The 47,616-nt window shown below is 70.2% G+C and carries 48 protein-coding genes and 1 rRNA gene; 35 read left to right on the top strand and 14 right to left on the bottom strand.

The window, feature by feature from the left end:
• The 8 genes from rrf to ACZ6MA_RS33475 all read left to right on the top strand — a co-directional run.
• Positions 1-88 (top strand): 5S ribosomal RNA (gene rrf / locus ACZ6MA_RS33510); the annotation flags it as partial.
• Positions 89-156: 68 nt separating this feature from the next.
• Positions 157-801 carry an HAD family hydrolase gene (locus ACZ6MA_RS33505; RefSeq protein ID WP_469438640.1) on the top strand — a complete coding sequence of 215 codons (645 nt, stop codon included), beginning with the start codon at positions 157-159 and terminating at the stop codon, positions 799-801.
• 220 nt (positions 802-1,021) lie between these two features.
• Positions 1,022-2,194 carry an acetoin utilization protein AcuC gene (locus ACZ6MA_RS33500; protein WP_469438639.1) on the top strand — a complete coding sequence of 391 codons (1,173 nt, stop codon included), beginning with the start codon at positions 1,022-1,024 and terminating at the stop codon, positions 2,192-2,194.
• Positions 2,195-2,306: 112 nt separating this feature from the next.
• Positions 2,307-3,122, top strand: coding sequence for a phosphatase (locus ACZ6MA_RS33495; RefSeq protein ID WP_469438637.1), 816 nt, complete (start codon positions 2,307-2,309; stop codon positions 3,120-3,122).
• Positions 3,123-3,250: 128 nt separating this feature from the next.
• Complete coding sequence (locus ACZ6MA_RS33490) at positions 3,251-3,460, top strand: helix-turn-helix domain-containing protein (protein ID WP_031145511.1); 210 nt, start codon at positions 3,251-3,253, stop codon at positions 3,458-3,460.
• A 110-nt stretch (positions 3,461-3,570) separates the two neighbouring features.
• Positions 3,571-3,669 (top strand): 30S ribosomal protein bS22, encoded by a 99-nt coding sequence (locus ACZ6MA_RS33485; protein WP_003948845.1) that lies wholly within the window; start codon positions 3,571-3,573, stop codon positions 3,667-3,669.
• Positions 3,670-3,908: 239 nt separating this feature from the next.
• A complete protein-coding gene (locus tag ACZ6MA_RS33480; RefSeq protein ID WP_469438635.1) occupies positions 3,909-4,955 on the top strand; it encodes an NAD-dependent epimerase/dehydratase family protein in 1,047 nt (348 codons plus the stop codon).
• A 14-nt stretch (positions 4,956-4,969) separates the two neighbouring features.
• Positions 4,970-5,995: a lysophospholipid acyltransferase family protein gene (locus tag ACZ6MA_RS33475; protein WP_469438634.1), complete on the top strand. Its 1,026-nt coding sequence runs from the start codon at positions 4,970-4,972 to the stop codon at positions 5,993-5,995.
• 116 nt (positions 5,996-6,111) lie between these two features.
• Here the strand turns inward: ACZ6MA_RS33475 and ACZ6MA_RS33470 are convergent, their stop codons facing one another.
• The 4 genes from ACZ6MA_RS33470 to ACZ6MA_RS33455 all read right to left on the bottom strand — a co-directional run bounded on the left by ACZ6MA_RS33470 (position 6,112) and on the right by ACZ6MA_RS33455 (position 10,168).
• A complete protein-coding gene (locus ACZ6MA_RS33470) occupies positions 6,112-7,332 on the bottom strand; it encodes a DUF5667 domain-containing protein (protein ID WP_469438632.1) in 1,221 nt (406 codons plus the stop codon).
• Positions 7,333-7,535: 203 nt separating this feature from the next.
• Positions 7,536-8,318 carry an ECF subfamily RNA polymerase sigma factor, BldN family gene (locus ACZ6MA_RS33465; RefSeq protein WP_362213011.1) on the bottom strand — a complete coding sequence of 261 codons (783 nt, stop codon included), beginning with the start codon at positions 8,316-8,318 and terminating at the stop codon, positions 7,536-7,538.
• Between the two features lie 419 nt (positions 8,319-8,737).
• Positions 8,738-9,742: an HAD family hydrolase gene (locus tag ACZ6MA_RS33460; protein WP_469438630.1), complete on the bottom strand. Its 1,005-nt coding sequence runs from the start codon at positions 9,740-9,742 to the stop codon at positions 8,738-8,740.
• 147 nt (positions 9,743-9,889) lie between these two features.
• Entirely contained in the window at positions 9,890-10,168 is a 279-nt protein-coding gene (locus tag ACZ6MA_RS33455) for a glutaredoxin family protein (RefSeq protein WP_469438628.1), read from the bottom strand.
• Between the two features lie 348 nt (positions 10,169-10,516).
• On the opposite strand from ACZ6MA_RS33455, the gene ACZ6MA_RS33450 reads away from it, so the two are divergent.
• The 6 genes from ACZ6MA_RS33450 to ACZ6MA_RS33425 all read left to right on the top strand — a co-directional run bounded on the left by ACZ6MA_RS33450 (position 10,517) and on the right by ACZ6MA_RS33425 (position 17,007).
• Complete coding sequence (locus tag ACZ6MA_RS33450) at positions 10,517-11,284, top strand: redox-sensing transcriptional repressor Rex (RefSeq protein ID WP_469438627.1); 768 nt, start codon at positions 10,517-10,519, stop codon at positions 11,282-11,284.
• The gene (locus tag ACZ6MA_RS33445) at positions 11,281-12,714 is read left to right on the top strand and encodes a glutamyl-tRNA reductase (RefSeq protein WP_469438625.1); all 1,434 of its coding nucleotides are present in this window, start codon (positions 11,281-11,283) and stop codon (positions 12,712-12,714) included. Before ACZ6MA_RS33450 ends, ACZ6MA_RS33445 begins: the two co-directional genes overlap by 4 nt.
• Before the next feature lie 83 nt (positions 12,715-12,797).
• The gene (hemC, locus tag ACZ6MA_RS33440; protein WP_469438645.1) at positions 12,798-13,775 is read left to right on the top strand and encodes a hydroxymethylbilane synthase; all 978 of its coding nucleotides are present in this window, start codon (positions 12,798-12,800) and stop codon (positions 13,773-13,775) included.
• Complete coding sequence (locus ACZ6MA_RS33435; protein WP_469438623.1) at positions 13,772-15,430, top strand: bifunctional uroporphyrinogen-III C-methyltransferase/uroporphyrinogen-III synthase; 1,659 nt, start codon at positions 13,772-13,774, stop codon at positions 15,428-15,430. Before hemC ends, ACZ6MA_RS33435 begins: the two co-directional genes overlap by 4 nt.
• On the top strand, positions 15,427-16,416 hold the full coding sequence (gene hemB / locus ACZ6MA_RS33430) for a porphobilinogen synthase (protein WP_469438621.1): 990 nt from the start codon (positions 15,427-15,429) through the stop codon (positions 16,414-16,416). Before ACZ6MA_RS33435 ends, hemB begins: the two co-directional genes overlap by 4 nt.
• A gap of 165 nt (positions 16,417-16,581) precedes the next feature.
• Positions 16,582-17,007 (top strand): ATP-binding protein, encoded by a 426-nt coding sequence (locus ACZ6MA_RS33425; RefSeq protein ID WP_469438620.1) that lies wholly within the window; start codon positions 16,582-16,584, stop codon positions 17,005-17,007.
• A 76-nt stretch (positions 17,008-17,083) separates the two neighbouring features.
• On the opposite strand, the gene argS is transcribed toward ACZ6MA_RS33425, so the two are convergent.
• Complete coding sequence (gene argS / locus ACZ6MA_RS33420; protein WP_469438619.1) at positions 17,084-18,844, bottom strand: arginine--tRNA ligase; 1,761 nt, start codon at positions 18,842-18,844, stop codon at positions 17,084-17,086.
• 167 nt (positions 18,845-19,011) lie between these two features.
• On the opposite strand from argS, the gene lysS reads away from it, so the two are divergent.
• Positions 19,012-20,760: a lysine--tRNA ligase gene (gene lysS, locus ACZ6MA_RS33415; protein WP_469438617.1), complete on the top strand. Its 1,749-nt coding sequence runs from the start codon at positions 19,012-19,014 to the stop codon at positions 20,758-20,760.
• A 91-nt stretch (positions 20,761-20,851) separates the two neighbouring features.
• Here lysS and ACZ6MA_RS33410 read toward each other — a convergent pair whose 3' ends face one another.
• Both ACZ6MA_RS33410 and ACZ6MA_RS33405 read right to left on the bottom strand, forming a co-directional pair.
• The gene (locus ACZ6MA_RS33410) at positions 20,852-21,562 is read right to left on the bottom strand and encodes a hypothetical protein (RefSeq protein ID WP_469438615.1); all 711 of its coding nucleotides are present in this window, start codon (positions 21,560-21,562) and stop codon (positions 20,852-20,854) included.
• Between the two features lie 129 nt (positions 21,563-21,691).
• Positions 21,692-22,582 (bottom strand): hypothetical protein, encoded by an 891-nt coding sequence (locus ACZ6MA_RS33405; protein WP_469438614.1) that lies wholly within the window; start codon positions 22,580-22,582, stop codon positions 21,692-21,694.
• 163 nt (positions 22,583-22,745) lie between these two features.
• Here ACZ6MA_RS33405 and ACZ6MA_RS33400 point away from each other — a divergent pair, with 163 nt between their 5' ends.
• Complete coding sequence (locus ACZ6MA_RS33400; protein ID WP_469438613.1) at positions 22,746-23,939, top strand: RtcB family protein; 1,194 nt, start codon at positions 22,746-22,748, stop codon at positions 23,937-23,939.
• Positions 23,940-23,981: 42 nt separating this feature from the next.
• Here ACZ6MA_RS33400 and ACZ6MA_RS33395 read toward each other — a convergent pair whose 3' ends face one another.
• The 3 genes from ACZ6MA_RS33395 to ACZ6MA_RS33385 all read right to left on the bottom strand — a co-directional run bounded on the left by ACZ6MA_RS33395 (position 23,982) and on the right by ACZ6MA_RS33385 (position 26,167).
• Positions 23,982-24,782 carry a hypothetical protein gene (locus tag ACZ6MA_RS33395; RefSeq protein WP_469438611.1) on the bottom strand — a complete coding sequence of 267 codons (801 nt, stop codon included), beginning with the start codon at positions 24,780-24,782 and terminating at the stop codon, positions 23,982-23,984.
• 99 nt (positions 24,783-24,881) lie between these two features.
• On the bottom strand, positions 24,882-25,262 hold the full coding sequence (locus ACZ6MA_RS33390; protein WP_469438610.1) for a VOC family protein: 381 nt from the start codon (positions 25,260-25,262) through the stop codon (positions 24,882-24,884).
• A 146-nt stretch (positions 25,263-25,408) separates the two neighbouring features.
• A complete protein-coding gene (locus tag ACZ6MA_RS33385; RefSeq protein WP_469438608.1) occupies positions 25,409-26,167 on the bottom strand; it encodes an SDR family NAD(P)-dependent oxidoreductase in 759 nt (252 codons plus the stop codon).
• A gap of 638 nt (positions 26,168-26,805) precedes the next feature.
• On the opposite strand from ACZ6MA_RS33385, the gene ACZ6MA_RS33380 reads away from it, so the two are divergent.
• The 3 genes from ACZ6MA_RS33380 (at position 26,806) to ACZ6MA_RS33370 (ending at position 28,724) form a co-directional block, all read left to right on the top strand.
• Positions 26,806-27,189: an STAS domain-containing protein gene (locus tag ACZ6MA_RS33380; protein ID WP_469438606.1), complete on the top strand. Its 384-nt coding sequence runs from the start codon at positions 26,806-26,808 to the stop codon at positions 27,187-27,189.
• Between the two features lie 132 nt (positions 27,190-27,321).
• On the top strand, positions 27,322-27,990 hold the full coding sequence (locus ACZ6MA_RS33375; RefSeq protein WP_469438604.1) for an ANTAR domain-containing protein: 669 nt from the start codon (positions 27,322-27,324) through the stop codon (positions 27,988-27,990).
• A gap of 5 nt (positions 27,991-27,995) precedes the next feature.
• Positions 27,996-28,724, top strand: a complete 729-nt coding sequence (locus tag ACZ6MA_RS33370) for an ANTAR domain-containing protein (protein ID WP_469438602.1) — start codon at positions 27,996-27,998, stop codon at positions 28,722-28,724.
• 22 nt (positions 28,725-28,746) lie between these two features.
• Here ACZ6MA_RS33370 and ACZ6MA_RS33365 read toward each other — a convergent pair whose 3' ends face one another.
• Complete coding sequence (locus tag ACZ6MA_RS33365; RefSeq protein ID WP_469438643.1) at positions 28,747-29,304, bottom strand: hypothetical protein; 558 nt, start codon at positions 29,302-29,304, stop codon at positions 28,747-28,749.
• A 127-nt stretch (positions 29,305-29,431) separates the two neighbouring features.
• Between ACZ6MA_RS33365 and hemL the strand changes: the two genes are divergently transcribed.
• From hemL to ACZ6MA_RS33325, 8 genes are all read left to right on the top strand, one after another.
• Entirely contained in the window at positions 29,432-30,748 is a 1,317-nt protein-coding gene (gene hemL / locus ACZ6MA_RS33360; RefSeq protein WP_469438600.1) for a glutamate-1-semialdehyde 2,1-aminomutase, read from the top strand.
• Positions 30,745-31,467 (top strand): histidine phosphatase family protein, encoded by a 723-nt coding sequence (locus tag ACZ6MA_RS33355; protein ID WP_469438598.1) that lies wholly within the window; start codon positions 30,745-30,747, stop codon positions 31,465-31,467. Before hemL ends, ACZ6MA_RS33355 begins: the two co-directional genes overlap by 4 nt.
• Positions 31,468-31,656: 189 nt before the next feature.
• Positions 31,657-32,862 carry a polysaccharide deacetylase family protein gene (locus tag ACZ6MA_RS33350; protein WP_469438596.1) on the top strand — a complete coding sequence of 402 codons (1,206 nt, stop codon included), beginning with the start codon at positions 31,657-31,659 and terminating at the stop codon, positions 32,860-32,862.
• An 87-nt stretch (positions 32,863-32,949) separates the two neighbouring features.
• Positions 32,950-33,573, top strand: a complete 624-nt coding sequence (locus tag ACZ6MA_RS33345) for a TlpA family protein disulfide reductase (protein ID WP_469438595.1) — start codon at positions 32,950-32,952, stop codon at positions 33,571-33,573.
• 4 nt (positions 33,574-33,577) lie between these two features.
• Entirely contained in the window at positions 33,578-34,351 is a 774-nt protein-coding gene (locus ACZ6MA_RS33340) for a cytochrome c biogenesis CcdA family protein (protein WP_469438593.1), read from the top strand.
• Positions 34,352-34,355: 4 nt separating this feature from the next.
• On the top strand, positions 34,356-36,098 hold the full coding sequence (resB, locus tag ACZ6MA_RS33335; RefSeq protein WP_469438591.1) for a cytochrome c biogenesis protein ResB: 1,743 nt from the start codon (positions 34,356-34,358) through the stop codon (positions 36,096-36,098).
• The gene (gene ccsB / locus ACZ6MA_RS33330) at positions 36,095-37,252 is read left to right on the top strand and encodes a c-type cytochrome biogenesis protein CcsB (protein ID WP_469438590.1); all 1,158 of its coding nucleotides are present in this window, start codon (positions 36,095-36,097) and stop codon (positions 37,250-37,252) included. Before resB ends, ccsB begins: the two co-directional genes overlap by 4 nt.
• 118 nt (positions 37,253-37,370) lie before the next feature.
• Complete coding sequence (locus ACZ6MA_RS33325; RefSeq protein ID WP_469438588.1) at positions 37,371-37,952, top strand: Uma2 family endonuclease; 582 nt, start codon at positions 37,371-37,373, stop codon at positions 37,950-37,952.
• Positions 37,953-37,970: 18 nt separating this feature from the next.
• Here ACZ6MA_RS33325 and ACZ6MA_RS33320 read toward each other — a convergent pair whose 3' ends face one another.
• Positions 37,971-38,306, bottom strand: a complete 336-nt coding sequence (locus tag ACZ6MA_RS33320; protein WP_469438586.1) for a PLD nuclease N-terminal domain-containing protein — start codon at positions 38,304-38,306, stop codon at positions 37,971-37,973.
• 87 nt (positions 38,307-38,393) lie between these two features.
• On the opposite strand from ACZ6MA_RS33320, the gene ACZ6MA_RS33315 reads away from it, so the two are divergent.
• The 3 genes from ACZ6MA_RS33315 to ACZ6MA_RS33305 all read left to right on the top strand — a co-directional run bounded on the left by ACZ6MA_RS33315 (position 38,394) and on the right by ACZ6MA_RS33305 (position 41,550).
• On the top strand, positions 38,394-39,845 hold the full coding sequence (locus ACZ6MA_RS33315; protein ID WP_469438584.1) for a menaquinone biosynthesis decarboxylase: 1,452 nt from the start codon (positions 38,394-38,396) through the stop codon (positions 39,843-39,845).
• Complete coding sequence (mqnP, locus tag ACZ6MA_RS33310; protein WP_469438582.1) at positions 39,842-40,765, top strand: menaquinone biosynthesis prenyltransferase MqnP; 924 nt, start codon at positions 39,842-39,844, stop codon at positions 40,763-40,765. Before ACZ6MA_RS33315 ends, mqnP begins: the two co-directional genes overlap by 4 nt.
• 98 nt (positions 40,766-40,863) lie before the next feature.
• Positions 40,864-41,550, top strand: coding sequence for a UbiX family flavin prenyltransferase (locus tag ACZ6MA_RS33305; protein ID WP_469438580.1), 687 nt, complete (start codon positions 40,864-40,866; stop codon positions 41,548-41,550).
• 21 nt (positions 41,551-41,571) lie between these two features.
• On the opposite strand, the gene ACZ6MA_RS33300 is transcribed toward ACZ6MA_RS33305, so the two are convergent.
• Positions 41,572-41,700, bottom strand: coding sequence for a hypothetical protein (locus ACZ6MA_RS33300; protein WP_469438647.1), 129 nt, complete (start codon positions 41,698-41,700; stop codon positions 41,572-41,574).
• Between the two features lie 124 nt (positions 41,701-41,824).
• On the opposite strand from ACZ6MA_RS33300, the gene ACZ6MA_RS33295 reads away from it, so the two are divergent.
• The 5 genes from ACZ6MA_RS33295 (at position 41,825) to ACZ6MA_RS33275 (ending at position 46,782) form a co-directional block, all read left to right on the top strand.
• Positions 41,825-42,280: an Lrp/AsnC family transcriptional regulator gene (locus ACZ6MA_RS33295; RefSeq protein ID WP_366687968.1), complete on the top strand. Its 456-nt coding sequence runs from the start codon at positions 41,825-41,827 to the stop codon at positions 42,278-42,280.
• A 218-nt stretch (positions 42,281-42,498) separates the two neighbouring features.
• Positions 42,499-43,662: an aminofutalosine synthase MqnE gene (mqnE, locus tag ACZ6MA_RS33290; protein ID WP_130878883.1), complete on the top strand. Its 1,164-nt coding sequence runs from the start codon at positions 42,499-42,501 to the stop codon at positions 43,660-43,662.
• A 217-nt stretch (positions 43,663-43,879) separates the two neighbouring features.
• The gene (locus ACZ6MA_RS33285) at positions 43,880-44,170 is read left to right on the top strand and encodes a DUF4229 domain-containing protein (protein ID WP_469438578.1); all 291 of its coding nucleotides are present in this window, start codon (positions 43,880-43,882) and stop codon (positions 44,168-44,170) included.
• Between the two features lie 377 nt (positions 44,171-44,547).
• Complete coding sequence (locus tag ACZ6MA_RS33280) at positions 44,548-45,876, top strand: dicarboxylate/amino acid:cation symporter (protein WP_469438577.1); 1,329 nt, start codon at positions 44,548-44,550, stop codon at positions 45,874-45,876.
• Positions 45,877-46,155: 279 nt separating this feature from the next.
• A complete protein-coding gene (locus ACZ6MA_RS33275) occupies positions 46,156-46,782 on the top strand; it encodes a TetR/AcrR family transcriptional regulator (RefSeq protein ID WP_469438641.1) in 627 nt (208 codons plus the stop codon).
• A 71-nt stretch (positions 46,783-46,853) separates the two neighbouring features.
• On the opposite strand, the gene ACZ6MA_RS33270 is transcribed toward ACZ6MA_RS33275, so the two are convergent.
• On the bottom strand, positions 46,854-47,510 hold the full coding sequence (locus tag ACZ6MA_RS33270; protein ID WP_469438575.1) for a GOLPH3/VPS74 family protein: 657 nt from the start codon (positions 47,508-47,510) through the stop codon (positions 46,854-46,856).
• Between the last annotated feature and the right edge of the window lie 106 nt (positions 47,511-47,616).

Here is a 47,616-nt window from a genome sequence, read left to right as displayed (position 1 = left end):
CGGTTACATTCCGAACCCGGAAGCTAAGCCTTTCAGCGCCGATGGTACTGCATGGGGGACCGTGTGGGAGAGTAGGACGCCGCCGAACAATTTTTCAGCCTCAGGCCCCGAGTTTTCACTCGGGGCCTGAGGCATTTTTGCGTTTAGGGTGCTGTCATGCGCTATGACCTCGTCATCTTCGACAACGACGGAGTGCTCGTCGACAGCGAGCCGATCGCCAACACGGTCCTCGCCGCCTACCTCTCCGAGCTGGGCCACCCCACCAGCTATGAGGACTCCCTCCGCGACTACATGGGCGGTGCCGTCCACCGCGTGCACGACCTCGTGCTCGAGCGGACCGGACAGCGGCTTCCCGTGGAGTTCGACGAGACGCTGCATTCCCGCACCTTCGCCGCGTTCGAGCAGGAACTCCAGCCGATGAAGGGCGTCACCGAGGTACTGGAATGGCTGGTCGCCGAAGGCATCGCCTACTGCGTCGCCTCCTCCGGAACACACGAGAAGATCCGGGTCGGACACCGGCGGACGGGCCTCGACGAGTGGTTCGAGGACGAGTGGATCTTCAGCTCGGAAGACGTCGGCCACGGAAAGCCGGCGCCCGACCTGTATCTGCACACCGCCCGGTCCATGGGCGTCGAACCCGAGCGCTGTGTCGTCATCGAGGACAGCCCCCTCGGTATCCAGGCCGCGCAGGCCGCGGGAATGGACGTCTACGGGTTCACGTCGATGACGCCGGCCGACCGGCTGCCCGGCGCCAAGGGGTATTTCGGAGAACTGACGGAACTGCCGCGACTGCTCTCCTGACCGCGCGAGCCGGCCCGAAGCGCCGCGGTAACCCCGGCGGCACCGGCGATTCGCCGCGCGAACGATTCACCCGTGTGGACGGATGCGTTCGTGTGATCCCTCCGGCCGCCGGTCGAGTGATCGTCCAAGCCGCCCCTCTGTCACGGGTGCGCACACGCTCCCGGGCCCAGGACGACGCCCGGCCCGTGGGCCCCGTGTGGCGCCCCTATACCGTGTCGCCATGAGCGGCCGCGCACAGCTGATGTGGGACGAGGCAGTAACGGGCTATGACTTCGGCCCCGGGCACCCGATGGACCCGGTGCGGCTCGCGCTGACCATGCGACTGGTGGAGGCGTACGGGCTGGACCGCGCGGTCCGTCTGGTGGCCGCCAAGCCCGCGGGGGAGTCGACGCTGCGGCTGGTGCACAGGCCCGACTACGTGGCGGCGGTGCGGCGGGCATCGGCCGACCCGGCGTCGGCCGACGGCTCGTACGGGCTGGGTACCGAGGACGATCCGGCGTTCGCGGGGATGCACGAGGCCTCGGCGCTGATCGCCGGGCAGTCCGTGGGCGCGGCCGAGGCGGTGTGGCGCGGAGACGCGCTGCACGCGGTGAACTTCGCGGGCGGGCTGCACCACGCCATGCCGGGATCGGCGGCGGGGTTCTGTGTGTACAACGACGCCTCCCTGGCCGTGGCGCGGCTGCTGGAGCTGGGAGCCGAGCGCGTCGCGTACGTGGATGTGGACGTGCACCACGGGGACGGCGTCCAGGCGGCCTTCTGGGAAGACCCACGGGTCCTCACGATCTCCCTGCACGAGCACCCCCGGACGCTCTTCCCGGGGACCGGCTGGCCGGAGGAGACCGGGGGGCCGGGGGCCGAGGGCGGCGCGGTGAACGTCGCACTGCCGGCGGGGACGGGCGACACGGGGTGGCTGCGGGCCTTCCACGCCGTGGTGCCGGAGCTGCTGGGCGAGTTCCGGCCGCAGGTGCTGGTGACGCAGCACGGCGCGGACACCCACTTCGACGACCCGCTGGCCCACCTCGCCGTCTCGCTGGATGCCCAACGGCTGGTGATGGAGGCGTGTCACGAGCTGGCGCACGAGCACGCGGACGGCCGGTGGGTGGCACTGGGCGGCGGGGGGTACGCGGTGGTGGACGTCGTGCCGCGGTCCTGGACCCACCTCGTAGCCATCGCCGCGGGGCAGCCGGTGGACCCGGAGTCGGCGGTGCCGCAGGAGTGGCGGGACGCGGTCCACGCCCGCACCCGGCAGCTCGCTCCGCAGCGGATGACGGACGGACTGCGTCCGCGGTGGCGGGACTTCGGGGCGTCCGGCTACGACCCCGCGGACCGGCTCGACCAGGCGATCCTGGCGACGCGCCGCGCGGCGTTCCCGGCACACGGGCTGCTGCCGTAGACCTGCCGGACCGGGGCGTCGGAACGTCTTCTGCCCGGCCTCGTTAGCCCACGCGTGGGATGCCGGAGGTGAATCGCGGTGGGCCGCGGAGCGGTCCGCCAGCATCGGGGGCGTGCCCAGCCCCCGCGCCCTGCGCGCGCATCTGCTCACCGCCCGACTGGCCGGCCCGGTGGCCACGACCCGGGAACGGAGCCTGAGCCGGTACCGGATGTTCGCGGCCCGTGATCCACGGGCGTTGATCGGCTTGGAGCCCGAATACGACTGGTGTTTCGATGAGTTGTTACAGCTGATGGGCCAAAAGTGCGGAGTTTCGGCCGATCCTGCGCACACTTCAGGGCATGATGTGATCGACCCTGACCGTACGCTCGCGGCACTCGATGCCTTCGCCGACCGTCTCGCGACGGTGGCCGCGACAGGAGCTCCGGTGCTGCTCGGCACCGGCCACCCCCACCGACTCCTCGGTTTCTACGCCGCGTTGGCCGCCGGTCTCTCGGCGGCCGGGTGCGGTGTCCTCACCCCCGCGCAGGGTCGAAGTGTCGACATAACGACCCGGTTCGGCGTACGCACTTATCACCTGGACTACGTCAGGGGAGTCGCGCTGATGCGTGAACCCGGCGCGCGACCGCCCCGGAGTGAGCCGGGCGTGCATACCCATTCTCCGCTCCCGGTTCGGGTCGCTCTGGGGGCCGTGGCGGACTCCGGCGGACCCCTTCCGGGCCTGGTCATCGGGGACCACGGCTGGGTCTGCGGGGCAGGTCAGCTGGGTTTTGAGGCCATCGGCCTGGCCGACTCCGACGACCCGGCACCGTTCGTCGGAGAGGCCGAGGGGAGGGTGTCCGTGGTCGTTCCGCTTGATGACGCTGTGCGGTCTGATTACTACCGACCGCTTACTCGCTATGTACTCAATCGAGCGTGTCTGTCACAGTAGGCGGCCGATGGCTGCTCCTCTTCCCCACTCGCATCACACGCCCCTAATCTGGGGAGTGAGCGCGCAGCGACGAGGAGTCACCGGAGGGGAAGCCGGTGCGCGTCATGTGCGGAAGGTTCAGGTGTGTCATGGCTGCTGGCGAAAGGCCTCTCAACGAGGTCGTGTTCCTGACCGTGGCGGAAGTCGCCTCGGTGATGCGAGTGTCCAAGATGACCGTGTACCGCTTGGTACACAGTGGTCATCTGCCGGCGATCCGGGTGGGTAGGTCGTTCCGGGTCCCAGAGCAGGCGGTGCACGAGTACCTCCGTGAGTCCTACGTGGGGGTGGAAACCGCCTGACGATGCCCTCGGATTACGCTGTTCGCCCGGTGCCGGGTAGGCTGGCCCGATGTAGGTCGTGTGGGCTCGGACGCCCCGCACCGAGTGAATCGATGTAAGCGAGGGTAGTCGTGGGCTCTGTTATCAAGAAGCGGCGCAAGCGGATGGCCAAGAAGAAGCACCGCAAGCTGCTCAAGCGCACGCGTGTTCAGCGTCGCAACAAGAAGTAAGCAGCGCCGCTGTGAACGTCCCGCAGCCCTTCCACCGATCCACGGTGGAAGGGCTGCGGTGTTTTCCGGGCCCGGCCGCGCCCGTCTGACGTGTTCTTACGTTGCGGTCAGTAAGGCCTTCGCTACGGCTTGAAATGTCGCCCGGTGTACCGGGTGGTCATCACAGCGCAACAACGAGCCGCTACGGTTGCCGCCAGGCACCGCTCGTCGCGTAAGGGTGGGAAGGGAAGGCGCTGATCTTGGGCAAGGTCGTGCTCGTCACCGGGGTCGCACGGCAACTGGGCGGACGGTTCGTCCGCAGAATCCAGCGCGAGCCCGACGTCGACCGGGTCATCGGGGTGGACGCGGTGCCACCCGAGCATCACCTCGGCGGGGCCGAATTCCTACGGGCCGACATCCGCCATCCCGCGATCGCCCGGGTCCTCGCGGAACACGCCGTCGACACGGTCGTCCACATGGACGTCAACGGCACCCCGCTGGGCAAGAGCGGCAGCCGGGCCACGGTCAAGGAAACCAACGTCATCGGCACCATGCAGCTGCTCGGGGCGTGCCAGAAGACTCCGTCCGTCAGACGGCTGGTCGTCAAGTCCAGCACGAACGTGTACGGTTCCGCGCCCCGCGACCCCGCGATCTTCACCGAGTCCACGCCGCCCAAATCGCTGCCCAGCGGCGGCTTCGCGAAGGACGTCGTCGAGGTCGAGGGCTATGTGCGCGGCTTCGCGCGACGCAGACCGGATGTGGCCGTGTGCGTGCTGCGCTTCGCCAACATCCTCGGGCCCTGCGCCGACTCGCCGCTCGCCGAATACTTCTCGCTGCCCGCCCTGCCCACCGTCCTCGGCTTCGACCCCAGGCTCCAGTTCGTGCACGAGGACGACGCGATCGAGGTCCTGCGGATCGCCGCCGGAGAGCCGCGCCGTGGGACGCTCAACAGCGGCACGTTCAATATCGCGGGCGACGGCGTGCTGCTGCTCTCACAGGCCGCCAGGCGCCTCGGACGCCCCACTCTCCCCTTCTTCCTGCCGACCGTCACCTGGGTCGGCTCCGCGCTGCGTTCGGTCGGCGTTTTGGACTTCTCGCCCGAGCAGATCCGGCTGCTCACCCACGGACGGGTCGTCCAGACCACCCAGATGCGCGAGACACTGGGCTTCCACCCCCGCTATACGACCGCCGAGGCCTTCGCGGACTTCGCGCGCAGCCGCGGCAAGGGGCTGCTGCCGCCCGAGACCCTCGCCCGTACCGTCGACCGGATCGCCGCGGTCCTGCCTGCCGGCCGCGGCCAGAACTGAGGAGCGCAGCCACCATGGCGGATGCGAAGGTCATCCCGTTCGGCGAGGAGCCCCGGGCGAAGCGGAAGGTCAAGCGCGGGGGCCGCGCCCGGACCGGCCAGCCGCCGGTGCCGCTCGCGCCCGTACCGCCGCAGCGCGACGAACCCTCCGGGACGGCGGCCGGGCGGGCGGAGACGGCCGGGGGCCCGCGCGAGAGCGACGGCGGCTGGGACCGGAAGCTGGCCGGCGGGCTGAGCTTCCTGCGGCGCCGCGTCACGGGCGAATACGAGGTCGACGACTTCGGGTACGACCAGGAGCTGACGGACCAGGTCCTGATGTCGGTGCTGCGCCCGTTCTACGAGAAGTACTTCCGGGTCGAGGTGAAGGGCATCGAGAACATCCCGGAGAAGGGGGCGGCGCTGATCGTCTCCAACCACTCCGGGACGGTCGCCGTCGACGGTCTGATGCTGCAGATGGCCATCCACGACCAGCACCGGGCGAACCGCAATGTGCGGATGCTCGCGGCGGACCTCGTCTTCATGCTGCCGGTCGTCAATGAGCTGGCCCGCAAGTTCGGGCACACCCTCGCGTGCGTCGAGGACGCGCAGAAGCTGCTGGAACGCGGCGAGCTGGTGGGGGTGATGCCGGAGGGCTTCAAGGGGGTGGGGAAGCCGTTCTCGGAGCGGTACAAGCTGCAGCGCTTCGGGCGGGGCGGCTTCGTCTCCACCGCGCTGCGGGCCGGGGCGCCGATCGTGCCGTGCTCGATCGTCGGGGCGGAGGAGATCTACCCGATGGTCGGCAACGCGAAGACGCTGGCGCGGCTGCTGGGGATCCCGTACTTCCCGCTGACCCCGACATTCCCCTGGCTCGGGCCGCTCGGGATGGTGCCGCTGCCGACGAAATGGACGATCCAGTTCGGCGAGCCGATCCCGACGGACGGCTATTCGCCGGAGGCGGCGGACGACCCGATGGTGATGTTCAACCTGACGGACCAGGTGCGCGAAACGATTCAGCACACGCTGTACAAATTGCTGGTGCAGCGGCGGTCGGTGTTCTTCTAGGCCGGACCCGGCCCGGCCCAAGCGGCGGCGGCCGGTGATCTCCTGAGGCGTTTTTCCCGCCCCTGTCCGAGTGGAGAGCACCGACCGCCGGTTTCCGCCGTCTGGTTCACGTCCCCCTAGTTGGCGTCCTCGCCGTGGATGCCGAGGCCCGGGAGGATGTCCGGGAGGAGGGGCGGGATGGTGATGTCCGGCTGCTTGGACGGCTTGCCGTCCTTGCCGTGCGGGGGCTGCTTGGCCGTTCCCGAGCTGTCGGAGCTGGGCTGGGGGTCGAGCAGGCCCGTGCCGCCGAGGAGCCCCTCACGGTCGTCGTGACCGCCGGGGGACGCCGAGCGGGGCTTGCCGCCCGAGTGCTTGCCGTCGGAGGTGGACGACGCCCGAGGCGGCTGCGCGGGATGGCCCGAGCGGCCCGGGGTGCCGCGCTCGGGAGTGTGCGGGGCGCCGGGCGTGCCGTTCTTGCCCCCCGGAGTGGTGGGCAGCAGCGAACGCAGCGGTCCGACCTCGTCGTCTATGGCGGCGAAGACCGAGCTGACCTGGTCGCCCACGTCGTGCAGCTGGAGGGGCAGCTTGTCGCGCAGTTGGCTCCAGCCCTCGCGGTGCGAGGAGGCGAACGAGGAGAGCCGCTGGATCGCGCCGAGCGAGCCGTCCCGCTCGTAGGCCTGGTGGAGCAGACGGTGGCCCTCCGAGGCGTCGTGCGTCATGCCGGAGAGGGTCTTGCGGATCTCGCCCAGGGATTCGTGGTCGAGGTGACCCGTCCGGCCGCGCTCCATGAGGCGGCGGGCCTCGAAGAGCCGGGTCGCGGCCCGGTCGAGGAACAGGCTTCCGCGGTCGGAGTCGTCGTCGGCCAGACCGAGCCGGAGATCCTCCATGCCGCGCTTGAGGCCGTACAGCGAATCACCGGGCAGGGCGTTGGAACTCGCCGCGGCCACACCGCCGAACGCGCCCGCCGCCACCCCCACCGTGAGCCCGCCGGCCGCGAGCCCCTTGGACCAGCGGGAGCGTGGTTTGAGCCGGCTCAACGGGCTCGCCCGGTGGGCGCCCTTGCCCGTGGCCCTGCCGCCCGCCGCGCCCGTGCGGGGCTCGGGCACCTTGGCGGCTTCCCCGGCGAAGTGGGACTCCATGGCAGCGATCAGCTGCGCCCGCTGCACGGTCCTGACCTCGGGATCCAGCTCGGGTGCGGGCAGCTCGCCGAGCCCGCTCGCCAAGGTCAACAACTTCCCCTGCTCGGTGTCGTCCACCGATGGGCCGGGCTGTGCGGCCGCCGCGCCCTGGAGTTCCTGGTCCTCCAGGGCCTGGGCGAAGGCGTTCGCCCGCCGGTGCGCCGAAACGTTCGCGATCACAGGCGGCACCTCCTCTCGTCATGACGATCGACTCCCCTGAAACCTGAAGGGTTGCGCGCCTTGAGCCCATCCACTCGATCGAGTGAGTTGCCATAGACATGGCGCGGTGGCAGGGAGTCTGCATCCCGCACAACGAGCGGTTCCGCAGTGGGGTTACGCGCTCCGGACGATGTGACCGCTGGTGAGTGAACGGGTGCACAGGGTCATCGCGCGTCGTCCGGGAGGAGCCGGGCCAGCGTGCGGACGGCCCGGTACTGAAGGGTCTTGATGGCGCCCTCGTTCTTCCCCATGACGCGGGCGGTCTCGGCGACGGACAGTCCCTGGAGGAAGCGCAGGGTGACGCACTCCTGCTGCTGTGGGTTGAGCTTGCGCACCGCCTCCAGGAGGGCGGCGTTGGACAGGGACTCCAGGACGGAGTCCTCGGGGCTGCGCTCGACCTCGTTGGCGTCGAGCATCTCGCCGGTGGTCACCTCGAGCCGGAAGCGCGACGACTTGAAGTGGTCGGCGACCAGGTTGCGGGCGATGGTCACCAGCCAGGCCCCGAAGTCGCGGCCCTGCCAGGTGAACGTGCCGATGCGGCGCAGGGCGCGCAGGAACGTCTCACTGGTGAGGTCCTCGGCCGTGGCCCGGCCGCCCACGCGGTAGTAGATGTAGCGGTAGACGGTGTCGGCGTACTGGTCGTAGAGGCGGCCGAAGGCTTCGGCCTCGCCGGCCTGGGCGCGCTCGACCAGGTCGAGCATGCGGGCGCTGTCGCTGTCGGCACTCGGGCGGCGGGTCGTAGTGGACGTACCGGCGCCGGCGCCGCGGCGGGCGCGTCTGCCGACCGCCGCACTGCCCTCGGCGAGGGCGTAGCAGGGGCCGGCGGGGACGGGTGTGGCGAAGGCGGGGACGGCGTACGCGGTGGGGACGAAGCCGCGCAGACGGTCGAGGACCGTTGCGCGCAGCGTAGCCAGGCCCGAGGCGTCAACCCCGACGTGTGGGTACACGGGACTCCCAGAGGCAGAGCTTCCATCACGTGCAGTGCGGGACCGTTCACTCGTCGTAGGGACAAGGGGGTACCGGTTTGCGTCTGAGGAGAATAACGCTTCGTACAGGCAGCGCTACACCGAGTTGCTCAAATCATCGTTTCCGTTCGATCTCTTACCGATTGACGCTCGATCAAATATCGAACTGTGAACGGAAGTTGACGTAATGGGGCGCATGTGTGGCCGATTGGGCAGCGTGTTGTGGCAATCCGGACACGGAAGGACTGTCGGGGGCCGTGTGGGGGTATGACAACAGGATTGCCTGTGGGTCACCTTCGGTTACGCCCTGTTGCCGCCCGTTCGGCACTGGTGGCCGAATACGGGCGGCAACGGCGGCGGGCGGTACCGCCCGTCCGGGGGAAGCTTCGCGGCCGGGCGCGTCAGCGGCGGCGGCGGTGCAGGGCGACGGCGGCGGCCGCGCCGCCCGCCAGGGCGCCCGCGGCGGCCGCGGCGGGGATGCCGACCTTGGCCGCCTTGCGGCCGGTGCGGTAGTCGCGCAGCCGCCAGCCGCGCTCGCGCGCGTGCTTGCGCAGCCGGCTGTCCGGGTTCACGGCGTAGGGGTAGCCGACGATCGACAGCATCGGGATGTCGTTGGCGGAGTCGCTGTACGCCGCGCAGCGGGACAGGTCCAGGCCCTCGGCGGCGGCCAGCGCCCGTACCGCCTCGGCCTTCGCGGGGCCGTGCAGCGGCTCGCCGACGAGCTTGCCCGTGTAGACGCCGCCGACGGACTCGGCGACCGTGCCGAGCGCGCCGGTCAGGCCCAGCCTGCGGGCGATGATGGTCGCGGTCTCGACGGGCGCGGCGGTGACCAGCCACACCTTCTGGCCCGCGTCGAGGTGGGCCTGGGCCAGCGCCCGGGTGCCCGGCCAGATGCGCTCGGCCATGTACTCGTCGTAGATCTCCTCGCCGATGCGCATCAGCTCCGAGACCCGGTGGCCCTTGACGATGGACAGGGCGCTGTCGCGCGCGTCCTGCATGTGCTCGGGGTCCTCGACGCCCGCCAGCCGGAACCACGCCTGCTGCCAGGCGAAGCGGGCCAGCTCGCGCTTCTGGAAGAAGTGCCGCTTATAGAGGCCGCGGCCGAAGTGGAAGAGGGCGGCGCCCTGCATGACGGTGTTGTCGAGGTCGAAGAAGGCCGCGGCCCGTACGTCGCCGGCGACGGGGAATTCCGGCTCGGCGGTTTTCCCGGCGTCCTTTTCGGCGGACTTTCCGGCGGTTTTCCCGGTGGTTTTCTCGGCGACCGGTGGCCGCTGCCCGGCCCGCTCGGTGCCGTCCGCGTTCTCCTGCGCGGTCTTGCGGGCTGCCTCCGCCGCGGCCTCGCCCGCCAGCACGCTGCGTGCGGTGGCGGAACGCCTGCGCGGAGTGATCCATCCCAGTGCGGCCATGTCGGGAGCATAGCCAGTTTGTTCGGGGTAACCGGAGTCGGAACGGTTCGGTGACGTGAACTTCACGGGACGTATTCGTCCCGCTCCGCGCCGGGGCGTGACCGCGACGCCCGCGCGGGGCCCGCGCGGTACCCGTGCGTAAAGGGGTCAGCCGCCGAGGGCCTTCCGCAGCCGCGCCGGGTTCACCCGCCAGAAGTCGTGCTGCGCGCCGTCCACGAGGATCACCGGGATCTGCTCCCAGTACTTGCGGTACAGCTCCTCGTCCTCGGTGATGTCCTTCTTCTCCCAGCGGGCGCCCAGCTCGCCGCAGATCTCGGCGATCACGGCCTCGGCGTCGTCGCACAGATGGCAGCCGGGCTTGCCGATCAGCGTGACCGTGCTGTCGGCGGGGTTCTTACGGGCGGTTCGGCGCAGCAGCGGGCTCATGCAGGCCATTGTGCCCGGAGTCGTCCCGGGTCCGGCGGTGCCGATTGGGTGCCTGAGTCGACTACCATCATGTGGCGATTTGTTGGTGTCCGGGGGTATGGCGATGAGGAGTGAGCGCACATGTCCCCGTCGGCACACCCTCGGTGCGGCAGTGCTCGGTGTGGCGGTCGTAAGGGTGCGGGCAATGGTTCCCGGACCGGGCCGAAACACCGCGTGACGCCGGTCACTTTGCCCGGACAAAGCGGACACCATCTTTGTGCACGCGTTCACAAAGGCATAGCCTGCGTTCGACGGGGCGGTCCTGGGACAAGGCGCCGCCCGCAGCCCCGCTCTACCCGCAGGAGCACCGTGGCAACTGGCCGAACTCACCGACCGGCGACCCGAAGCCGAGGGATTCCCGAGGCCACCGTCGCCCGGCTTCCGCTGTATCTGCGTGCGCTGACCGCGCTCTCCGAGCGTTCGGTTCCCACGGTCTCCTCCGAGGAGCTCGCGGCCGCGGCGGGGGTCAACTCCGCCAAGCTGCGCAAGGACTTCAGCTACCTCGGTTCGTACGGTACCCGCGGTGTCGGCTACGACGTGGAGTACCTCGTCTACCAGATCTCGCGGGAACTCGGCCTCACCCAGGACTGGCCGGTCGTCATCGTGGGCATCGGCAACCTCGGCGCGGCCCTCGCCAACTACGGCGGCTTCGCCTCCCGCGGTTTCCGGGTCGCGGCCCTGATCGACGCCGACCCGGCGATGGCGGGCAAGCCGGTCGCCGGGCTGCCCGTGCGGCACACCGACGAACTCGAAGCGATCATCAGCGACAACGGCGTCTCCATCGGCGTCATCGCCACCCCGGCCGGTGCCGCGCAGCAGGTCTGCGACCGGCTCGTCGCCGCCGGGGTCACCTCGATCCTCAACTTCGCGCCCACGGTCCTCGCCGTGCCCGACGGTGTGGACGTCCGCAAGGTCGACCTCTCCATCGAGCTGCAGATCCTCGCCTTCCACGAGCAGCGCAAGGCCGGCGAGGACGCCGCGCAGACCGCCGCCGCCACGCCGCCCCGGATGCCGCGCGCGGCCGGTGGCGGACGAAAGGGTCCGGACGGGGATGTCCCCGCCGTGATGCCGGCATGAGCCTGCTCGTCGTCGGCCTCAGTCACCGCAGCGCGCCCGTCAGCGTGCTGGAGCGAGCCGCCCTCACGGCGGACGCGCGGGCCGAGCTGGTGCACGACACGCTGGCGGCGGAGCCCGCCACCGAGGCGACCGTGCTCGCCACGTGCAACCGCATCGAGCTGTACGCCGACGTGGACAAGTTCCACGCCGGTGTCGCCGAGCTGTCCACGCTGCTCGCCCGGCACACGGGCGTCGGGCTGGACGAGCTGACCCCCTACCTCTACGTGCACTACGAGGACCGGGCCGTCCACCACCTCTTCTCGGTGGCCTGCGGGCTGGACTCGATGGTCGTCGGCGAGGGCCAGATCCTCGGCCAGATCAAGGACGCGCTCGCCCGCGGCCAGGAGCAGCACACCGCGGGCCGGCTGCTCAACGACCTCTTCCAGCAGGCCCTGCGCGTGGGCAAGCGCGCCCACAGCGAGACGGGCATCGACAAGGCCGGCCAGTCGCTGGTGACCTTCGGCCTGGAGCAGCTGGCCCGCGACACGCCCGTCGCCGACTGGGCCGCGGGCAAGCGCGCCCTCGTCATCGGCGCCGGCTCGATGTCCTCCCTCGCGGCCGCGACCCTCGCGCGCGCGGGCGTGGCCCACGTGGCCGTCGCCAACCGCACGGTCGAGCGGGCGCGGCGCCTCGCCGCGATCCTCACCGAGCCCGCGGGCCCCGCCGCCCGGGGCGGCTTCACGGCCTCCGCCGTGGAGATGACGGGCGTGGCGGAGGAGCTGTCCCGCGCGGACGTCGTCGTCTCCTGCACCGGTGCGACGGGCCTGGTGCTGACGGCCGACGCCATCCGGCTGGCCCTCGCCGCCCGTGCGGACTCCGGCCGCCGCGACGCGCTCTGCGCCGTCGACGAGACCTGCGAGGACGGCCCGGCCGGCCCGGCCGACGGTGTCGCGCTCGCGCTCCTCGACCTGGCCATGCCGCGCGATATCGACGCCGCCGCGCACGCGGTCGAGGGCGCCCGTCTCGTGGACATCGAGTCGCTCGCCGAGGCCTCCGCCGACGCGCCCATGGCCGCCGACGTCGACCAGGTGCGGTCCATCGTCTCCGACGAGGTCGCCGCCTTCGGCGCCGCCCAGCGGGCGGCGCACATCACACCCACCGTGGTCGCCCTGCGCACCATGGCCGCGGACGTCGTCGCGGGCGAGATCGCCCGGCTCGACGGCCGCCTGCCCGACCTCGACGACAAGCAGCGCGCGGAGATCACGCAGACCGTGCGCCGCGTCGTCGACAAGCTCCTGCACGCGCCCACCGTGCGGGTCAAGGAGCTGGCCTCGACCCCTGGCGGCGCCGGCTACGCCGACGCCCTGCGGGAACTTTTCGATCTTGACCCGCAGGCGGTCGCCGCCGTCAGCCGGGCCGACACGCGTGACCCCGGACGGGAGCCGGCATGAACGACACCCCCTCCACGGCCGCCTGTGGACAGGCCGCGGCCGGTGCGCACAGCACCGCCGACGCGCCCGGCCCGCACGGCGCCGTGACCGACCAGCGACCGCTGCGCCTCGGTACCCGCCGCAGCAAGCTCGCCATGGCCCAGTCCGGCCAGGTGGCCGAAGCGGTCCACCAGCTCACCGGCCGACCGGTCGAGCTGGTCGAGATCACCACGTACGGCGATGTCTCACGGGAGCACCTCGCGCAGATCGGCGGCACCGGGGTCTTCGTCTCCGCGCTGCGGGACGCGCTGCTCGCCCAGGAGATCGACTTCGCCGTCCATTCCCTCAAGGACCTGCCGACCGCCCAGCCGGACGACCTCGTCCTGGCCGCGATCCCGGCCCGTGAGGACCCCAGGGACGTCCTGGTCGCCCGTGACGGGCTGACCCTGGAGACCCTGCCGGCGTCCTCCCGGAACGGGGTGGCCCGGATCGGCACCGGATCGCCGCGCCGTATGGCGCAGCTCAACGCGTGGGCGCGGTCGCACGGACTCGAGATCGAGACCGTGCCGATCCGCGGCAACATCGACACCCGCGTCGGTTTTGTGACCGACGGCGAGCTGGACGCAGTCGTCCTCGCCGCCGCCGGTCTCACCCGCATCGGCCGGATCGGGGAGGCGACCCAGTTCCTGGACGCCGACGCGGTCCTGCCCGCCCCCGGTCAAGGGGCACTGGCCATCGAGTGCACCGCGGCCAACGCGGACCTCGCGGCACGGCTCGCCGAGCTCGACGACCCCTTCACCCGGGTCGCCGTGACCGCCGAGCGTTCCCTGCTCGCCGCCCTGGAGGCCGGCTGCTCCGCACCCGTGGGTGCGTTGGCCGACCTGTTGGCCGACGGGCAGATTGTCACTGAAATGCGCCTGCGTGGCGTCGTCGGTTCGACCGACGGCAAGACGTTGGTGCAGCTGTCCACCACTGGTCCCGTACCGTCGTCCAGCGAAGAAGCCGTGGCCCTGGGCCGCGACCTCGCCGCCGAGATGCTCGACAAGGGTGCGGCCGGTCTTATGGGGGAGCGAGTACTTTGAACCCCACCGCCCCGATCCACCCCGTGCACGGGCACGTCACCTTTCTCGGTGCCGGCCCCGGAGATCCGGGACTGCTGACGCTGCGCGCCGTGGAGGCACTTGCGACCGCTGACGTCCTGATCGCCGATCCGCAGGTGCTCGACGTGGTGCGCGCGCATGTGCGCGCCCATGTGGACATGCCTGCCCAGACGGTTACTGACGAGGCATCAAAAGCCGTCGGTGCCCTCGGCGTACCCGTCCTCAGGGACACCGCCAATCTTGTCATGGCGGCCGCGCGCGGCGGCAAGCGGGTCGTGCGTGCCGTGCTCGGCGACCCCGGCCTCGACGGCAACGCCGCCGACGAGATGCTGGCCTGCGCGAACGAGGGCATCACCTTCGAGGTGGTGCCGGGCGTCGCCACGGCCGTCGGCGTGCCCGCCTACGCCGGTGTCCCGCTGCGCGACGGCCGCGGGGCCGACGTGCGGTTCCTCGACGCCCGTACCGCCTCGGACACCTGCTGGTCCGAGGTCGGCGCGAGCGAGGTGACCGCCGTCGTCTCCACCACCCTCGACTCGGTGGTCGCGGCCGCCGGTGAGCTGGTCTCCGCCGGGCGCAAGCCCGACACCCCGCTCACCGTCACCGTCGCCGGCACCACCACCCGCCAGCGCACCTGGACCGCGACCCTCGGGTCGCTGGCGCAGGTGCTCAAGGCCGCCAAGGTGCTGCCGTCCGCGGACGGCGGCCAGCCGGTCATAGCCGTGGTCGGCGAGCGCAGCGCGGCCGCGCAGCGCGACCGGCTCTCGTGGTTCGAGTCCAAGCCGCTCTTCGGCTGGAACGTCCTCGTCCCGCGGACCAAGGAGCAGGCCGCCTCGCTCTCCGACCAGCTCCGTTCGTACGGCGCCGTGCCCAGCGAGGTCCCGACCATCGCGGTCGAGCCCCCGCGCACCCCGCAGCAGATGGAGCGCGCGGTCAAGGGCCTGGTCACCGGCCGCTACGAGTGGATCGCCTTCACCTCCGTCAACGCCGTCAAGGCGGTGCGCGAGAAGTTCGAGGAGTACGGGCTCGACGCGCGTGCCTTCGCCGGCATCAAGGTCGCGGCCGTCGGCGAGCAGACCGCCAAGTCGCTGGTCGAGTTCGGTGTGAAGCCCGACCTGGTGCCCAGCGGCGAGCAGTCGGCCGCCGGTCTGCTGGAGGACTGGCCGCCCTACGACCCGGTCTTCGACCCGATCGACCGCGTCTTCCTGCCGCGCGCCGACATCGCCACCGAGACCCTGGTGGCGGGCCTGATCGAGCTGGGCTGGGAGGTCGACGACGTCACCGCCTACCGGACCGTCCGGGCCTCGCCGCCGCCGGCCGAGACCCGTGAGGCGATCAAGGGCGGCGGCTTCGACGCCGTGCTGTTCACCTCCTCCTCCACCGTGCGGAACTTGGTCGGCATCGCCGGCAAGCCGCACAATGTCACCGTCATCGCCTGCATCGGCCCCGCCACCGCGAAGACCGCGGAGGAGCACGGCCTGCGGGTGGACGTGCTGTCGCCCGAGCCCTCGGTGCACAAGCTGGCCGAGGCGCTCGCGGACTTCGGTGCGGCCCGGCGCGACGCGGCCCTGGAGGCCGGCGACCCGGTCACCCGCCCGAGCGAGCGGCGGCCCGGATCGCGTAGAAGGGCACGGAGTTGAGCACGTACGGAACCTTCCCCGGGGCTCGCCCCCGACGGCTGCGGACCACCCCGGCCATGCGCCGCATGGTCGCGGAGACCCGGCTGCACCCGGCAGACCTGATCCTTCCCGCCTTCGTGCGGGAGGGCATCGGCGAGCCGGTGCCGATCTCCGCCATGCCGGGCGTCGTCCAGCACACCCGCGAGACCCTGCGGAAGGCGGCCGCCGAGGCCCGTGACGCGGGCGTCGCCGGGATCATGCTCTTCGGGGTGCCCGAGGACGCCAAGAAGGACGCGGCGGGCACCGCCGGCACCGACCCCGACGGCATCCTCCAGGTCGCCATCCGCGATGTGCGCGACGAGGTCGGCGACGAGCTCGTCATCATGTCCGACCTGTGCCTCGACGAGTACACCGACCACGGCCACTGCGGGGTCCTCGACGCCGCGGGCCGGGTGGACAACGACGCCACGCTGGAGCGCTACGCCGAGATGGCACAGGTCCAGGCCGACGCCGGGGTCCATGTGGTCGGGCCCAGCGGCATGATGGACGGCCAGGTCGGCGTCATCCGTGACGCGCTGGACCAGACGGGCCACGAGGACGTCTCGATCCTCGCCTACACCGCCAAGTACGCCTCGGCGTTTTACGGCCCCTTCCGGGAGGCCGTCGGCTCCTCGCTCCAGGGCGACCGCAAGACGTACCAGCAGGACCCGGCCAACATCCGCGAGTCGCTGCGCGAGCTGGCGCTCGACCTCGCCGAGGGCGCCGACATGGTCATGGTCAAGCCGGCCCTGCCCTACCTCGACATCCTCGCCAAGGTCGCCGAGTCGGTGGACGTTCCCGTCGCCGCCTACCAGATCAGTGGTGAGTACGCGATGGTCGAGGCCGCCGCGGCCAACGGCTGGATCGACCGCGACCGGGCCATCATGGAGTCGCTCACCGGCATCAGGCGGGCGGGCGCGAACATGATCCTCACCTACTGGGCCACCGAGGTCGCCCGGCAGCTGTAGGCCGGACGGCGGTCCCGCGCGCACACACCGATGGCGGCGTCCCCCCGAGGGGGACGCCGCCATCGTCGTTCCCGGATTCGGGGGCGTTCACGCATTCCCGCCTGGAAAGCGGGGCACTGCAGTCCTTACGGTGTGTAGCACACTGCTTACAGTGCGGAGGCGTGCATGAGTACCGATCCCGAACTCACCGACGACTGGGAGTACACGCTCCAGGTGCCCGCCGACCCCATGGCGCCCTGCATCGCCCGCCGCACGCTCCGCACGATCTTCGAGGAACACGGCTTCCCGGAACTGGCCGATACCGCCGAACTGCTGACCTCGGAACTGGTCACCAACGCCTACCGCTACTCCGACGGCCCGGCGTCGGTGCGGGTCAAGCAGGACGGCGACCGGGTGCGGGTGGCGGTGTGGGACACCAACCCCCGGCTCCCCCGGCTGGATCTGGCCGCGCTGCCCGAGGCGGAGGCCGAGCAGGGACGCGGGCTGGGGCTCGTACGCATGTGCGCCGACAGCTGGGGCGGCTTCGAGCTGCGGGACCAACCGCAGGGGCTGTCGGGCAAGTTGATCTGGTTCGAACTGGGGGCGGGGTAGGGCTCACTTCCGCGAATCGACACGACGTGCGCGACGTGCGTGACGTCCGGGGAAGCGGGCCCCGCCCCGCGCCCGGCTACAGCTGCTCGGGCGTCCGGATGCCCAGGAGCGACATGCCCTGACGCAGGGTGCGTCCGGTCAGTTCGCAGAGGAAGAGCCGGTTTTCCACCTGCTGCGGGGTCTCCGCCTTGAGCACCGGGCACTGGTCGTAGAACGACGTGAGGTGCGAGGCGAGCTGGTAGAGGTACCCCGCCAGCTTGTGCGGCTCGTAGGAGGCCGTGACCTCGGCGAGGGTCTCGCCGAACTGGTCCAGGTGCATGCCCATCGCGCGCTCGGCCGGGGCCAGCGCCAGCTCCGGGTGGGCCACCGGACGGGCGTCGCCCGCCTTGCGCAGGATCGACTGGATCCGCGCGTAGGCGTACTGGAGATACACGCTGGTGTCGCCGTTGAGGGACACCATCTGGTCCAGGTCGAACTTGTAGTCCCGGGAGACCGACGTCGACAGGTCCGCGTACTTCACCGCGCCGATGCCGACCTGGGCACCACGCTCGGCGATCTCCTCGTCCGTGAGCCCGAGCTTCTCGCTCTTCTCCCGGACGACGGCCGTCGCCCGGTCGATCGCCTCGTCGAGCAGGTCGACCAGCCGGACCGTCTCGCCCTCACGGGTCTTGAACGGCTTGCCGTCCTTGCCGAGGACCGTGCCGAAACCGAGCTGGGCGGCCTTGACGCCCTCGGTCAGCCAGCCGGCCCGGCGCGCGGTCTCGAAGACCATCCGGAAGTGCAGCGACTGCCGGGCGTCCACCACGTACAGCAGGGTGTCGGCCTTCAGGTTCCCCACCCGGTCGCGGAGCGCGGACAGGTCGGTGGCCGCGTAGCCGAAACCGCCGTCGGACTTCTGGACGATCAGCGGCGAGGGCTTGCCGTCCGGGCCCTTGACGTCGTCGAAGAAGACGCAGAGCGCGCCGTTGGAACGGACGGCGACCCCGGACTCCTCCAGCATGCGGCAGGTCTCGGCGAGCATGTCGTTGTAACCGGACTCGCCGACGATGTCCTCGTCGTGGATCTCCACGTCGAGCTTCTCGAAGACCGAGTAGAAGTAGATCTTCGACTCGTCGACGAACCGCTGCCACAGCGCGAGGGTCTCCTCGTCACCGGCCTGGAGGTCGACCACCCGGCGCCGGGCGCGGGCCTTGAACTCCTCGTCGGAGTCGAAGAGCGTCCGCGACGCCTTGTACAGCCGGTTGAGCGACGACATGGCCTCCTCGCCGGAGACCTCGCCCTCGTGGTCCAGCTCGTGCGGGTGCTCGATCAGATACTGGATGAGCATGCCGAACTGGGTGCCCCAGTCGCCGATGTGGTGGCGGCGCACGACCTTCTCGCCGGAGAACTCCAGGATCCGCACGACCGCGTCGCCGATCACCGAGTTCCGCAGATGGCCGACGTGCATCTCCTTGGCCACGTTCGGCTGGGCGTAGTCGATGACCGTGGTGCCCGGGTGCGCCGCGAACGGCACACCGAGACGGTCGTCGGCGGCCCGCTCGGCGAGCGTCCGGACGATCGCCTCGTCGGTGATCGTGATGTTCAGGAAGCCGGGGCCGGAGACCTCGACGTCCTTGATCAGCTCACCGGCCGGGAGCTGCTCGGCGACCTTCGCCGCCAGCTCACGCGGGTTGCCCTTCAGCTTCTTGGCGAGCGCCAGCAGCCCGTTGGCCTGGAAATCGGCCCGGTCGCTTCGTCGCAGCAGCGGGTCGGCGGCACCGGCCTCCGGCAGTGCTGCCGAGAGGGCGTCCGCGATGCGCTGATCGAGCGAGGAAGCGAGGGAAGGAACCGAAGCCATGGGGTGGGTGCCATTCCGGTAGAGGGCATTTTTGGATACGACCGAGTATCCCACGCGCCCCTCGCGGCCCGGGATGATGTTTTCGCCTGCTTCGCCCGGCCCCGGGCAACCCCGAAGCCTCCCCTTCCGTCTGGGACAATGGTCATGCCAGGACCACAAGGAAGGAAGTGCCGCACGTGGCTCAGAGCACCGAGGCCGACTGGGTCTCCCGTTTCGCCGACGAGGTCATTGCCGAGGGTGAGCGCCGCGCCCCGGGCAAACCGATCGTCGTCGCCTCGGGCCTCAGCCCCTCCGGCCCGATCCACCTGGGCAACCTGCGTGAGGTCATGACGCCGCACCTCGTCGCCGACGAGATCCGCCGCCGCGGCCACGAGGTCCGGCACCTGATCTCCTGGGACGACTACGACCGCTACCGCAAGGTGCCGAACGGCGTCCCCGGGATCGACGATTCCTGGGCCGACCACATCGGCAAGCCTCTGACCTCCGTTCCGGCCCCCGCCGGCTCGGCCTACCCGAACTGGGCCGAGCACTTCAAGGCCGCCATGGTCGAGGCCCTGGCCGAGCTGGGCGTCGAGTACGACCCGATCAGCCAGACCGAGCAGTACACCTCCGGCGTCTACCGCGAGCAGATCCTGCACGCGATGAAGCACCGCGGCGACATCGACGCCATCCTCGACCAGTACCGGACGAAGAAGGACCCCGCCGCTGCCGCGAAGAAGCCGCAGCAGAAGCAGCAGAAGCCCCTCGACGAGGCCGAGCTGGAGGCCGCCGAGGGCTCCGGCGCGGCCGCCGAGGACGACGGCAGCGGCTCCGGCGCGGGCTACTTCCCGTACAAGCCGTACTGCGGCGCGTGCGAGAAGGACCTCACCACCGTCACCGCGTACGACGACGAGAGCACCGAACTCGCCTACACCTGCGCGTGCGGGCACTCCGAGACCGTCCTGCTCAGCGAGTTCAACCGCGGCAAGCTGGTCTGGAAGGTCGACTGGCCGATGCGCTGGGCCTACGAGGGCGTGATCTTCGAGCCCTCCGGCGTCGACCACTCCTCGCCCGGCTCCTCCTTCGTCGTCGGCGGCCAGATCGTCCGCAAGGTCTTCGGCGGCGAGCAGCCCATCGGCCCGATGTACGCCTTCGTCGGCATCAGCGGCATGGCCAAGATGTCCTCCTCCAAGGGCGGCGTCCCCACCCCGGGCGACGCGCTGCGGATCATGGAGGCCCCGCTGCTGCGCTGGCTGTACGCGCGCCGCAAGCCCAACCAGTCCTTCAAGATCGCCTTCGACCAGGAGATCCAGCGGCTCTACGACGAGTGGGACAAGCTGGAGTCCAAGGTCGCCGACGGCAGCGCCCTGCCCGCCGACGCCGCCGCGCACGCCCGTGCCGCGCGCACGGCCGCCGGTGAACTCCCGCGCACCCCGCGCCCGCTGCCGTACCGCACGCTCGCCTCGGTCGTCGACATCACCGGCGGCCACGACGAGCAGACCCTGCGGATCCTCGGCGAACTCGACCCCGCGAACCCGGTCACCTCGCTGGACGAGACCCGCCCCCGGCTGGACAAGGCCGAGCACTGGATCAACACCCAGGTCCCGGCCGAGTCCCGCACCATCGTCCGCGCCGAGCCCGACACCGAGGCCCTCGCCGCCCTGGACGACCAGGCCCGCGAGTCGCTGCGGCTGCTGATCGCCGGACTGGACGACCACTGGTCGCTCGACGGGCTGACCACGCTCGTCTACGGCGTGCCGAAGATCCAGGCGGGCCTGGAGCCGGACGCCAAGCCGACGCCGGAGCTCAAGGTCGCGCAGCGCTCGTTCTTCGCGCTGCTCTACCAGCTGCTCGTGAGCCGTGACACCGGCCCGCGCCTGCCCACGCTGCTGCTCGCGGTGGGGGCGGACCGGGTGCGCAAGCTCCTCGGGGCCTGACCCCACGACGGCCGAAGGGCCGCCGCCCGGTTCTCCACCGGGCGGCGGCCCTTCGCCGTGTGTGCCTGCCACCGCTCGATGCGGTGCGCGGCTACTTCTTGTTCGCGTCGACGACCGAGGCGACGGCTTCCTTGGCCGCGCCCTGCGCGTCCTTCGTCATGTCACCCGCGTCCGGCGTCTTCGCGCCCTCGTAGCCGGCCCCGCTGTACTTCACGGTGACCACGACATTGGCGGTCCGGGCGATGACGGTGACGTTCTTGAAGTCGTTGTCGTCCTTCTTGGAGTCCGAGGTGACCGTGCTCCCCTCGTCACCGATCCCGCCGGCCTTCTCGGTCTTGGCGTTCTTCGCCCCGTCGGACGTGGTCGCCTTGGTCGTCTGCTGCGCCAGGAACGCCTGGGCGCGCTTCTCGCCGGAGCCGAGCGTCGGGTCGGAGGGGAAGCGCTTGAGCGAGACGGTCAGGGAGCGGTACTGCAGGTCCTTGACGTCCTCGTCGTTCAGGCCGCTGTAGAAGCAGCTGGCCGAGTCGTTGGTGTCGCTGGCGGGAAGGGCCTTGCCCTCCTTGGGGTCCGCCTTGGCCACCAGCTTCTCGATCGTCTTCGCCGGGACGGTCTTGCAGGCCCCGGGCAGCTTGGCGAACGCCGCGGGCTTGAGCGTGGGCGTCGCGTTCGCGCTAGGTGCCTTGCTGGGCGTCGTCGATTCCTTCTTGTCGTCGTCCGAGGAGCAGCCGGTGGCGACGAGCATCACCGGTACTGCGGCGCAGGCGAGGATTCGGGCGAGTCGCGGGGCTGTTCGTCGGTGCATGGGTCCTTCGCTCGTTCGGTGTCGAGGGCTTGGAGTTGCTCGTGGGGCGGCTGTGCTCCGCCTGTGTCCAGACGGCACGGTACGCGGCCTTCGCGAGGCGGTGGTCGAAACGGGGCGGTACTCGCCGGGCTAATTGCCGAAGTGCCCGGCGTCCAGCTCACGGGCCAGGGCATGGGCCTTGCCCTGGAGATCGGCGCTGTCGGGGATGTGCGCCTTGTCGGTCGACCACTGGTCGTACGCGATGGTCACCAGGACGTTGGAGGAACGGAAGACGACGCTGATGTCACGGTGCACACCGGTGCCGGTGGTGGCCAGCTTGTCGTCGACGTAGGCGTCGTCGCCGAGGTCGTCCAGGACGCGCGGGGCGAGTTCGGCGTCCGCCCCCTTGGCGGAACCGGTGCCGCCGGGGGAGGCGGAGCCGCCGGTGCGGGACGGGGCGGGCGACCCGGACGCGCCCGGCGCCTTGCCGGCGGCCTCACCCTGGGCCCGGGGCCCGGCGGACGCGGAGGCGCTCGGGGCCGTACCGCTCGCGCCCGTACCGGAGGAGGAGGGCGAGGCGGTGGCGGCCGGGATGTGCGCGGCCGTGGCCAGGCGCGCGTACAGCTGCCGGGCCCGGTCCTCGTCGCTGACGTCGGTCTGGTACGACACGACCCGCTCGAAGTCGACCGTCAGATGCCGGGTGCCCTCGGGGGTCTCCAGCTTCCAGCGGCAGCCGACGCGGCGGTCGGTGTCGTAGGTGATGGTGGCCTGGCCGCGGTAGCGCCGCTCGGCCTCCTCCTCGCTCTCGTCCTCGGCGCCGGGCAGCATGCGGCGCAGCGTGGCGGAGCTGACGTAGCCGCAGGGCTCGGGGAGGCTGTGGTACTTCCCCGGCGCGCCACCGGAGGCGGAGGCGCCGAGCTGACCGGGCTTGGAGTCGTCGCCGCCGGCACCGGAAGCGGAATCCCCACTGCATCCGGCCAGGGCCGTGGTGAGCACCGCCGCGGCCAGTGCGGCGGCTGGTGCGTACGCCCTTCGCTGCACTGTCCGTGGCTCCTTTCACCGGAAAACTGGTTGCCGCCACAAGGTGGCGGCCGGACACAATGTGTACCGCACGCGCCGCCGCGTCCGCCGGTTCCCTGTCGTGAATCGGGTGATAGGTCCGGCTTTTGCGTTTATCGTGTTTTACGGGGGAATGAGGAGAATCATGTCGTACACCGAGGTGCCCGGCGCCCGGGTACCCATCCGCATGTGGGCCGACCCGGCCGGGGTCGAGGACGTCGCCATGCAGCAGCTGCGCAACGTCTCGACCCTGCCGTGGATCAAGGGCCTCGCGGTGATGCCGGACGTGCACTTCGGCAAGGGGGCGACGGTCGGTTCGGTGATCGCGATGGAGGGCGCGGTGTGCCCGGCGGCGGTCGGGGTGGACATCGGCTGCGGGATGTCGGCGGTCAGGACGTCGCTGACGGCGAACGACCTGCCGGGGGATCTGTCGCGGCTGCGGTCGAAGATCGAGCAGGCGATTCCGGTGGGCCGGGGGATGCACGACGACCCGGTGGACCCGGGGCGGCTGCACGGCTTCGCGACGGCGGGGTGGGACGACTTCTGGGGGCGGTTCGACGGGGTCGCCGACGCGGTCAAGTTCCGTCGGGAGCGGGCCACGAAGCAGATGGGAACGCTCGGTTCCGGAAATCATTTCTGGGAACTATGCCTCGATTCGGACAATTTCGTCTGGATCATGCTGCACTCCGGCTCCCGGAACATCGGCAAGGAGCTGGCCGAGTACCACATCGGCCAGGCCCAGAAGCTGCCGCACAACCAGGGTCTGATCGACCGGGACCTCGCCGTGTTCGTCGCGGACACCCCGCAGATGGCGGCCTACCGGCACGACCTGTTCTGGGCGCAGGAGTACGCCAAGCACAACCGCGAGATCATGATGGCACTGTCCCAGGACGTGGTGCGCAGGGAGTTCAAGAAGGCCAGGGTCACCTTTGGCGAGGTCATCTCCTGCCACCACAACTACGTGGCCGAGGAGCGCTACGAGGGCCTGGACCTGCTCGTCACCCGCAAGGGCGCGATCCGCGCGGGCAGCGGCGAGTTCGGCATCATCCCGGGCTCGATGGGCACCGGCTCGTACATCGTGAAGGGCCTCGGCAACGCCGACTCCTTCAACTCCGCCTCGCACGGCGCCGGCCGCCGGATGAGCCGCAACGCCGCCAAGAAGCGCTTCTCCACGCGGGACCTGGAGGAGCAGACGCGGGGCGTGGAGTGCCGCAAGGACTCCGGTGTGGTGGACGAGATCCCGGCCGCCTACAAGCCGATCGAGCAGGTCATCGACCAGCAGCGGGACCTGGTCGCGGTGGTCGCCAAGCTCAAGCAGGTCATCTGCGTCAAGGGCTGACTGAGAGGGGCGGACGCTTTGCGTCCGCCCCTCTGCCGTTTGTCATTCGCCCTGTGCGGGCCGTTGCCGCAACCGCCACCGGCGAAGCTGGCAGGACTTCGTCGATCTGCCCAGCTGATCAGCTGCCCGTTCCAGGGTCGGGGCGTCCAGCAGTACGTGATCCTCCTGTGGTGTCCAGGAGCGTCGTGTCCGAGCCGGTCGCATATGCGGAGGACGGACCCACGCGCCGACCTGTGCGGCGGCAGAGTGTTTGCGTTCCAGCGCCAGGCTTCCCACGTAGTACAGGTGGCTCGCGAGGGTGGCACCGGCTTCTCTCATGTACATGATGTTGTACACACCGTCGCGGGCGTTCCGCCCGGGTACTCGTTGGATATCGAATGTCCGCTTGGTGTAGCGGCACAGGTATGCGGCTACTGCGGTGCTGGCGGTGGTGAGGCCTACGAAGGGCAGCCCAGCCGCCGTGAAGCCCACCGACCCGTCGGCGTCTATCACGCCGCGGAGGTAGTCCCGCCGGGAGAACGGAACGAGGGGCGGCGTGATTTTCGCGGACTTCTTCCCGTAGGGAAATCCCAGGTCCGACAGGCGCTTCCTGGCTTCCGACGAGCAGACCGTCCAGGTCGCGGAGCGGTGGCCTTCCGAGAAGTTGGTCGCCCTTGTCCGCTCGCTGATCGTGCTGTTGTAGGGGCACAACTCCTGGAAGGCGCGGAGTATGTCGATGTCCCGGTAGCTGATCTCGACACTCAGCTTGCCTCGTTGGCCGGTGCCACCTTGCAGGTGTCCATCGGCCTGCAGAAAGCCGAACATGTAGGCGTAACGGGGATCCTCGAGGTCCATGAAGTCCATGGAGTGATCGTGTGGCGCGCCCACTGCTCCGTGGGTCGGAACAGTGGAGCGCAACTCGAACTGGCGAGCGCACGTCGTGACGGCGTGCGCCCCCTCTCGTCAGGCACCCTGCGAGTACCAGCGGAGTTCGACGGTGTTGCCGTCCGGGTCCAGGACGTAGAGGGACTCGCCGTCGCCGCGGGCGCCGAAGCGGGAGCCGGGGCCGTCGACGACCGTGAAGACGCCGGAGTCGACGACCTCCTGCCAGTCCAGGGGCTCGACGACGAGGCAGATGTGGTCGACGTTGGACTCGCCCCGGGGGCGCTCGAAGAGGTCGATGATGGTGTCCGGGGAGACGCGGACCGAGGGGAACGGGACCTTGCCCGCCCGCCACTCGTCCACGCGGACCGGCTCCAGCCCGAGCGGGCCGAGGTAGAAGGCCAGGGACCGCTCGACGTCCGAGACGTTGAGCACCAGATGGTCGAAGCCGATGACGCGCAAGAGAGGGACCCTTTCGTACGGGACATGCGGGTATCCGCGGGGTTTCGTACGGGTGCCCGAGGGACGCCCGTACCCGGACGGTATCCGGAAGTCGATCACTTGGCGATCAACTTCCGGTCCCGCGCCCCGGGAACCCTCCGCCGGGCTCAGAGTTCGCGGTGCACCTTGTAGTTGGAGGCCTGGGCGCGTGGGCGGACGACCAGCAGATCGATGTTCACGTGGGACGGGCGGGTGACGGCCCAGGCGATGGTGTCGGCGACGTCGTCGGCGGTCAGCGGCTCGGCGACGCCCGCGTAGACGGCGGCGGCCTTCTCCGTGTCGCCGCGGAAGCGGGTGACCGCGAACTCGTCGGTCCGGACCATGCCGGGGGCGATCTCGATGACACGCACCGGCGCCCCGCACAGCTCCAGCCGCAGGGTCTCGGCGATGACGTGCGCGCCGTGCTTGGCCGCGACGTAGCCACCCCCGCCCTCGTAGGTGGCCAGGCCCGCGGTGGAGGAGAGGACGACGACGGTGCCGTCACCGCTCGCGGTCAGCGCGGGCAGCAGGGCCTGGGTCACATGGAGCGTGCCGAGGACGTTGACCTCGTACATCGTGCGCCAGTCGGCCGGATCGGCGGTGGCCACGGGGTCGCTGCCCAGGGCGCCGCCGGCGTTGTTGACCAGCACCTCGACGGCCCCGTCCACGGTGGCGGCGAAGGCGTCGACGGCCGCGCGGTCGGTGACGTCGAGCACCTGGGCGACCGCCTCGTGGCCCGCCTCGGTCAGTTCGGCGGCGAGCGCCTCGATACGGTCCTCGCGGCGGGCGGTGAGGACGACGCGATAACCGGCTGCGGCCAGGTGCCGGGCGGTCGCGGCACCGATGCCGCTGCTCGCTCCGGTGACGACGGCGGTACGGGTGCTCATGCGGGTGCCTCCTGGGGCGCGGCGGGCGTGATCCATTCGCAGCCGCAGGATATGCCGGGGCTCCCGACGGCCGGCGCTCACGGCCGGGTGGTCCGCGTCGGGCCGGAGGGTGGCGACGAAGCCGTATGCGCCCAGGAGGAAGAGGGCGATGGGGCGGACGACGAGCATGAGCGCCGGGCTACGGCCCCGGCGGGAGCCGGCCGGTGCTCCGCCCTCCCCTGGCAGGGGCACCGGCCGGTCCGTTCTCGACCGCGGAAGCACCGGCAGGGCAGGAGGCGTCCGGCGTGACAGCGGGAGACGGCGGCCGGGGGCCTGGGCCACGCGCGTCACCCTAGGCCGTCGGCGCGCCCGCCGGAAGGCGGCGGGGCATGCGCCCGCCCGCGGTTGGTGAGGTCTCGGCCATGACAGCGGCGCTGGATAGAGGCCCTCCAATTCAAACACCGGTGACCACTTCCACGCGATGGAACATGGCAGTTTTCATACTTTCGAGGGCTTACGTACGCCCTGGACCTCGCATGACGTCCGCAGGACGTACCTTCGTATCAGCCACCCCGGACCCCGATGGCAACGGTGCGCGCTGCGGCAGAGTTCTCGTCGTCCTCGCGCCGTCCCATGCGGTCCGAGCCGGGGGAGCAGACGTGACGCAGTGGCAGGGTGAGGCCCGCATTCGAGTGGTGGGCCGATGGGCCGTGCTGGAGCTGTCCGGTGAGGTCGACATCGCGGCCGTGCCGGAAATAGAGGCCCTGCTCATGCGGCTGATGGCCCTGGGCAAGCCCGTCGTGGTGGTCGATCTGCGGGCGGTCACCTTCTTCGACTGCACCATCCTCGGAGTGCTTTACCGGGCCCGGGCCGGGCTGCTCGCGGCGGGCGGCGGTTTCGAGGTGTTGTGCGTCCGGCCGTGGGCCTTGAAGATCATGCGGATGGCCGGCCTGCTGGAGGTCTTCCGGCCCGTCGCCTCGCTGACGGATCTGGCCGATCTCGACGCCCTCGACGGCACCCGCCACGACAGCTCCAAGGCGTAGGGTGAAAGCGGCGCGCCGTCCATATCCGGGCGACGCGTGGCGGATCGGCCCGGGAAGCGGGTGTCAGCGGTGGCGACCAGCGCGGGCATGGCCCGCTTGCTGCGCGACCTGTCCTCAAGGTCGGGCCCAGGCTTGATCAGCGGGGACCCCCTGGAGTGCGCCCGCGTTCTCGGCGTCGACGGGGTGGCGGTCTCCCTCGCCACGGACGGCACGTTGAGCGAGCTGGTGTGGGCCTCCCCGGGTGCCAGCGAGCGCCTGGAGGACGAGCAGTACACCCTCGGTGAAGGCCCTGGGGTGGACGCCCTCGGCTCCTGCTCGGTGGTCGTCGAGCCGGACCTGGCCCGGGTCCGCCCGGACCGGTGGCCGGTACTGCTGCCGACCCTGAACGGGCTCGGGGTGGATGCTCTTTTCTGCTTCCCGCTGCGCATCGGCGGTGTGTGCCTGGGGGTGCTGACCGCACAGCGGTCCACCGTCGGCCCGCTGTCGGCGGCCGCGATGGACGACGCCCTGATCCTCGCAGCGGCGCTGACCGCGGTGGTGCTGGACGGCGGGGAGCGCACGGCGCTGTTCGCCACGGCCGAATCCACCGCCCACCTGCACCGGGCCGCCGTCCACCAGGCCAGCGGCATGATCAGCGTCCAGGCGGGGGTGACCGTCGCCCAGGCCCTGGTGCTGCTGCGCGCCCACGCCTACCGCCATGAACTTCCGCTGTTGCGGGCCGCGGAGGACGTGGTTGCCCGTCGTCTGCGCTTTCGGGACATTGATGACGGGGCCGACCCGTCTTTTGAGAGAAGGGGATGATGGCCATGGCTAGCCAGCAACGCACGCTGGAGATCCTGGTCGAGGCCGTGGATTCACTGATCGACGACTTCGATCTGATCGATTTCCTGCACCGGCTCGCCAGTCGCTGTGTCGAACTGCTCGACGTCGACGCCGCCGGCGTGATGATCGTCGACCCCCATGGCGAACTGCAGTTCATCGCCGCCTCGGACGAACACACCCGGCTGCTGGAACTGTTCGCCCTCCAGCACGAGCAGGGGCCCTGTGTGGAGTGCTACCACAGCGGAGAGGCCCAATTGGACGTCGATCTGGAGTCCCCGCAGGTCACAGCGGCTTTCGGGCCCTTCGCCGCGCATGCCCGCCAGGCCGGCTTCCGCACTACGCACGCCATCCCCATGAGGCTGAGGCACCAGATCATCGGCGCGCTGAACCTCTTCCACTCCCGGACCACGCCGATCAGTGATCTGGATGCCCAGCTGGCTCAGGCACTGGCGGACGTGGCCACGATCGCCATCCTCCAGCAGCGCACGATCGAGCAGAGCAATGTCGACAAGGCGCAGCTGCAGTCGGCGCTGCACAGCCGGGTGGTCATCGAACAGGCCAAGGGCGTGCTGGCCGAGCGCTGGCAGGTCGGGCTGGATGAGGCGTTCGAGTCCCTGCGGGACTACGCCCGCCCCCGCCGGATGCGGCTGGCGGAGCTCGCCCGGCAGGTGGTCGAGGGCACCTTGGACACGGCGGTGCTCGCGCAGCGCTGACCGCGGCCCCGCCGCCTGGGGCTCAGGGCCAGACGAGGCAGTACGGCTGGTGCCCGGCCTCGTGCAGCCGGTGGGAGAAGTCCTGCCACTCGTGGAGCAACCGGTAGACCGTGAAGGCGTCGCGCGGACCGCCCCGGTCGGGGACCGTGGACCAGATGAACGCGGCGGCGCCCACCGATTCCTCGCCGATTCCGCGCAGCGGGTCGACCACGGTCATGGGGAGCTTGACGACCGCGTAGTCGGGGTGGAGAACGACCAGCTCAAGCGGGGGGACCTTGTGCAGGGGTATGCCCTCGATGCCCGTGAGGACCATCGCGGCCACCGTCTCCGGCTTGATCTTGGTGAACATGCCGCCCATGCCCAGCTCGTCACCGCCGAGCTCCTCCGGGCGCATCGAGATCGGTACGCGGGCAGCGGTCGCCCCGTTCGGTGCCCCGAAGTATTTGTAGGTCACCCCCACGCGGCCACTCCTGCTCCCAGCGCTTTCTTCCTCGCGCCGGTGGCGCCCCCTGTGGGCCCTCTGCGCTCGCTCGGGGCCCAGGTCATCGGTGCCCTCACCCAGTCCGCCACCGCGATGCATATCTTCCACCCGACTGCTTTTTAGGTGGCACAGCCCCCGCCGCGCAACCCGATCATCGTCTCAGAGACCTCCCCCGTGCACGACGGACGAAACGCCCGGACGCGACTGCCCGTGAGGCTCTGAGACCATGGCTAGCGTGAGCTACCCATATGAAGCCCCAGTCTCGCAGGTCCTGTTCGACCGTGCGGCGGTCGTGACGCCCGGTGGCGTGAATTCTCCGGTCCGCGCGTTCCGCGCCGTGGGCGGTACGCCCCGGTTCATGGTGTCCGGTACCGGTCCGTACCTGACGGACGCGGACGGCCGGGAGTATGTGGACCTCGTGTGCTCGTGGGGCCCGATGATCCTCGGTCACGCGCACCCCGAGGTGATCGCGGCTGTGCAGGACGCCGTCGCCCGCGGCACCTCCTTCGGCACCCCCGGTGAGGGCGAGGTCGCGCTCGCCGAGGAGATCGTGTCCCGGGTCGAGCCGGTCGAGCAGGTGCGGCTGGTGTCGTCCGGCACCGAGGCGACGATGTCGGCGATCCGGCTCGCGCGCGGTTTCACCGGCCGCGCCAAGGTGATCAAGTTCGCGGGCTGCTACCACGGCCACGTGGACGCGCTGCTGGCCGCGGCCGGGTCGGGGCTGGCGACGTTCGGGCTGCCGGACACGCCCGGGGTGACCGGCGCGCAGGCCGGGGACACCATCGTGCTGCCGTACAACGACCTGGAGGCGGTGCACGCCGCGTTCCACGCGCACCCGGGTGAGATCGCGTGTGTGATCACCGAGGCGTCGCCGGGCAACATGGGCGTCGTGCCGCCGCGGCCGGGCTTCAACGCGGGGCTCAAGCTGGCCTGTGAGAAGAACGGCGCGCTGTTCATCTCCGACGAGGTCATGACGGGCTTTCGGACGAGCAGGGCCGGCTGGTACGGCATCGACGGCGTCAAGCCGGACCTGCTGACCTTCGGCAAGGTCATGGGCGGCGGCTTCCCGGCGGCGGCGTTCGGCGGCCGCGCCGATGTGATGGCGCACCTGGCCCCGGCGGGCCCGGTCTACCAGGCGGGCACGCTCTCGGGTAACCCGGTGGCGACGGCGGCGGGCCTCGCGCAGCTGCGGCTGCTGGACGACGCGGCGTACGAGAAGGTCGACGCGGTCTCGGCCGAGATCCGCGGTCTGGTGGGCGCCGCGCTGACCAAGGAGGGGGTCGCGCACCGCCTCCAGGTCGCCGGGAACATGTTCTCGGTGTTCTTCACGGACCGCGAGGTCCGCGACTACGACGGGGCGAAGGCGCAGGAGTCCTTCCGCTTCACGGCCTTCTTCCACTCGCTGCTGTCGCAGGGGGTGTACCTGCCGCCGTCGGCGTTCGAGTCGTGGTTCGTCTCGACGGCCCTCGACGGTGCGGCGATCGAGAAGGTCGCGGCGGCGCTGCCGGCCGCGGCGCGGGCGGCAGCCGAGGCGACGGAATGATGGGTGGCATGACCAGCGACATGACGAGTGGCCCGGCGAAGAGCGACGACGACATCACCGTCGTCCACGTGATGCGGCACGGCGAGGTCCACAACCCGGACGGGGTGCTCTACGGGCGCCGGCCGGGCTATCACCTGTCGGAACTCGGCCGGCGGATGGCCGACCGGGTGGCCGGGCATCTGGCCGAGCGGGATGTGACGCATGTCGTCGCCTCGCCGCTGGAGCGGGCGCAGGAGACGGCGCTGCCCGTCGCCAAGGCGCACGGCCTGGACCTGGCGACGGACGAGCGGCTCATCGAGGCGGCGAACGTCTTCGAGGGCAAGACCTTCGGCGTGGGGGACGGCGCGCTGCGCAAGCCCGCCAATTGGCGGCATCTGACCAACCCCTTCCAGCCGTCCTGGGGCGAGCCGTACATCGAGCAGGTCGTGCGGATGATGGGCGCGCTGGACGCCGCGCGGGACGCGGCGCGCGGTCACGAGGCCGTGTGCGTGAGCCATCAGCTGCCGATCTGGATCCTGCGGAGCTTCGTGGAGCGGCGGCGGCTGTGGCACGACCCGCGGAAGCGGCAGTGCACGCTGGCGAGCCTGACGACGTTCACCTATAGGGGGGACAAAATCGTTTCGGTGGGTTACAGCGAGCCGGCCCGGGATTTGGTGCCGGCCCATCTGCTGGCGGGCGCCAAACCGGTCAAGGGTGGGGCAAAGGCGTTCGGCGCCTGAACCCTGACGCCGCCTGATCGTCGCCTGGTCAACCGGCCTTTGACGATCTCAAAGCGCGGCAAAGCCAAGTAAAGGGACGTAAAGGCTGGCGAATTCGCGCAACCGCCGTACTCGACGCGCTCTCTCACCCAATGTCGTTTTATATGGACGACAGGTGGGTGAAGCACGGCGAGTACGGACGGAGACGACATGCGCGACATCAGCCGACGAGGTCTCCTCGGAATGGGGGTGGGAGCGGCGGCCGCGCTGGGCGCGGCGAGTTGCTCCTCGCCCTCCGGCTCCGGCCAGGCACAGGACCCCGCGGCGAAGGCGAGCGAACGGGCCAAGGCCAAACCCATCGGTGACGGTTCGACCGCCGACGCCGGCGAGCAGCCGAACCAGCCGCCGGCCCCCGAACCGCTGGAGCGGGGGCAGCGGCCTCCGCAGTTCGTGATCTTCTCCTGGGACGGGGCCGGCGAGGTCGGCAACGGACTGTTCCCCCGCTTCCGGAAGATCGCCCGGGACCACGGTGCGCGGATGACCTTCTTCCTCTCCGGCATCTATCTCCTGCCGGAGTCGAAGAAACGCCTCTACGAGCCCCCCAACAACCCGGTCGGCGCATCGGACATCGGCTATCTCACCGACGACCACATCAAGGCGACGCTGCACCATCTGCGCGAGGCGTGGTTCGAGGGCCACGAGATCGGCACCCACTTCAACGGTCACTTCTGCTCGGGCTCCGGCTCGGTGGGGCACTGGACGCCCGCGGACTGGCGGTCCGAGATCGAGCAGGCCGTCTCCTTCGTCACCGAATGGCGCACGAACAGCGGATTCACCGATGTGGAGCCGCTGCCGTTCGACTACCGCAAGGAACTCGTCGGCGGTCGCACCCCGTGCCTGCTCGGCCAGGACAATCTGCTGCCGGTCGCCCGGAAGCTGGGCTGGCGTTACGACGCGAGTTCACCGGGCGGGCTGCAGATGTGGCCGAAGAAAAGGCAGGGGGTATGGGATCTGCCGTTGCAGCAGATGCCCTTTCCCGGGCATTCGTTCGAGGTCCTCTCCATGGACTACAACATCCTCGCCAATCAATCGAAGAACACCACGCGCGGGCGCCGCTCGAATTACGCCCACTGGCGCAAGCAGGCGACGGAGTCCTACATCCAGGGATTCCAGCGCGCCTACGAGACGAACCGGGCGCCGTTCTTCGTCGGCAACCACTTCGAGCAGTGGAACGGCGGCATCTACATGGACGCCGTCGAGGAGGCGATCAAGCACATCGCCGACGACCGGCACAAGGACGTCCGGCTGGTGTCCTTCCGGCAGTTCGTGGACTGGCTGGACGCCCAGGACCCGAAGATCCTCGCCGAGCTGCGCAAGCTGGGGGTCGGGGAGAAGTGGGAGGCGTCCTCGTCATAGGACCGTACGAGGGGCCCGGGAACCCGTACGAGGGGCCCCGGAGGGGGGTGCGGAAGATCCCCGAATGGACCATGCGAAACTTTTCACATGAGTGCCTGCCGCGCCCCTCGACGCCCTGTCCCACGCCGGCGTACCACCCTGCCGGTCATGTTCGCCGCGCTCGCGGCGCTGTCCCTGACCGCGTGCGGCACCGGCGACAAGCCCAAGAGCGGCGGCGGCACCCAGTTCGTGCAGGGCACGGGCGGGGTGAGCATGGTCAAGGACAAGGACGGCCGGCAGAGCGCGCCCGGCCTCGACGGCGAGACCCTCGACGGCAAGCCGCTCGACGTCGCCGAGGACTACAAGGGCAAGATCGTCGTCCTTAACGTCTGGGGCTCCTGGTGCTCGCCCTGCCGGGCCGAGGCCAAGAACCTCGTCAACGTCGCCAACGACTACAAGGACAAGGGCGTGCAGTTCGTGGGTCTCAACACCCGCGACCCCAATCCCGCCCCGGCCCGCCGCTTCGAGAAGGAGTTCGAGGTCCCGTACCCGAGCCTGTACGACTCCTCCGGCAAGCTCCTGCTGCGCTTCCCCAAGGGCAGCCTCAACCCGCAGGCCATTCCCTCCACCCTCTTCATCGACCGCCAGGGCAAGATCGCGGCGCGTGCGCTCAAGGCGCTGACCGAGGACGAGCTGCGCAAGACGCTCGATCCGCTGGTCGCGGAGAAGTGACCCCGTGACCGCCGTCACCACCCTCGCCGCCGTCGGCGACATGAACCAGACCGTGCTGACCGGGGCGCTGCTGCTGGCGCTGCCCGTCGCCGTGCTCGGTGGCCTGCTGTCCTTCTTCTCCCCGTGCGTGCTGCCGCTCGTGCCCGGCTATCTGTCGTATGTGACGGGGGTCAGCGGCGCCGACATGGCCGAGGCCAAGCGCGGCCGGATGGCCGCCGGGGCCTCGCTCTTCGTCCTCGGCTTCAGCGCCGTCTTCGTCTCCATGGGCGCCTTCTTCGGCTTCTTCGGCCGGACCCTGCTGGAGTACAAGGAGACGATCTCCACGGTGCTCGGGGCCTTCACGATCGTCCTGGGCCTCGCGTTCATGGGCGTGCTGAACCTCTTCGGGCAGCGTGAGTTCCGCTTCCACACCAGGCCCGCCGTGGGGCTCGCCGGGGCGCCGCTGCTCGGTGTCCTCTTCGGTGTCGGCTGGACGCCGTGCATCGGCCCGACGCTCGGCTCCGTCATGGCCCTGTCCAACGAACAGGCGAGCGCCGGGCGCGGTGCCCTGCTGACAGTCGCCTACTGCCTGGGCCTCGGGCTTCCGTTCATCTTCGCCGCGGTGGCCTTCCGGCGCGCGCTCGGCGCGTTCGGCTGGGTCAAGCGGCACTATGCCTGGGTCATGCGGATCGGCGGCCTCATGCTGGTCGTGGTCGGTGTCCTCCTCGTCACGGGTATGTGGGACCGCTTGGTCGCCGATCTCCAGACGTGGTCCAGTTCCTACGTTCCCGAGGTCTGATCAGATGGCCAAGACGCAGACAACGCCCGTCACCGAGGACAAGGACATCGGTGACGCCGGTTCACAGCTGTCCACGGCCCCGGCCGAGGAGGGCGGACAGTCGGTACCCGGCTCGTTCGGCGGCGTCCGCGCGCCCGGCGTGCTCGGCGCGCTGGCCTGGGCGTGGCGGGAGGCCACCGGCTGGGCACGCTGGTTCTGGCGGCAGCTGACCTCCATGCGGGTCGCGCTGATCCTGCTGTTCATGCTCTCGCTCGGCACGATCCCCGGCTCGCTCATCCCGCAGACGAGCGTCGACGCGGTGAAGGCGGAGAACTGGCGGAAGGCCCACGAGACCCTCGCGCCCCTCTACGACAAGCTCGGGCTCTTCGACGTCTACAGCTCGGTGTGGTTCTCGGCGATCTACATCCTGCTGTTCACCTCGCTCATCGGCTGCATCGTGCCGCGCACCTGGCAGTTCGTCGGCCAGCTCCGCGGCCGGCCGCCGGCCGCCCCGCGCCGGCTGACGAGGCTGCCCGCGTACACCACCTGGCGCACCGAGGCCGAGCCGGAGCAGGTGCTGGCGGCGGCGGAGAAGCTGCTGAAGCGGCGCCGGTTCCGTACCCGGGTCTCCGGTGACGCGGTGGGATCGGAGAAGGGCTACCTCCGCGAGGTCGGCAACCTGCTCTTCCACATCGCGCTGATCGTGATGCTGGTGGCCTTCGCCTCCGGGCAGCTGTGGAAGTCCGAGGGACAGAAGCTGATCGTCGAGGGCGACGGCTTCGCCAACACCATCACCCAGTACGACGACTTCAAGTCCGGCTCCCTCTTCAAGGTCGACGACCTCGACGCCTTCAGCTTCAGGCTGGACGGCTTCGAGGGCACGTACGAGCGCTCCGGGCCGCAGCGCGGCACCCCGCGGACGTACGAGGCCCACGTCACCTACCGGGAGGGCATGGACGGCGCCCCCCGCAAGAAGACCATCAAGGTCAACGAGCCGCTGGAGACGGCCGGCTCGAAGGTCTACCTCATCGGGCACGGCTACGCGCCCGTCGTCACCGTCCGGGACGGCAAGGGGGAGATCTCCCACCAGGGCGCGGTGCCCTCGCTGCCGCTGGACGGCAACGTCACCGAGTCGACGGTGCTCAAGGTCGGCGACTACCGGGACAAGGACGGCAAGAAGGACCAGATCGGCTTCAAGGGCAACTTCGTGCCGACGCTGGACCTGCGGACCGGCACGATGCTGTCGCAGTTCCCCGCCCTGGACAATCCGCGCCTGGTGCTGACCGCCTACCGCGGCAGCCTCGGCATCGACTCGGGCCTGCCGCAGAGCGTCTACCAGCTCGACGTGTCGAAGATGAAGCAGTTCAAGAACAAGGACGGCAGCCCGTTCGCGAAGGTCCTCAAGGTCGGCGACACCATGACGCTGCCCGACGGCGCGGGGACGCTGCACTTCGACGGCATCAAGCCGTGGGCCACCTTCCAGATCTCGCAGAAGCCCGGCAACACCACCGCTCTCGTCGGGGCGGTCGCCGCCCTGATCGGCTTGGCCGGTTCGCTGTTCATCCAGCGTCGCCGGGTGTGGGTGCGGGCCGTCCGGGACGGTGACGGCCACACCGTCGTCGAACTGGCCGGTCTGGGCCGCAGCGAGTCCGCGAAGCTCCCCGAGGAGCTCGCCGGCCTCGCCGTCGCCCTCCGGCCCGAAGCGCCGCCCCTCCCCGAGCCCGACCCCGCAGATTCCGCCGATTCCTCCGAAGGAGCGCGCGCGTGACATCGATCGCTGCCGCAGCCAACGAGAACCTGGCCGAGATCAGCAATGTGCTGATCTACTCGGCCATGGCCGTCTACACCCTGGCCTTCCTCGCGCACATCGCCGAATGGGTGCTCGGCAGCCGTAGCGCGGTCGGCCGTACGGCCGCCGCGCTCACCGCGCCCGGTGCCGCCGCGGCCGGCCCGGCCGCCGCGGCCGAGCGGCAGGGCGGCGGCACGGCCGTGCTGGAGCGCCCCAAGGTCGTCACCCGCTCCGGCGCGGGCACCCGGGACGTCCCCGACGGCCCGGGCGCGGCGGGCACCAGCGAGAAGGGCGACGTCTACGGGCGGATCGCCATCTCCCTGACCGTCCTCGCGTTCCTGCTGCACGCCTCCTCGGTCCTCACCCGCGCGCTGTCGGTGGAACGTGCCCCCTGGGGCAACATGTACGAGTTCTCGACGACCTTCGGCATGACCGTCGTCGCGGTCTACCTCGGGCTGCTCGTCGCGAAGAAGAACGTGCGCTGGCTCGGTCTGCCCCTGGTCACCACCATCCTGCTCGACCTGGGCCTCGCCCTGTCGGTGCTCTACACCGACAGCGACCAGCTGGTGCCCGCGCTGCACTCCTACTGGCTGTGGATCCACGTCTCCTGCGCGATCATCTCCGGCGCGGCCCTGTGGGTGGGCGCCTGCTCCACCCTGATGTACCTCTTCCGGGACGGCTACGAGTCGCGGCTGGAGAACGGCTGGGTCGGCGGCGCCGGGCTGGACCGGCTGCTGGCCGAGCTGCCGTCGAACCGCCGGATCCTGCGCTTCAAGGCGCACCTGGCCAAGTCCACCGACTCGTTCGTGATGCGGTTGCCGTCGGCGTCGACGCTCGACAAGTTCGCGTACCGCGTCAACGCGACGGTCTTCCCGCTGTGGACCTTCACGATCATCGCCGGCGCCATCTGGGCCGAGGCGGCGTGGGGCCGCTACTGGGGCTGGGACCCCAAGGAGGTCTGGTCCTTCATCACCTGGGTCGCCTACGCCTCCTACCTGCACGCCCGCGCCACCGCCGGCTGGAAGGGCCGCAAGGCCGCGTACATCGCGCTGGCCGCGTTCGGCTGCTACCTCTTCAACTACTACGGCGTGAACATCTTCGTGACCGGCAAGCACTCCTACGCCGGCGTCTGACCGACGCCCGCTCGCACAAAGGCCCGTATCCCTCGTTCGTTCGAGGGGTGCGGGCCTTTGTGCGAGCGTGGGGTGAAGCGGCTTCGTAAGCTCGGAGAGGACAGCCATGGAGGCGCACATGAGTACCGCAGCGGACGCGACGGCGGACCTGACAGTGGACTCGTCCGAGCTGGACGAGTTGTTCCTGGACATCGAGCGCATGAACATGCCGGCCGGTTACCGGGCGGAGGTCATCGAGGGGGAGATCGTCCTGAATCCGCAGCGCAAGGTGCATTCCACGATCATTCGGCGGCTGAATCGGCTGCTGGAGGTCGCCTGTGGGAGTGAGGCCAACATTCTCTGGGATGTCCGCATCGACTTCCCCGGAGTCCTCAACGGCTATGCCCCGGATGTGGCTCTGCTGAAGGACGATGCCCAAGAGGACGACGACGGCAGGCACGACTACCGGGACGTCGAGTTCGTGGCCGAGGTCGTCTCGCGCGGCAGCCGGCGCGACGACTACGACGCCAAGCTGAAGGTCTATGCCACGGCCGGGGTGCCGACGTACCTCATCGCCGACCCGAAGACCGGCTTGGCGCACGTCTTCCACGCGCCGCGCGAGGGTGTGTACACCGACGAGACGACCTACACGTTCGGGGCCGAGTTCACCCTCCCGTACCCCGAGATCGTCATCGACACCTCCGACTGGCCCCGCGACTGAAACAGGCGGCAGCGCGGGTCAGCTCTTCGGGCCGTCGCCGTCCTTGTCCGGGTTCTTGCCGTCCTCGTCCTTCCTCAGTGACTTGAGGAACTCCGGGTTGTCGTCCGGGGCCACCCATCGCCGGCCGCCGCGCGCGCGGCCGTAGGCGCGGCCGCCGCCGGCCGGGGTGCGGCGCGGGCGGCCGGCGAAGAGCCAGGCGACGGGGCCGACGAGCACCTCGCCGAAGAGCAGGATGATGAACACCCAGGCGACCTTCGGCAGTCCGCGCACCTCGTTCTCCGGGGTGTTCAGACAGTCGATGAAGGCATAGATCCACAATGCCAGGATCAGCAGGAACGGCAGATACCTGAGCATGGTGGCGAGCCCCCGGTGAGCGGTGTGCGGGCCGCCAGGCGGCCCCCGTGACCGTTCCAGGGTAGTGCGTGCTTGATACTGGAACGCATGGCTTATGACGATCTCCGCTCGTTCCTCCGGGCGCTGGAGCGCGACGGTGACCTCAAGCGCATCAAGGCCGAAGTCGACCCGTACCTGGAAATCGGGGAGATCGTCGACAGGGTGAACAAGGCGGGGGGTCCCGCGCTGCTCTTCGAGAACGTCAAGGGCGCCGCGATGCCGCTCGCGATGAACGTCTTCGGCACCGACCGCCGGCTGCTCAAGGCGCTCGGCCTGACGTCCTACGACGAGATCAGCGACAAGATCGGCGGGCTGCTCAAGCCCGAGCTGCCGCAGGGCTTCGTCGGGATGCGGGAGGCGTTCGGCAAGCTGGGCGCGATGGCGCACGTGCCGCCGCGCAAGGTCAAGGACGCCCCGGTCCAGGAAGTCGTGCTGACCGGCGACGACGTGGACCTGGAGAAGCTCCCGGCGCTGTTCACCTGGCCCGAGGACGGAGGCTCGTTCTTCAACCTCGGCCTCACGCACACCAAGCACCCCGAGACGGGCGTGCGCAACCTCGGCCTCTACCGCCTCCAGCGCCACGACAAGCGCACCATCGGCATGCACTGGCAGATCCACAAGGACAGCCGCAACCACTACCAGGTGGCGGCCAAGCGCGGCGAGAAGCTGCCCGTCGCGATCGCCTTCGGGGCCCCGCCGGCCGTGACGTACGCCTCGACCGCGCCGCTGCCCGGCGACATCGACGAGTACCTCTTCGCGGGCTTCGTGCAGGGCAAGCGGATCGAGATGGTCGACTGCAAGACCGTCCCGCTCCAGGTCCCGGCCAACGCCGAGGTCGTCATCGAAGGCTGGCTGGAGCCGGGCGAGATGCTCCCCGAGGGCCCCTTCGGCGACCACACCGGCTTCTACACGCCGCAGGAGCCGTTCCCCGCGCTGACCATCGACTGTGTGACGATGCGCCGGCGTCCGCTGCTCCAGTCGATCGTGGTGGGCCGGCCGCCGACCGAGGACGGTCCGCTGGGCCGGGCGACGGAGCGGTTCTTCCTGCCGCTGCTGAAGATCATCATTCCGGACATCGTGGACTACCACCTGCCGGAGTCGGGCGGCTTCCACAACTGCGCGATCGTCTCGATCGACAAGAAGTACCCCAAGCACGCCCAGAAGGTCATGCACGCCATCTGGGGCGCGCACATGATGTCGCTGACCAAGCTGATCATCGTGGTCGACGCGGACTGCGATGTGCACGACCTGCACGAGGTGTCCTGGCGGGCCCTCGGCAACACCGACTACGCCCGTGACCTCACGGTCGTCGAGGGCCCGGTCGACCATCTCGACCACGCCTCGTACCAGCAGTTCTGGGGCGGCAAGGCGGGCATCGACGCCACCGCGAAGTGGCCCGAGGAGGGCTACACCCGCGACGGCGGCTGGCCGCACATGGTCGAGTCGGACCCGGAAGTCGCCGATCGGGTGACGAAGCGCTGGAAGGAGTACGGACTGTGAGCAGCGAAGCCATCATTGGCGACGGCAGCGCGGAGCCTCTCCGCCCACGCGGAGGTGTGCCGGCGTTCCTGCGGCTGGTGCTCATCGAGCACTCCGTCTTCGCGCTGCCCTTCGCGTACATCGCCTCCCTCACCGCGATGTACCAGTGGGACGAGAACATCCACTGGGTGCGGCTGCTGCTGGTCACCGTCGCCATGGTGGGCCTGCGCACCTTCGCGATGGCCTGCAACCGGATCATCGACCGTGAGCTGGACGCCCGTAACCCGCGCACCGCCGGCCGCGAGCTGGTCACCGGTGCCGTCTCCGTGCGCTCCGCGTGGACGGGCGCGCTGATCGCCGTCGCGTTCTTCCTGGGCGCCGCCGCACTGCTCAACCCGCTCTGTCTGGCGCTCGCGCCGCTCGCCGTGATCCCGATGGTGGTCTACCCCTACGGCAAGCGGTTCACGAACTTCCCGCACGCGATCCTCGGTCTCGCCCAGGCCATCGGCCCGGTCGGCGCCTGGCTCGCCATCACCGGCACCTGGTCCTGGGACGCGGTCGTCCTCGGTCTCGCGGTCGGTGTGTGGATCGGCGGCTTCGACCTGATCTTCGGTTCCCAGGACGTGCTGGCGGACCGGGCCGAGGGCGTGAAGTCCGTCCCGGCCCGCTTCGGTGTGCCGGCGGCGCTGTACGGCGCGCGGGCGTGCCACGTCGTCACGACGGGCCTGCTGGTCTGGTACGCGCTGGCCACGAACGCCGGGGTGTTCTTCTGGGTCGGGCTGGCCGTGGTGGTCGTGGCCTTCCTCTACGAGCACTCGATCGTGAAGCCGCACGACCTGTCCCGGCTGAACCGGGCGTTCTTCACCGTCAACGGGTTCATCGGCATTGCCCTGTTCGTGTGCGCGTTGCTCGATCTGCTGGTGCGCGGCTTGACCGTCTGAGTAACCTCGACGCCCGGCCGTCCGTGGTTCCGGGCGGCCGGTGCCCGGTCGCCGCAGGTGAACCGGGGCTTCCGCCGCGCTGCGGATAGGCTCGGGACGTGGAGCCGTACGAACACACAACGCAACGCCGGCCCTGGGTGGTCGGGGTGTCCGGCGCGTCCGGGACGCCGTATGCCGCGTCCGTGCTGCGCGGGCTGCTGGCCGCGGGCGAGGACGTGGACCTGGTGGTCAGCCGCGCGTCGAGACTGACGCTGCTGGACGAGACCGGGATCGCGTTCCGGGACGCGCACTGGCGCGAGGATCTGCGGGACTGGCTGGCGCTGGGCGCCGACGGCAAGCCCGGCACCTTCGAGGTCGACCTCGCCCGTGTGCGCTACTGGCCCGCCGGGGATCTCGCGGCGGGGCCGTCCTCCGGCAGTTACGCCGTCAAGGGGATGCTGATCGTCCCGGCGAGCACGGCCTGTGTGGCCGGGGTGGCACTGGGGCTCTCGAAGGACCTGCTGCAGCGGGTCGCGAGCGTGACGCTCAAGGAGCGGCGCCGGCTGGTGGTCGCGGTGCGGGAGACGCCGCTGAGCGGTCAGACGCTCAAGCAGCTCGTGGCGCTGGACGAGGCGGGCGCCGTGGTGCTGCCCGCCTCTCCGGCGTTCTACGCGGGGGCGACGCACATCCAGGATCTCGTGGACTTCGTCGCCGGGCGGGTGCTGGACGCGGCGGGGGTGCCGCACCGGCTCTACCGCCGGTGGCGGGGAGAGCTGGGTGCGGCGCGCTCCCCGGGCGAGGGCTAGGCCGTGCCCGCCGGGCGGGGCCTAGCGCTTCTTGGTGCGGCGGGCCGTGGCCTCGTCGCGGCGCTTGTCGGCGGTCTGGTGGGCACGCGAGCGGTTGGCCAGGTCCTGCAGCTCGCGCATCCGGGCGTAGGCCATCTCGATCGAGTACACGGGAAACTCACTCCTGAAGGATCAACGTTGATCTGCTGAATGATTTACAGGGCGTCACCCCTGTATGCCTTAGATTCTACACGTAAACCGGCGACTTCGCTGATTATTTGAAAGGTGCCAGCCAATGGACGCGGTGGACAGGCAGCTCATCCAGGCCCTGCGGGAGAACGGCCGGGCCTCGTACGCGGAGCTGGGCAGGCTCGTGGGCCTGTCGGGGCCGAGCGTCACGGACCGGATCAACCGCCTGGAGGCGGCGGGTGTCATCACCGGCTACCGCGCGACCGTCGACTCCGCGTCGCTCGGCCTCGGGGTCACGGCGCTGATCGGCATCCAGCTCTCCGACGCCGCCGACCACGAGGACGTGGCGCGCCGGCTGCGCGACCTGGCGGAGATCGAGGACTGCTGGTTCATCGCCGGCGACGACTCGTACATGCTCAAGGTGCGCATCGGTGACGTGGACGGACTGGAGCGCACCATCCGGCGGCTGTCCGGCACCCGGGGCGTCGCCCGGACCCGGACGACGATCGTGCTCTCGACCAAGTGGGAGAACCGGGTCGGGGAGCTTCCTGAGGAGGCGTGAGCCTCCTTGGCGGGTCTTCGCTTGGCCCTGCGGGCCGTGGCGTGTGCACCTCCGCTGCGCGGAGGTGTCCTCAATCGCCGGACGGGCTGGTTGTGGCTGACCTCAGTCGATAGCACCCCGTCCGGGGGCACCTGCACGGACGGCCCGCAGTCGACGGCGAAAACGCAAGGAGTACGCTCGACAAGGTTGCAAAAGCGGATGTTTGGAGAGGCGGGCGCATGGACGCGGGGCTCAAGCGCGAGCTGGAGGAGAAGGTCCACGCCGGGGAGCGGCTGACCCGCGAGGACGGCATCGCCCTCTACGAGTCCGACGACCTGGCCTGGCTGGGCGGTCTGGCTCACGAGGTGCGCACGCGCAAGAACGGTGACGTCGTCCACTTCAACGTCAACCGGCACCTGAACATGACGAACGTGTGCACCGCGTCGTGCGCCTACTGCTCGTTCCAGCGCAAGCCGGGCGAGAAGGACGCGTACACGATGCGCATCGAGGAGGCCGTCCGCCTCGCCAAGGCGATGGAGAACGAGAACCTCACCGAGCTGCACATCGTCAACGGTCTGCACCCCACGCTGCCCTGGCGCTACTACCCGCGCTCGCTCAAGGCCCTCAAGGAAGCGCTGCCGAACGTCTCCCTCAAGGCGTTCACCGCCACCGAGATCCAGCACTTCGAGAAGATCTCCGGCATGCCCGCCTCGGAGATCCTCGACGAGCTGATCGACGCCGGTCTGGAGTCGCTGACCGGCGGCGGCGCGGAGATCTTCGACTGGGAGGTCCGCCAGCACATCGTCGACCACGACACCCACTGGGAGGACTGGTCGCGGATCCACCGCCTGGTGCACGAGAAGGGGCTCAAGACCCCCTCCACCATGCTCTACGGGCACATCGAGGAGCCGCGCCACCGCGTGGACCACGTGCTGCGGCTGCGTGAGCTGCAGGACGAGACCGGGGGCTTCCAGGTCTTCATCCCGCTGCGCTACCAGCACGACTTCGTGGACATGAAGGACGGCAAGGTCCGCAACCGGCTCCAGGCGCGGACGACCATGGCGACCGGTGCCGAGGCGCTGAAGACCTTCGCCGTCTCCCGGCTGCTCTTCGACAACGTCCCGCACGTCAAGGTCTTCTGGGTCATGCACGGCGTGCAGACCGCGCAGCTCGCGCTGCAGCACGGCGCGGACGACATGGACGGCTCCGTCGTCGAGTACAAGATCACGCACGACGCGGACAACTACGGCACGCCGAACAAGCTCGGCCGTGAGGACCTGCTGGACCTCATCCGCGACGCCGGCTTCCGCCCGGTGGAGCGCAACACCCGCTACGAGATCATCCGCGAGTACCCCGGCCCGGACGCCGCGCGCCGCGAGTCGCCGCAGCCGATGCGGATCTGATCCTCCCGCGTCATCCCGTTCCGTGAGAGGGGCCCCGGTGGACACGTCCACCGGGGCCCCTCTCGCCGCGTCCGGGGGCCGGCCGGATGCCCGCCGCGCTCCGGGCGGTCACCGCGTGACGACATCACGATGTGGCTCCCCCCGGTCTGATCCACATCGGTCCGTGCTTGACTGGACGGTGACCCTTTCGGTTGCCGTTGAGAAGAAGGTCCCGTCCGTGAGTAGCCAGAAGTTCGCCTCGCTCCGCTACACCGCTCTGCGTGTGGGTCTGCTCATCGCCTGCTTCGCCGTCGTCTACGGGCTCTGCTACGTGGGCGCCGTCCCGATCGTCGTGCGCGGCTCGAACCTCGTCTGGATGGTCCTGCTCGCGCTCGTCATCTCCGCCCCGCTCAGCTGGGTGCTGCTGCGCAAGCAGCGCGACGCCATGTCCGAGCAGATCGTCGAGCGGGTGGACCGCGCCAAGCAGAAGCTGAGCGCCAACGCCGGCCAGGAGGACGGGGTCGCCTAAATACCCCCAAGCACGGTGCAACCCGGACCATCGGGTGTAATCCTGCTCACCACGCATCCGCGCCCCCGCATGGAGTCACCGCTCCGTAAGGGGGCGTTCGGCGTATTCCGGCCGCGCGCGTGGGCTTCAACTCAAAGGAGAGCTTTGAGTTGCCCAAAGGCCGGGTGTTAACGTATTCGACATGAAGACAGCAGCAGCGCACCGATCAGCCATGGGCCCCGTGCTCGTGGCGCGCCTGCACGTCGATCTTTGCCGCTGCGTGTCCGCGGCCTGTTGCCGCCGCTGACGTACGTCCCGCCGCGGCCGGAGATCCCGTAAGTCACGGACCTCCCGGCGCCTGAACGCCCTTTTTCTTACTTCCGTCCCCGGAGTTCCCGTTGCCTTCGACACCCGCGCCCGCCGCCACGGCCACCCGCCGGCGCATACCCAAGGTCCCCTTCTGGGCCCAGATCCTGCTCGGCCTCGTCCTCGGCGCCCTGCTCGGCTGGGCCGCCGAGGCCGGTGACATCCACTGGCTGGAGGTCACCCTCGGCAAGATCGGTGACATCTTCGTCCAGCTGCTGATGGTCGTGATCGCCCCGCTGGTCTTCTTCGCCATCCTGGTGTCGATCACCAACCTGCGGAACGTCTCCAACGCCGCCCGGCTGGCCACCCGCACCCTGCTCTGGTTCATGGTCACCTCGCTGATCGCGGTCGTCATCGGCCTCACGATCGGCCTGCTCACCGACCCCGGCTCCGGCACCGGCCTCACCCCGGCCGACGGCGCCGAGCCCAAGAAGCACGGCTCGTGGCTGGACTTCCTGACCGGCATCATCCCCACCGACGTGATCACGCCGTTCACCGAGCTGAACGTCCTGCAGATCGTCTTCATGGCCGCCGCCGCGGGCATCGCCATCCTCCAGCTCGGCGACAAGGCCAAGCCGGTCCTCGACCTCAGCCAGTCCGCGCTGGACCTGCTCCAGAAGGTCCTGTGGTGGGTTATCCGGCTCGCCCCGCTGGGCAGCCTCGGCCTGGTCGGCACGGCCATCGCCACCTACGGCTGGAATCTGATCGGCAAGTACGCGACGTTCACCGCCGACATCTACGTCGGCTGCGCCATCGTGCTCTTCGGCGTGTACCCGCTGCTGCTCGCCACCGTCGGCAAGGTCAACCCGCTGCGGTTCTTCAAGGGCGCCTGGCCGGCCATCCAGCTGGCCTTCGTCTCCCGCTCCTCCGTCGGCACGATGCCGCTGACGCAGAAGGTCACCGAGCGCCTGGGAGTGCCGAAGGAGTACGCGTCCTTCGCCGTGCCGTTCGGCTCGACGACCAAGATGGACGGCTGCGCCTCGATCTACCCGGCGATCGCCGCGATCTTCGTCGCGCAGGTCTTCGACGTGCCGCTGGAGTTCCGCGACTACGTCCTGATCGCCTTCGTCTCCGTCATCGGCTCGGCCGCCACGGCCGGTCTGACCGGCGCGACGGTGATGCTGACCCTCACGCTGTCGACGCTGGGCCTGCCGATGGCCGGTGTCGGTCTGCTGCTCGCCATCGACCCGATCGTCGACATGATGCGCACCGCGACGAACGTCGCGGGCCAGTCGGTGGTCCCGATCCTCGTCGCCTCGCGGGAGAAGATCCTCGACCGCGCGGCGTACGACTCGGCCGACGGCTCCCGCCTCGACGACGCCCCGTCCCCGGAGCCGCACCCGGTGGCCAGCGCGGCCTAGGCCTGGCCGGCGGGTCTCCGGCTACGGACCTGTCCTCAAGCGCCGGACGGGCTGCAAATGCAGCCCGTCCGGCGCTGAGGACACCGCCGCGCAAGCATGGCGTGATCGGTACGGCTTGATCCGTACCTCGACGGCATCCCTCCTCCCCGTAAAATTACCAGCCGGTAATGTGACGGGGGCGGAGGGATGTTTGTCGTGAAAACAGCACAGACCGCACAGACCGACGCTGCTCAGGCCGGGCCGGACCTGAAGGTCAGGGCCAAGGCCAAGGTCAAGCGGATGCCGCGCGAGGTGCGTGAGCGGCAGATGCTCGACGCGGCGGTGGAGATCTTCGCGCGCCGGGGTTACGCGGCGGCGTCCATGGACGAGATCGCCGAACTGGCGGGTGCGTCGAAGCCGCTGGTCTATCTGTATCTGAACTCGAAGGAAGAACTCTTCAGCGCCTGCATACGGCGCGAGTCCGAGGCCCTGGTGACGGCGGTGCGGTCCGCCGTCGACCCGGAGGCGTCCGCCGACGGGCGGCTGTGGAGCGGACTGCTCGGCTTCTTCGCGCACACCGCCGCCCACCCCGACGCCTGGGCGGTGCTGCACTGCCAGGCCCGGACGCACGGGGAGCCGTTCGCCTCGGCCGTGTGCGCCATGCGGCAGGAGATCGTCGGCGTGGTCACCCAGCTGATCACCGCGACGGCCCGGGAGGCCACCTGTGCCGCCGAGCCCGCCGAGCGGGAGATCGCCGGGCTGGCGCACGCCCTCGTGGGGGCGGCCGAGTCGCTCGCCGCGTGGGCCAACACCAGTGGTGATGCCGCCCCCTCGGAGAAGGAGACGGCGGCGACGCTGATGAACCTCGTCTGGGCGGGCCTGGGGAACCTCATGAACGGCCGGTGCTGGACCGCCCACCGGGCCTGACCCGCCGGGTCGATGCCGACGGCGGACGCCCGCCGTGGAGGGAGCGACGCGCTCCCCACCCCCCACCGGCGTCAGCCGGCGCAGGCGAGTGCGGCCGCCGACGCGCCGAGCGACGCGGTCACCGCCGAGACCGCCGTGGAGACGACGGCGAGATCCGGGCCGGCCGTCAGCCGGTTCAGCCGGGCCCTGGCCGTGACGCGCGGAAGGCCGGGGAAGACGGCGTGCTCCAGGCCCATCGCGCAGAGAATGCCGATCAGCGCCGCCGTGCGGGGATCGGGCCGGGCGCCGTGATCGACCACCGCCCGCATCCGGGCCGCCGCCTCGGCGACCCGCCGTGGTTCCCCGGAACAGCGCCGGCCACTGGGGATGCCGAGCACCCGGGTGGTGACGCAGACCAGATCGCCCCGGTCCAGCAGCCGCGCCAGGGTCCCGTCCAGGGCCCGGTCCGCCAGCCGCTCGACCCATACGCGAGGCGAGTGGGCCCGGTCCTCGAACAGGATGTGCCCCAGGCACGCGTCGGCGACGGGATCACCGACCCGGTCCGTGTCGCGCACCGCGACCTCGCCGTCCGGGCCCGGGAGGAACGCGATCCGGCCACTGAGGGCCAGCTCGACGAGGATCGCTCCCGCGAGCCCCCGCCCCAGCTCGACCCGCCAGAGCCCGGGCTGCCCTCCGGTCGCCGCGGTCGCGAGCAGCAACAGCACCTCGGGGAAAGAGCGTTCACCCATGTCAGTCCTCCACCGTCCAGGTGTCGTTGCCGGTGAGGAGGGTGGTGAGGTCGCCTTTGCCTTTTTGTTCGGTGGCGGCTTCGAGTTGGTCGGTCATTTGGGTGTC

Source organism: Streptomyces sp. NPDC042259 (genome assembly GCF_055582085.1).
The sequence above is the reverse complement of the archived record's forward strand: the minus strand, read 5'-3'. Positions and strand labels throughout refer to the sequence as shown.

What these genes read in the sequence shown, in the direction of transcription:
- ACZ6MA_RS33505 (WP_469438640.1), top strand. Translation starts at nt 157, where the DNA reads ATGCGCTATGACCTCGTCATCTTCGACAACGACGGAGTGCTCGTCGAC.
- ACZ6MA_RS33500 (WP_469438639.1), top strand. Translation starts at nt 1,022, where the DNA reads ATGAGCGGCCGCGCACAGCTGATGTGGGACGAGGCAGTAACGGGCTAT.
- ACZ6MA_RS33490 (WP_031145511.1), top strand. Translation starts at nt 3,251, where the DNA reads ATGGCTGCTGGCGAAAGGCCTCTCAACGAGGTCGTGTTCCTGACCGTG.
- ACZ6MA_RS33475 (WP_469438634.1), top strand. Translation starts at nt 4,970, where the DNA reads ATGGCGGATGCGAAGGTCATCCCGTTCGGCGAGGAGCCCCGGGCGAAG.
- ACZ6MA_RS33460 (WP_469438630.1), bottom strand. Translation starts at nt 9,742, where the DNA reads ATGGCCGCACTGGGATGGATCACTCCGCGCAGGCGTTCCGCCACCGCA.
- ACZ6MA_RS33455 (WP_469438628.1), bottom strand. Translation starts at nt 10,168, where the DNA reads ATGAGCCCGCTGCTGCGCCGAACCGCCCGTAAGAACCCCGCCGACAGC.
- ACZ6MA_RS33445 (WP_469438625.1), top strand. Translation starts at nt 11,281, where the DNA reads ATGAGCCTGCTCGTCGTCGGCCTCAGTCACCGCAGCGCGCCCGTCAGC.
- ACZ6MA_RS33425 (WP_469438620.1), top strand. Translation starts at nt 16,582, where the DNA reads ATGAGTACCGATCCCGAACTCACCGACGACTGGGAGTACACGCTCCAG.
- argS (WP_469438619.1), bottom strand. Translation starts at nt 18,844, where the DNA reads ATGGCTTCGGTTCCTTCCCTCGCTTCCTCGCTCGATCAGCGCATCGCG.
- ACZ6MA_RS33410 (WP_469438615.1), bottom strand. Translation starts at nt 21,562, where the DNA reads ATGCACCGACGAACAGCCCCGCGACTCGCCCGAATCCTCGCCTGCGCC.
- ACZ6MA_RS33400 (WP_469438613.1), top strand. Translation starts at nt 22,746, where the DNA reads ATGTCGTACACCGAGGTGCCCGGCGCCCGGGTACCCATCCGCATGTGG.
- ACZ6MA_RS33395 (WP_469438611.1), bottom strand. Translation starts at nt 24,782, where the DNA reads ATGGACTTCATGGACCTCGAGGATCCCCGTTACGCCTACATGTTCGGC.
- ACZ6MA_RS33385 (WP_469438608.1), bottom strand. Translation starts at nt 26,167, where the DNA reads ATGAGCACCCGTACCGCCGTCGTCACCGGAGCGAGCAGCGGCATCGGT.
- ACZ6MA_RS33370 (WP_469438602.1), top strand. Translation starts at nt 27,996, where the DNA reads ATGGCTAGCCAGCAACGCACGCTGGAGATCCTGGTCGAGGCCGTGGAT.
- ACZ6MA_RS33365 (WP_469438643.1), bottom strand. Translation starts at nt 29,304, where the DNA reads ATGCATCGCGGTGGCGGACTGGGTGAGGGCACCGATGACCTGGGCCCC.
- hemL (WP_469438600.1), top strand. Translation starts at nt 29,432, where the DNA reads ATGGCTAGCGTGAGCTACCCATATGAAGCCCCAGTCTCGCAGGTCCTG.
- ACZ6MA_RS33355 (WP_469438598.1), top strand. Translation starts at nt 30,745, where the DNA reads ATGATGGGTGGCATGACCAGCGACATGACGAGTGGCCCGGCGAAGAGC.
- ACZ6MA_RS33350 (WP_469438596.1), top strand. Translation starts at nt 31,657, where the DNA reads ATGCGCGACATCAGCCGACGAGGTCTCCTCGGAATGGGGGTGGGAGCG.
- ACZ6MA_RS33345 (WP_469438595.1), top strand. Translation starts at nt 32,950, where the DNA reads ATGAGTGCCTGCCGCGCCCCTCGACGCCCTGTCCCACGCCGGCGTACC.
- resB (WP_469438591.1), top strand. Translation starts at nt 34,356, where the DNA reads ATGGCCAAGACGCAGACAACGCCCGTCACCGAGGACAAGGACATCGGT.
- ACZ6MA_RS33325 (WP_469438588.1), top strand. Translation starts at nt 37,371, where the DNA reads ATGAGTACCGCAGCGGACGCGACGGCGGACCTGACAGTGGACTCGTCC.
- ACZ6MA_RS33320 (WP_469438586.1), bottom strand. Translation starts at nt 38,306, where the DNA reads ATGCTCAGGTATCTGCCGTTCCTGCTGATCCTGGCATTGTGGATCTAT.
- ACZ6MA_RS33315 (WP_469438584.1), top strand. Translation starts at nt 38,394, where the DNA reads ATGGCTTATGACGATCTCCGCTCGTTCCTCCGGGCGCTGGAGCGCGAC.
- ACZ6MA_RS33295 (WP_366687968.1), top strand. Translation starts at nt 41,825, where the DNA reads ATGGACGCGGTGGACAGGCAGCTCATCCAGGCCCTGCGGGAGAACGGC.
- mqnE (WP_130878883.1), top strand. Translation starts at nt 42,499, where the DNA reads ATGGACGCGGGGCTCAAGCGCGAGCTGGAGGAGAAGGTCCACGCCGGG.
- ACZ6MA_RS33275 (WP_469438641.1), top strand. Translation starts at nt 46,156, where the DNA reads ATGCCGCGCGAGGTGCGTGAGCGGCAGATGCTCGACGCGGCGGTGGAG.
- ACZ6MA_RS33270 (WP_469438575.1), bottom strand. Translation starts at nt 47,510, where the DNA reads ATGGGTGAACGCTCTTTCCCCGAGGTGCTGTTGCTGCTCGCGACCGCG.